This window comes from Fortiea sp. LEGE XX443, assembly GCF_015206815.1.
Classification (GTDB): domain Bacteria; phylum Cyanobacteriota; class Cyanobacteriia; order Cyanobacteriales; family Nostocaceae; genus Nostoc_B.
The window spans coordinates 1-57,671 of record NZ_JADEXZ010000028.1 but is presented as its reverse complement, the minus strand read 5'-3'; the positions used below and the strand labels follow the sequence as shown (position 1 = coordinate 57,671).

Here is a 57,671-nt window from a genome sequence, read left to right as displayed (position 1 = left end):
AACAACTGACAGCTTGGGCAATAATTGGCATATTGACTAGTTGGATTATTAGTTGCAGCACAGGCAACGTCGGCACAGATACAAAACAAGCGACAACGGAAGTAGCAAATGTTGAGTTTTGGACAATGCAACTCCAACCTCAATTTACGGGCTACTTTCAAAGTTTGATTTCTGATTTTGAATCACAAAACCCAGGTGTAAAAATTAACTGGGTTGATGTGCCTTGGTCTGCAATGGAGAACAAAATCTTAACAGCTGTCTCCGCAAAAACGCCACCTGATGTTGTTAACCTCAATCCAGATTTCGCATCCCAACTAGCGGGACGAAATGCGTGGTTAGACTTAGATACCACAATTCCAAAAGAAGTACGTTCTGCATATTTACCCAACATTTGGAAAGCCAGCACACTGAATGGCAAAAGTTTTGGGATTCCCTGGTATCTCACAACACGGCTAACCATTTATAACACTGATTTATTGAAACAGGCAGGTATCAGTAAACCACCGACTACCTACGCAGAATTAGCACAGGTAGCCCAACAAATTAAAGATAAAACTGGTAAGTATGCCTTCTTTATCACTTTTGTACCGCAAGATTCTGGAGAAGTGATGGAGTCTTTGGTACAGATGGGGGTGACTTTATTAGATGCTGAAGGTAAAGCGGCATTTAATTCACCACAAGGTAAAGCCGCATTTCAGTATTGGGTTGACTTGTACAAAAAAGGGCTATTACCAAAAGAGGTTTTAACCCAAGGTCATCGTCATGCTATTGATTTATATCAATCAGGTGAAACAGCATTTTTAGCTTCCGGGCCAGAATTTCTGAAAACAATAGCTAATAATGCGCCAAAAGTTGCTCAAGCTTCAGCTATAGCACCGCAAATTACTGGTGACACAGGTAAGAAAAATGTTGCTGTGATGAATATAATTATTCCTCGTGCCAGCAAACATCCTGATGCTGCTACTAAGTTTGCTTTGTTTGTCACTAATGACGAAAATCAATTAGCTTTTGCGAAAGCGGCTAATGTTTTACCTTCGACTACCAAAGCATTATCTGATAGCTACTTTAAAGATGTTCCAGCTACTGCATCCACGGTAGAAAAAGCTAGAGTTATTAGTGCTACGCAATTACAACAGGCAGAGGTATTAACACCAAAATTAAAAGATTTCAAGAAATTGCAAAAAGCAATTTATGACAATTTACAAGCTGCTATGCTAGGACAAAAAACTGTTGATAAAGCCGTTGAAGATGCAGCGCAACAGTGGAATAATCGGTAAATTTGAAATACTCATATCCCCGACTTCTTGAAGAAGTTGGGGATATTTTTATTTACAAATGACTTACGAATGCTGATAATCAAAGCTTCCTAAAAAATGACCGATTAAATACAAAGAGCCACACAAAACGACTAAATTATCGGGTTCCGTAAAAGCTAATTCTAATGCAGAGGATAAATCATCACAGGTATGACACAAACTTAATTCTGGACAAATATTATTAGCTATATTTGCCAATTCTAGAGGATTGGCTGAAATGTTATCTGGCACTGGGACTAAATATAGTTTATCTCCTGTTTTTAGCAAAGCTTGAAAAATTTCTTTATGCTCTTTTGTAGACAGCATTCCGATTATCCAAGTAACTGAGTGCTGAGAAATAGATTTATCTGAAAAATTATTTAATAGACTATCTACATAATCGCGCAAGACTTGAGCCGCAGCAGGGTTATGTGCGCCATCAATTAATATTTTATGATTGTTCCAAGTCAGCCATTGCATTCGTCCTGGCCATTTAGTTTTTGCCATGCCGTTGATGATAGCTGATGTTGGAATTTGCCAACCTTGTTGTTGGAGAATTTCGAGTGTTGCTAAAGCTAAAGCTGAATTAGTTAATTGAATTTGCCCTTGTAGAGGTAATGGGTATTGAAGTGTATGATATTCTGCCCATCCTGGTGAGATTTGACGTGCAGGTTGTGGTGTAAATATGGGACATTGTAATTCTTGGGCGTGCGATCGCACAACTTTTTCAGCATCACTTGGCAACCTCCCAACCACAACCGGACACCCAGGTTTGAGAATTCCGGCTTTTTCTCTGGCGATGTCGGCTACCGTGGGGCCTAATTGTTGCCAATGTTCGCGGCTAATTGAAGTAATCACAGTCACCAAAGGCTCAGAACAAACATTGGTAGCATCTAAACGCCCTCCTAACCCAACTTCTATAACTGCAATATCAACTTGTTGCTGGGCAAAATACAACCAAGCAGCTGCGGTAATAATTTCAAACTGAGTTGGATATTCGTCATCACCAGAAACAGCGGCCTGGACTTTTTGTAAAAGTTGGCTCAATTCCTCTGAAGAAATTGGTTGTTCATTGATACAAATGCGTTCCGTCCAATCAACTAGATGAGGGGAAATGTAACGCCCTGTACGATAACCTGCTTCGGTAAGTACTGAAGAGAGATAAGCACATACAGAACCTTTACCATTTGTACCAGCAACGTGAATTACGGAGATGCGGTCATGGGGGTTGCCGAGGTTTGCCAACAGTTTGACAATGCGCGAGAGTCCCAGATTCACGCCAAAATGTTGAAAGGGTTGCAGTATAGAATCAATATCCACAAATGAAGTCTGAAGTGTGTAGACGCTTTTAGCGGTGTTAGCGTAGCGGTAGTGATGTAGGAGCATCAGCAGTGCGTTGGGCGGGTTCCCCGACTTGTTCGCTGAAAGCGTTCCCGTAGGGTAGCAACTGCTGAACCCGTTGGCGTAGCCTCTGGCAGAGAAGGGCTTGCCGCAGGCTAGTATGAATTTTATTTTTTAACCTTCTGTCTCCTGCCTTCTATCAACAAAACCGACTGTCCAGATTTACCAAAAACAGTCGGTTTGAGGATAATAATGTAAATTTATGTTTAGGCTTCTCTGTTCAAAAAGCTTTGTACTTGTTTCAAAGCCGCTGCACCAATATTAAACAAAGCCCAACTAGCAGCAACAGCAATAGGTGCTAAAACGATCGCTACACGAAAATCAATATCCATGATCTAGAACCCCTCTGTTAAGTAGAAATTAAAGTTTTATCAACTCTTCTCATTTTTATTTTTAGCCGAATTGGGCATTTTTTCCAACCTTATATGTAAAGAAAGATTACAGAAATAGTCAACAGTCATTTGTTATTTATCATTGATTCTTGTGTCACCTGCATCCTGCACCTTGCACCCGTGCATCTTTTTTGTCTTCTTACTGTCGATAAAATCCAATATCACTACCCTTGCCAGCATGAACCAATGCTAACTTTTTGTAACGTTCGGCGTGTTCGATAAGTTCTGCGGCTTCAGTTTCTGTAACTTGACGCAACACTTTGCCAGGAATCCCAACCACCAGAGATAAGGGCGCTACATCTTTTGTAACTACTGCGCCTGCACCGATAATACTACCAGCACCTACCCTTACGCCATCTAAAATCACCGCCCCAATACCAATCAAACTGCCGCGTTCAATGTAGGCAGAATGTACCACAGCGCGATGACCTACGGTAATATGATCTTCTAAGATGGTTGGTAAACCTGGGTCGCCGTGGAGGATGACTCCATCTTGGATATTCGTGCATTCACCAATGTCGATACGTTCTACATCTGCCCTAACTACTGCGCCATACCAGATGCTTGCTCCTGCTTGGATATTCACTAAACCAATGACAACAGCGTTATCTGCGACGAAGGCTGCTTGAGAAAAATCGGGAGATGGCCAGTAAGAAGCGGTAGACACGATAGAATATAAATACGGTACCCAGGAACACTGGAGAAACTCCAACCTTTAAGGGGCTGGTTGCACAACCAGAATATCATGTTGTTAGACCTCTACACTGAGGAAAACACAGCTTACAATTGTTCTAAACTGCAAATCCGTTTCCGTGCAGTTAAAAACAATTCGCCCAAAATGGAGGAGCCGAAGTGTAAAATCGAACCTAATGGTGCTAGTGAAGAAGAAATTATGTTTGTACGCACTTCATGATGAATCCAGGTTTGCAGTACCCAATATTTGGCCACGAAATTCAGTGTCCCCACTGTCGGCAGACTATTCCGGCTTTGACACTCACAGATACTTATCTTTGTCCTCGTCATGGCGCGTTTGAAGCCAACCCTAAGACTGAGGAGTTAATTCATCTACAGTCAGGTCGTCATTGGCGAAGATGGAATGGTGAATGGTATAGACAACACACTCATCCTGATGGGATACGGTTTGAAATCCACGAAGCATTAGACAAACTGTATACTCAAGGTTATCGAGCAACACGGGTAATTATTGCCAAACGTTATCAGGAATTGATGAGTGGCTACTTAGAACGCAGTACTCCTTGGCGTTCTGGACAGCCAGAGACAACATCGGCGCGACTATATGGTTTACCAGTAGAATTTAGTCCCGATTCCGCAGAGGAACCATGCTGGGAAGTGATTAATTTTGATCTGGAAAAAGAGCCGGGAGTTCCTGTGCGCTACCCTTATTTCAGGTTGTTTGAGTAAGCATCAACTGAATTATGAAGTGTGAAGTATGAAGTATGAAATTACTCTATTTATTTAGAGGGTGGGGGACAAGTTGGAAAAAAAATTCTTTTTTTCTACATACGGTAAGTACCACAAAACTCTGATGTTTGATCCTTCATAACTTTACACTTCATCGTTTTTCAAATCTATGCACCACGCTTCTATCCGGACTGCGAATATTCATCGCGCGATCGCCTTTTATGAAATACTGGGGTTTACAGTTTGTGAACGCTTCACTACAGGATATACCTTAGCTTGTTGGATGGAAGGACTAGGTGGCAGAATTGAACTGATTCAAATTCATCAACCAAAACCTGCTCCTGATGCTTTTGAGGATGAGCATTATGTGGGATATTATCATTTATCGTTTGATTTAACTGAAGTTACCCCAGATTTACCTAGTTGGTTGACAGATTTAAAAGCACGTTTCACATTAGCAGCACAAAACCAGTCAGAACAATTATCACCCCTAAAAATCCTTTTAGAACCAACACAACAACAAATAGGCGATCGCATCTGGGAAGTTGCCTTCATTGCAGATAGCGATGGTTTACCTTTAGAATTTATTCGGGCTTTAACTAAACTCGGTTAAGTAAATATGTCTCTTTATATACTTTTATTACTAGGCTAATTTTTCTTTGGTAGTGTCGCTGATTTCACTGATTCCAGAGAAAGGCTAGACTGTTGTTAACAGCGCTTATAAATGTGTAACTTAATTTAAATACATCTACCAAAAAATGTCTGTGTTTTGTATTGGGTATAGATATCGTTGGCCGTTATTAATTTTAAGTCTGTGGATGATTATAGTATTTTGTCTAAGTGATCAATCCGCTAACAGCAAATATACAGCTACATTAAAACAAGAAAATATTCAAACAAAATTGGTTGCAAATCATACAAGTCACTCAACAATAACAGCAAACGTGCGTAAGACAGTTTTAGAAAATGGTCTGACTGTTTTAACCAAAGAAGTACAGACTGCGCCAGTTGTAACTGTGCAAATGTGGTACAAAGTCGGTTCGGGTAACGAAGAATCAGGCGTGAATGGGATTGCACATCAACTAGAACACATGATGTTCAAAGGGACAAAAAACCGTCCCATTCAATTTGGTAAACTATTTAGTGCTTTAGGTAGCGATTCCAATGCTTTTACGAGTTATGACCAAACAGCCTATTATGGCACTGTAGAACGCGACAAACTAAAAGCACTGCTAGTACTGGAAGCAGATAGAATGCAAAATTCTCTGATTGCTCCTGAGCAACTAGCGAGTGAAAAACGGGTAGTAATTTCCGAATTACAAGGCTACGAAAATAGTCCTGAATATCGCCTCAACCGTGCTGTGATGCAAGCAGTGTTTCCCAATCATGCTTACGGATTGCCTGTTGGCGGTACAAAAGCAGATGTAGAAACGTTTCAAGTCGAGCAAGTACGAGAATATTATCGCAAATTTTATACTCCTGATAATGCCGTATTAGTGATTGTTGGAGATTTCCAAACCACTAAAACATTAGAAACAGTCCAAGAAATATTTGGCAAATTACCGAAGAGGCAGGGGGCAGGGGAAGAATTTTTTACTCAGCACGGGCTGAACGCCCCGCTACCGCTAACAGAACTCAGTACTCCTTTAATCCTACGAGAACAGGGAGCCGCAGCGATGCTGCAAGTAATTTATCCACTACCTAAATTAAATCACCCGGATATTCCAGCCTTGGAAGTGATGGATTACATCTTGACAGAAGGAAGGAACTCGCGGCTTTATCAGGTTTTGGTGGAATCTGGTTTAGCTAGTGAAGTATCAGCCTCTGTCGCCAGCTTACGGGAAGCTGGTTGGTATGAGTTGTTAGTCACAGCAGATGATCATCAAGATTTGAAAAAGATTGAGACAGTATTAAATCGTGCGATCGCTAACTTAGCACAAAAAGGGGTGAAACCAGAGGAAATCACTAGAGCTAAGATGCAGTTAGAAGCTGGCGTGATTTTGAGTAATCGTGATATCACCTCTCAAGGAATGCAATTAGGTAACGATGAGACAACTACTGGCGATTATCGTTATACAGAACGCTATTTAGCAGCCGTCAATCAAGTGACAGCCGCAGATATTGTTGATGTAGTCAAAAAATATCTGAAACCAGAAATGCGTGTAGTTGGCTTGTTTCAACCGACTGATCAAAACACTACTGAAACTGCTGGTGAAAAACTACATTTAAACCAAACTACAGAAAATTTATCTGCTGGTACAGATGTCACATCATCAGAAGTAGATAAATATTTACCACCAATGGATGAAACAACGGAAGTTGTTAAGCAAGTCTCCCACGGTGGAAGTCACATCAGTTCTACCCCAGCGCTACCAGAACAGTTCACCTTAGCTAACGGTTTACAAGTACTACTATTACCAGATAAAAGTACTCCCACCGTTACCTTAAACGGCCATATCAAAGCCGGAACAGAATTTGACCTAGAAAATAAAGCCGGACTAGCATCTTTTGTAGCTGATAACTTGATGAGTGGTACGAAAAGCAAAAATGCTTTAACTCTGGCTAAAGCCGTAGAAGAAAGAGGCGCATCCCTCGATTTTACAGCTTATCGTGAAGGTGTACGGATTGAGGGTGATAGTTTAGCCGCAGACTTACCCATCCTGATTCAGACTTTGGCGGATGCGGTGAAAAACAGTACATTTCCTAAAAAAGAATTGGACTTGTACCGCCAGCAAGCCTTAACCGACTTAAAACAAGAACTAGATGATCCTACAGAAGTAGCCAAAAGAATCTTTGTACAATCAATTTACCCGAAACAACATCCCTTACATTCTTTTCCGACACTGAAGAGTCTGCAACAGATTAAGCGTGAGGATGTCATCACTTTTAAAGCAAAACATTATCGTCCAGATACAACAGTACTAGTTATATTAGGAGATTTTGAACCAACCCAAGTGCGATCGCTATTGCAAAAAGAACTAGGAGACTGGCAAGTTAGTGGTCAACCACCGCAACTACAATACCCCACAGTGAATGTACCAGATAGTGTAATACGTGTAAACCCTGTACTATCAGGCAAAACTCAAGCCATGACTTTTATGGGTAACACAGGTATTACTCGTCAAAATCCGCGCTATTATGCAGCTTTAGTATTAAATCAAATTTTGGGAGGCGATACCCTATCTAGTTACTTAGGAACAGAAGTGCGCGATCGCCAAGGTTTGACGTATGGTATTTATAGCTACTTGCAAGCGCAAAAAAATGCCGGGACATTTTGGATTGAAATGCAAACTAGTCCTGAAGATAGTAACAAAGCGATCGCCAGTACCCGCAAACTCTTACAAGAAATTCATCAGCAAGGTGTAACTGCAAATGATGTAGATACAGCTAAAAACACCCTAGTTAGCAACTATAACGTTTCCCTCGCCGACCCAGAAGAATTAGCACATAAAATGCTGATGAATCAGGTATATGGAATGAACATAGCTGAACTACGTTCTTTCACTGATAAAATCAAACAAGTTACCCTTGCCCAAGTTAATCAAGCTGCCCGTGAGTTACTCCACCCAGATAAAATTGTGGTTGTAACAGCAGGCCCATCTGTTGTAGCAGATAAATTGTAAGTATAATTTGTTTTGAGTGAGGACAAAGGAGTGATGAAAAAATTCTCAATAAAATTATTCAGACTTCACACTACCCTGCGGGAACGCCAGGGGCGAACATATTTCATACTTCAATTGTCCTTGCTATTGAGTTTGAATTTTATCAGTTATGTGCCGGAGGCGATCGCAGCAAATTCATCTGGTGATTTACTCAAGCAACCAGCCACAGAAATCACAGTAAGTTTAGGTAATTCTGCTAACGAACTCAAGTTTGAACCAAATCACCTAGAGTTAATCGCAGGTAAACGCTATCTAATACAACTCAAAAATCCCAGCCAACTAAAGCACTATTTTACAGCCAAAGACTTTGCCGATGGCATTTGGACACAAAAAATAGAAGCAGGTAAAGTAGAAATCAAAGGAGCCATTCACGAACTAGAACTGAAGCCAGGCGCTGAAGCTGCATGGGTTTTTGTCCCCCTAAAAACAGGAAAATATAGCTTACGCTGTCCCATACCAGGACATACTGAAGCTGGGATGATAGGAGAGATTATCGTCAGTAATTCGTAATTACCTTTGCACAAATAAGCTAACTTAAATATAGATATAGTTTCTCAATTATCCTAGAAAAAGTACAGACTCCGTAGCGACAAAGCATCAGTAACTATTATTTGCACATGAACATTTTCAGCAACTTGCTTTCTCCATCAGTTAAAACCACACCTCCAAAAAAACAACGTCGAGGAATAGAACTTAAATCGCCGCGTGAAATTGATATTATGCGGCAATCCGCGAAAATTGTCGCCACAGTACTAAAAGAAATTTCTGAACTGGTAAAGCCAGGAATGACGACAGCTGACTTAGATGCTTACGCGGAAAAACGCATCCGCGAAATGGACGCAATACCCAGCTTTAAAGGGTATCACGGTTTTACAGGTTCTATCTGCTCCAGTATAAATCATGAAGTCGTGCATGGTATCCCAAGCCCCAAAAAAGTTATCCGTGCAGGGGATGTATTAAAAGTAGATACAGGTGCTTATCATCAAGGTTTTCATGGCGACTCTTGCATCACAATTGCCGTCGGTGAAGTTACCCCAGAAGCCGCTAAACTAATTCGTGTAGCGGAAGAAGCTTTATATAAAGGTATAGAACAAGTCCAAGCAGGTGCATATCTTCTTGACTTAGCTGGAGCCATAGAAGACCATGTAAAAGCCAATGGTTATAGTGTAGTGGAAGAATTCACCGGACATGGTGTTGGTCGTAACTTACACGAAGAACCTTCAGTATTCAACTTTCGTACAAGAGATATGCCAAATGTTAAACTACGTGCGGGAATGACTTTGGCAATTGAACCCATTTTAAACGCAGGTTCTAAACATACTCGTACATTGTCTGACCGTTGGACAGCGGTAACAGTAGATAATTCTCTATCGGCTCAGTTTGAGCATACAGTTTTGGTTACAGAAACTGGTTATGAAATTTTGACCGATCGCACTAAAGTTTAGTTTAATTATGTCCATTGCAATTCATCCCAATATCTTTCTTAATATATGGGATGAATTTTATGCTGTCTAAGTTCAGTATTTAGAGAATTCATCCCAGAGAGACTTAGCAGTTAAGGCAGAAATTAGTTCAATTAAAAAGCAGATAAAACTCCAGCAACTGCAAAAATGACCACAATCCAGTGCCAAAATTTAGCGCATCAACAGCGATCGCCTCAAACTATTTTGCCAAACTTAGGATTAGTTTGTATCACAGCGTCTCAACAAGTACGCTTTAAAACAATCACCCGTACACGCTATTTAAAGCTCTCTTTTGAGGAACGAGAAAGTACTCTGCGATTACTTTATCAGAATAACTTGCAGCGTTTACATGATGCGCTCACCTTTTGTGAGGAAAACCAGATTTGTTTGTATCGCATGTCTTCTGGTTTATTCCCGATGAACGATTTAGAAGACCAAATCGGCGAAAATATCTTAGAGGAAATGAGCGTTGATTTGAGCAAAATCGGTCAACGAGCCTCAGCACTGGGGATCAGAATGGTACTACATCCCGATCAATATGTGGTGCTGAGTTCCGATTCGCCGGAAGTTGTGCAAACAAGTATTAGAATATTAGCAAGACACGCTCGTGACTTAGATTTACTCGGTTTACCTCGTTCGCCTTGGTCGTTGATGAACATTCATGGTGGTAAATCTCAACGCGCCGCACAGTTAGTAAAAGTCATTTCACAATTACCAGCAGCTATCAAAAATCGCTTAACTTTAGAAAACGACGAATACGCCTATAGCGCCGATGAAATTTTAGCAGTATGTCAGGAAGCCGAAATTCCTTTGGTATTTGACGCTCATCACCATATTTGCCACGAAAATTTAGATAGCTACAATGATCCGAGTGTGGCTACTATGTTTGAAGCAGCGCGATCAACTTGGAAAAATCCAGATTGGCAATTAGTTCATATTTCCAACGGTGAAACAGCTTTTAATGATCGAAAACATAGCAATTTGATTACCGCTATGCCTGATATCTATCATCAAGCACCGTGGATAGAAGTAGAAGCCAAACACAAAGAAGAAGCGATCGCCTATTTGCGTGATTGGTGGCTTATGGGACAATAATTTTTTGTGGATAAAATTTTGTGCTTTTGCATAAAATAATAAAGAGACTATGGCGATCGCAATCGATTTTGGTACTAGCAACACAGTCATTGCCCGTTGGAATCCCGTCACCCAGCAGGCAGAAACTCTGACTTTACCTGGTTTATCAATTCAACAAAGTCTTAATCCCCCACTCATACCCAGCTTAGTGTATGTGGAAGAAGCCGCACAGGGTAAAATTATAGTAGGGCAACAAGTACGCGATCGCGGTCTTGACCTCAAAGGCGAAGCAAGATTTTTTCGCAGTTTTAAACGTGGTATCGGTGCAGAAATTCAAGGCTTCTTACCAGAATTAGACGGACAAATCATCACCTTTGAGCAAGTAGGGCAATGGTTTCTCTCTCAAGTGATTGAGCAACTAGCACCCTTAGAAGGCGGTTTAGATTCTCTAATATTAACTGTACCCGTAGATAGTTTTGAAGCCTATCGCCACTGGTTAGGAAAAGTTTGTCAAAGCCTTCCTGTCGAACAAGTGCGGATGTTAGATGAACCCACAGCCGCAGCCTTAGGTTATGGCTTGGCTGATCAAGAAAATCTTTTGGTCATTGATTTTGGTGGCGGTACTTTAGATTTATCTTTGGTGCAGCTGGATAAAAGCGCACAAGGAAACACCAAACCCATTGGATTTTTGCTCAAATGGGGTAATAAATCCTTAGCTGAAGAATCAAAGCAAAAAGTCAAAACAGCCCGTGTATTGGCGAAAGCAGGGCAGAATTTAGGTGGTACAGATATTGACAATTGGTTAGTTGATTACTTCGCCAAAACTCAAGGATTAGCGGTGAGTCCTTTGACAACGAGATTAGCAGAAAAAGTCAAAATTCAGCTATCAACACAAAACCAAGCGAGTGAAGTTTATTTTGATGATGAAACATTTGAAAGTTATGAATTAAATTTAGACCGCGAAAATTTAGAAAATATCCTCAAAGAACACGCATTTTTTGAGCAACTAAATGAGTGTATGACGAATCTGTTGCAGCAAGCCCGCCGCCAAGGAATCGAACTAGCAGATATTAATGCAGTGTTGTTAGTTGGGGGAACCGTGCAACTGCCAGCAGTGCAGACATGGATAAAACAGTATTTTGAGCCAGAAAAAATCCGTTGTGAACGGCCTTTTGAAGCGATCGCCCAAGGTGCATTGCAGCTATCTCAAGGCGTAGAAATCAAAGATTTTCTCTACCACAGTTACGGGATTCGTTACTGGAATCGTCGCAACCAGCGCCACAGTTGGCATCCTATTATTAAATCGGGACAAGCTTACCCGATGAATCAACCTGCGGAATTATTCTTAGGCGCTTCTGCGGAGAATCAACCCAGCATTGAATTAATTATCGGGGAATTAGGCGCAGATACAGGCAACACCGAAGTTTATTTTGATGGCGATCGCTTAATTACTCGCCGTCTAGATAGCGGTGAAACCACCGTCAAACCTCTGAATGATACAGCAGGAGCCAGAACTATTGCTCAACTCACCCCACCAGGATATCCGGGGAGCGATCGGGTGAAAATTCTATTTCAAGTTGATGATCAACGCTTTCTGAGAATCACGGTTGAGGATTTGTTAACTAATGACACTTTGCTAGAAAATCAGCTTGTGGCGCAGTTGAGTTAACATAGACAGTTGTTAGCGATCGCCGTTTTGTCTCATTTCGCGTTCAATAATTTCCTTGATAAACTCAGGAATTTCTTTTTCCAGACTTATGGCTTGTTGTTTTAACCTTTCATAAATCTCAGTATCCTTTCCTTCCCACATTAGATCAATTCTTCTAATCTGTCGCAATGCGACATGCGTGTAATTTTCTGGGTATGCCCAATAACATGACAAACAAATAGATTTATCCTTAATGCTAGTCCAATTTTCACAATGCTCACATGACCAAGACTTAGCTCGATTAGCAGAACCACAAAGCAACATAAAACTTCCTGGCTCTAGTTCTGGTTCTCCATCAACTTCAAACGGAACACGATGATCAATCTGTAACTCGCGCTCATCAACTTTCTCTAAATAGATAAAGCACTTACAACCATATCTCCTGATTAACTCATCTTTAATCTGTTTTGATAAGCCTGTCCTGCCAGATAGCCTAGAGAACCTTGCCTTACTAACATCTCCAAATCTGTAAGCTGCTATTCTTCTTCCGTCAGTTCCTATTACACGGAATGTTTCTAGAGGAATTCCATGTTCTCGAACATCTCTAGCTGCTCTTGGAGGGTGATTGTAGCCGTACCTTTCCTTCAGTTCTTCCGTTGTAATAAAACCATATTGCAAAATATGATCAATAACAGCTTTTGGTCTTTTGGCGGTTACTGACTGACAAAGTTGTATAAAATCATCTGGCAACTGCTGAGAACTGTCCATGCTTTTCCAAAAGAGTAAGCTGTCTCGGTTCTTTGCTAATATAGCTCTCTAGCTCCAAATATTTTTCAACTAGTAAATTTGGCGACAAGTATAAAGACTCTATTGTTATTTCCTCCCTCCCTAGTAGCGTTGCTTGTGATGATCTACCTACTTCTATTTCGATCTTCTTGAGTCTTAATTCTTCAGGTAATGGAATACCAAAAGTTTTATTGCCTCGCTTGCCATCATAGCTAATGGCGAACGCTACTCCACGTTGATTTAATTGTTCAATAGCTAGAACAAAATCATCAAAATTAATTCCTGAGAAATATCTTGAATCCCTATCTCCGCACACACCCTGATAGGGAGGATCGATATAGACAAAATCACTACTTTGCGCGTTGGCTAAAACTTCTCTATAATCCAAACATGTAAATTTACATTTACCTTTTAATAAAGCGGAAACTCCTTTTATATTTTTCCTCATCTTATCAGGCTGAGTTCCCTTTCTCCTCTTATCAGGGCTTTGATTAAATAAACCTTCGGAGTTATACCGAACAGACCCTTTTACACATCGAGCTAACAAATATAAAAAAAGCTTTGGATCATTTGTCTTATTAAACTTTTTCCTAACTTCAAAGTAATGGCTGATAGAGTCATGATTTTGAGCATTCCAGATATCTGCATACGCATTTATGATTTCCTCTGGTTTTTCTACAATTAGCTCTAACAGTTCAACAAGCGGTTTATTTAAATCATTAAGCCAGAAGTTTTGAGAAATATCCTTATAGGCAACAGCTATACTAACTGCTGCTGTTCCTGCAAAAGGTTCTATAAATCTCTTAACTTTGCTAGGCAAAAAACTGAGAATGTCTGATGCAAGTTTTCTCTTACTACCTTGATACTGAATCGGATGCGGTAAGCTAACCATCTCAACAAGAGAAACAATGATTTCGATTTCAATTTAGTAGTCTATCATGAGAAATAAAGTACTTTCTAAATGGATAATATTTGTTTTGAACCACGAATGAGGATTAAGACAACTAAACAATAAATTTACAGAAATTAGCAATATTGCTACTACAATGATGAAGTGTGTCGAATGTTATTTCTCAAATTGTCATAGATTAAAGAATTGGTGGAGTAATCTCTACATTAAAACTGTTAAACTAAAGAACTGAGAAAATTCGGATCGAGAATCTGCTCTATTGTGTAGGGGCATTCATTTGGAAATATTTCTAGTGGTTTTTGCGTTTCCTTTGCTGCATCTCTACGCGCACGTCGATAGTATTTCTCTACCCACTCTACATCTTGAAGAAAACGCCGCAAACTAGGCGTATCTTCCAAACAATCTTGTATTTTATCTCGACAATTACTAAGTGTATTATTCCAACTTTCTGTTCTTTGCTCAGGTTGGTACTGACTTTTAAGTAAGTGCATCATCAGCACTTGTAAGTAGCTGCCAAGCTCCTTTTGTTCACTGCGCCCCAATGCTTCTAATTCCTCTACCAAATGTTCAACATCTAATTCTGCCCAAAGTCCCTTTTTTAAATATTCGGCTTGTTGTTGTGTCCATTCCAGAAAGTCTTGATCATAGAGTTCTGCTTTAGCCATTAGCTATTACTCTCTTGTTTAGTCAAGGTGACTTTACGAAATTTTCAATTACACTCAATCTAGCATCTACATTTACTTTCAGTAAGTAGGTCGGTGTTAAAAATTGTCGTTATGACAAGGCAGGAGGCAGAGGGCAGAAGGCGGAAGGGAAGAGGTTTTCAGGCTACTTTACTTTCCGTAACATAGTTCGGTTTATTTGCACCTTTCTACTTAGTTATACAATATTGTCTAACTGAGGTGGTTATCTGCGATCGCCTAATTTATATTTTGTTTCTCAATAAATTGCTGAAACGCTGCTAAAGTTTTTCGATGTTTCTCGTCTGCTACCCAAGTAAAATCATAGAATTGATGAAGCGATCGCTGCTCCTTTTACGTCAGCGTTCCAGAAAATATCAAGGATGGGCGATATTTCTGGAACTAAGTATAAAATTTTATACTTTAGCTTTATAATCCTGCTTCCTACCTTCTGACAAATGACTAAAGTCAAAGATATTGGCGAACAAGGACTTCTCGCAAGATTACAACGCTTTTGTCCCCCAGAAATTCTTGGGGATGATGCAGCCGTGCTTGTAACTACGCCGGGAAAATCTTTAGTAGTAACAACAGATGTTTTAGTTGATGGAGTGCATTTTAGTGATGCTACCACCTCACCAGAGGATGCAGGTTGGCGAGCAGCCGCAGCTAATTTATCAGATTTAGCTGCAATGGGGGCTGTTCCTTTGGGTATAACAGTTGGTTTAGGACTTCCTGGAGATTTAAAGGTAAGTTGGGTTGAAAGACTCTACCAGGGAATGACAGAATGCCTGCAAAAATACAATACCCCAATTGTGGGAGGTGATTTAGTGGGATCGCCTATCACGACTCTATCAATTACTGCCTTTGGTCAAGTCGAGCCTCAGAGAATTATCCGTCGTTCTGTTGCCCAAGTTGGAGATGCGATCGTGGTGACAGGTGTTCATGGAGCCTCCCAAGCAGGCTTACAATTACTTTTACATCCCGAATTAAGACAACACCTCAACGATACAGAACCTACCGCTCTCATCAAAGCACACCAGCGCCCACAAGCACGATTGGATGTCTTACCAATTCTCTGGAAAATTCTAGATTCTTCCACATCTTCCCATTTCCACATCGCTGGGATGGATAGCAGTGATGGTTTAGCAGATGCTGTTTTGCAAATTTGCCGCGCTAGTAATGTCGGCGCAGTCCTAGAACGCACAAAAATCCCCTTACCACCAACTTTTGAGCATTGGCTAAAACCAGAGCAAGCACTAGAATATGCCTTCTACGGTGGTGAAGATTTTGAATTAGTGCTGTGCTTACCAGAAGTGTTAGCCAAGATTTTAGTTTCAGAACTTGGTCAAGATGCAGCAATTATCGGAACTATTACATCTGGTTCACAAGTGCTATTGCATGACGAACAAGAAAAAAACCCTGACCAAATTCTCAGCCTTAGCCAGGGATTTCAACATTTTACTCAATAGCTCCAAGTCAACAGTCTATAGTTTTTACTACTGACTATTGACCATTAACAAATGACAAATTACTGCCACTTTTCAGCTACCAACTCAGCCAAATCTAAAACTCGTTGGCTGTAGCCCCACTCGTTGTCATACCATGCCATAACTTTTACCAAGTCACTACCCATGACCAAAGTCAGGCTGGCATCAATAATAGAAGAAGCATCCGTACCTTGGTAATCAGAAGATACCAATTGGAGTTCGCTGTAGTCTAGAATACCTTTGAGTGAACCTTCTGACGCATCTTTTAGGGCTTGGTTAACTTCTTCCGTAATAGTACGCTTCTCAACCTGAACAACGAAATCTACCATTGAGACGTTCGGGGTCGGTACACGCAAAGCAACACCATTCAGCTTGCCTTTAAGATCTGGAATTACCAGTGCTACAGCTTTTGCTGCACCTGTAGAGGTGGGGACAATATTGATGGCTGCTGCCCTTGCCCGGCGCAAATCTCGGTGAGAAGCGTCTAACAAACGCTGGTCACCAGTGTAGCTGTGGGTGGTGGTCATTGTGCCTTTGATGATGCCAAATTTGTCATTCAGCACTTTGGCGATGGGAGCCAGACAGTTGGTTGTACAGCTGGCATTACTGATAATGTGATGTGTATTGTGATCGTAATCGTGATGATTCACACCGATCACAAAGGTACCATCTTCATTTTTACCAGGAGCGGTGATCAGAACCTTTTTGGCTCCAGCATTCACATGCTTCAACGCTCCTTCTTTGCTAGTAAATACTCCAGTTGCTTCGATAATCAGATCAATTCCCCAATCTCTCCAGGGCAAGTTTTCTGGATTGCGATCAGATACGCACTTAATGGTTTTACCGTTAACGATGATAGAGTTATCATCGGCAGTAATGTCAACATTCTTTAACTTCCCAAGCATGGAATCATACTTCAGGAGGTGAGCATTTGTTCTAGGATCTGATGTGTCATTGACAGCAACAAGGTCGATATTACTGTTTTGCCGACCTAGCCAACAACGTGCAAAGTTACGTCCGATGCGCCCGAAACCGTTGATTGCCACTCTAATCACAGTGTCTTGCCCTCTGTATTTATGCCTATAAGTTTATATCTTTGACCCCAATCATATCGCAAAGGGGGGGAGTATTAATAACCATAAAGTGTTGAATCCAAAAAAAAACACATAATTTATTCAGATTTTTTTGAATAGAGGTTGTGAGCCATGATGTAGGATCTAACCGCATCTGGGACTAAATACTTAATTGGCTTGCTTTCCGAGCAAAGTTTACGAATAAGACTTGACGAAACGCCCACTAAGGGTATATTCAATAATTGCCAGTGAATGGTTTGTGACTGCTGTCTTAGTTGTTGCTCCACTTGCTGACAAATTAACTCGCTTTGAATTGTGCTACCACTACCTAGTAGCCTGGGTGCAATCAACCAGTTACACATTTGTGCTAGTTCATGTCCACGGTACCAACGAGGCAAGGTTTGAAAGGTATCCAAACCCACTATCCAGTACCAGTGAACATTTGCATAAATAGCAGCTAAGTCAATCAACGTGTTGATGGCATAGGAAGTTCCAGTGCGATTAGTCTCCACCACGGAGACAGTAAACGCTGGGTTTTCTTTCGTCACTAATTGCAGCATCTCGACCCTATGCTCAAACAAAGCTGCTTTTTTATATGGAGGATTGAGTGATGGTACCCAAATTACTTGATCTAGGGGTACTTGATGCAAAGCCATCTCGGCTACGAGTAAGTGTCCCCAATGAATTGGATCAAATGTGCCACCAAAAATTGCCAGTCGCTGCATTCAATCATGCCTAGGCTTTAAGCAGTTGAAATACGATTTCTTTATCGATCTACTATTGTACTCAATTCATGCCTTAGCTTGATGCAATATAAAAGCAATTTGTCTACAAATGTATTATTGTAGCCATTACTAGTCAGGAATCTAAAATTATGTATTTGTCATTACAAGAATTTCTTTCCCGATGCAGTGAAAATCTTGAGAATAATCTTAAAAACAGTTCTGAAATAGCAAAAACCTCCTACAAAGGTAAAATCATTCTAAATCCGCATAACGACAGTGGAAAAGTTATCCCACAGCAGGCATAAAAAAGGTGTAGAGAAATTTACGGTAAAAAACAAATTCCTGTTATGATACGCGTGTCATTTGTGATTATGGTGTGGTGTAAGAGGAGCAATCAATGAGTAATTCTGTGGATTTTGGCGGTAGACCATTCCATTTTATTGGAATCGGTGGCATAGGGATGTCTGCCCTGGCATATGTTCTGGCAAAGCGACAATTACCAGTATCAGGATCAGATGTTCGTCCTAATCATATTACGCGCAAGTTAGAATCTATCGGAACACATATTTTTGGTAAGCAAGAAGCAAGTAATCTTGAATTCTTTCGCCCAAAAGGAGTGACAAATGAAGTAGCGTTCAATTCACAAGAATTATTAGCTGCTACTCAGTCTTCACTACCTCAAGTAATTTGTTCAACAGCAATTAACACTAACAATTTAGAATATAAAGCTGCCTTAGAATTAGGTTGTCCGATATTACATCGTTCAGATGTACTAGCTGCTTTGATTGCTGATTATAAAAGTATCGCGGTAGCAGGCACTCATGGCAAGACCACAACTAGTAGCATGATTGGTTACATGCTCCTACAAACTGGTTTAGATCCCACTATTTTAGTAGGTGGCGAAGTAAATGCTTGGGAAGGCAATGCTCGGTTGGGAGAAAGCCAATATCTAGTAGCAGAAGCAGATGAATCTGATGGTTCCCTAGTAAAACATGCGCCTGAGATTGGCATCGTCACTAATGTTGAACTGGATCATCCTGACCACTACGACACATTAGAGCAAGTAGTTGATACTTTCCAGCAGTTTGCGCGTGGTTGTAAGACTTTAATCGGCAGTATTGATTGTGAAACAGTACGCGATCGCCTGCAACCAACAATCAGTTACAGCCTACATCAAGATACTAATGCTGACTATAGCGTTACTAATATTGACTATCGTCACGATGGCACTACAGCACTGGTTTGGGAACAAGGCAAAGCTTTAGGTGTGTTAAAGTTGCGGTTACTAGGCCGTCACAACCTTAGCAATGCTCTAGCCGCTGTGGCTGTCGGTCGATTTTTAAATTTAGAATTTGGCGAAATCGCTCAAGCTATTGCCACTTTTGAAGGTGCAAGGCGACGCTTTGAGTTTCGGGGAGAAGTCGATGGCATTACATTTATTGATGACTATGCCCATCACCCCAGTGAGCTGCGTGCTACTCTCGCCGCTGCACGCCTCCAGGCCAGACCAGGGCAAAGAGTTGTGGCTATCTTCCAACCCCACCGCTATAGCCGAACACTAACCTTTTTAGAAGAATTTGCTGAGTCGTTTACTCATGCTGATTTGGTTGTACTGACTGATATTTACAGTGCAGGCGAACCTAATTTAGGACAAATCAGTGGTGAACGGTTAGCAGCAGAAGTTGGTAAACAGCATCCACAGGTAGTGTATCAACCCACCTTACTCCAAGTATGCGAGTTTTTGCTGAAAACTCTGCGTCCTGGAGACTTAGCACTGTTCTTGGGTGCGGGAAATTTAAACCAAGTAATTCCGGAAGTAATTACGACAATGTGCGAGGCTGCTACCGCCACATCCTAAAACCGTTTTAACGGTGATATCGACTTAATACTATTGCTGTATTTTTGCGGCAGAAAAATGTAAAAATTTCACAAATTGATGTCAAAATGAAAACCTCCCAGGCAGCTGGAAACATCTGCACAGTTTCTGCTACACCCACACAGAAACAGGAAACAGATAAATCATCAGATAGTAAAATAATTTACTTACCCGGTACAGATTGTATTATCAAATCTCAGGCTTCTTTGTCTGCATTCACTTCCTATAGAGTGGGAGGAGCAGCTGAGTGGTATGTTGCGCCCCGAAGCTTAGAAGCGCTGCAAGCCAGCTTGAATTACGCAAAAGAACATAATTTAACAGTAACAACTCTAGGAGCAGGTTCTAACCTACTGGTGAGCGATCGCGGGCTACCTGGCTTAGTAATTGCTACACGCCATTTTCGACACAGCCACTTTGACCCAGAAACAGGTCTGTTAACCGTAGCAGCTGGAGAATCAATTCCCAGCCTAGCATGGGAAGCAGCACAACTGGGTTGGCAAGGGTTAGAGTGGGCTGTTGGTATCCCTGGCACTGCTGGTGGTGCCGTGGTGATGAATGCCGGCGCACATAATAGCTGCATCGCAGATATATTGGTTAGTGCCGAAGTCCTTTCACCTGACGGCAAACTAGAAACTCTCACCCCCACTGAATTGGGTTACAGCTATAGAACTTCTAGATTACAAGGAAGCGATCGCATCGTTACCCAAGCCACTATTCAACTGCAACCAGGTGCTGACCCAGCACAAGTGTTAGCAATCACCAAACAACACAAACAGCATCGCCTCTCTACCCAACCTTATAACTTCCCCAGTTGTGGTAGTGTGTTCCGCAATCCTAAACCATACGCTGCTGGCTGGTTGATTGAACAAACTGGTCTGAAAGGCTATCAAATTGGCGGCGCACAAGTCGCTCAACTCCACGCCAATTTTATCGTGAATCGAGGTGGAGCCAAAGCCAGTGATATTTTTTGCCTGATTCGTCATATCCAACAAGAAGTGCAAGAACGTTGGTCAATTTTGCTAGAACCAGAAGTCAAAATGATGGGTGAGTTTCAAGCAGCTTGTGGATAGGGCTGAAAAGCATGAAGGATGAAGTATAAAATTTTTATCCTTTAGCCCTTATACTTTATCCTTCATTAGCCCAAGTCCTATTAATTATTGGCAACAAAAGTGGCAAATTACCACCCGCATCTATAATTGAATTTGATTTGTTATTCAAAGCACACGCGGACAATCAATTATGACAGGAAAAGGACAAGGATTTGGTTTTGGCTTAGGAAAAATGAAAGAACTAGCCGAAGCCTTCAAAAAAGCGCAGCAAGTTCAGGAAGGTGCAAAGCGACTCCAAGAAGAATTGGAGCAAATGGAAATTCAAGGAGAAGCTGGCGGTGGTCTAGTTAAGGTGATTGTCAGCGGGAACCAAGAACCAAAACGCGTAGAAATTGCTCCTGATGCCTTAGCACAAGGAGCAGAACTACTTTCGGATCTCGTAACAGTGGCGATGAAAGACGCTTACAACAAATCCACAGCAACAATGCGGGAACGCATGGAAGAACTAACTAGTGGATTAGAACTGCCTGGATTTTAGTCAATAGTCAATAGTCAATAGTCAAAAATTATGAGACCGTGGACTATGGACTTTTGACATTTATTCAGCAAAATATCTATGCCTTACAAGCTGTTGTTTGTCTGTCTGGGGAACATCTGTCGTTCACCTTCGGCAGAAAACATTATGAATCATTTAATTGATCAGGCTGGATTGAGTGAAAGCATTCTCTGTGACTCTGCTGGCACATCTAGCTATCACATTGGTAGTCCGCCTGACCAACGTATGAATGCGGCTGCGATCGCCAAGTTAGGAATTCAACTTTGTGGTCGGGCTAGGCAGATTGAAAAGTCCGACTTTCAAGACTTTGATATGATTTTGGCGATGGATCGAGATAATTATGACGGTATTCTTGCTCTTGACCCAACTGGGAAAGATCACGACAAAGTGCGCTTGATGTGTGAATTTTGCACTCAGCACACTCTCAAAGAAGTCCCAGACCCCTACTACGGCGGAGTAGAGGGGTTTAATCAGGTAATAGATTTGCTGGTTGATGCTTGTGAAGGTCTACTCCAACATGTTACCAATCAACAATTAAGAGCTTGATTTCCATAGTTACGTTAGCTATTCTACTAAACCATGTTTAATTGCAAACCGTACCAGTTCAGCCCGGTTACTGGTGGCGGTTTTTCTTAATAAACTGCTAACATATTTTTCTACTGTTCTCGGACTTAAGTGCAGTTGTTGACCCATTTCGACATTTGACAGGCCATGAGTCAGAAGTTCGAGAACTTCTTGTTCTCTGGAGGTTAGGGGCGAGAACAAATCAGATTTTTCTAGATGAGTGAATGCAGAGTTATGGGCTTCCAGGGCTGTTGCTGGGGTGGAAGCACCTAGATTTTCTTTATGAGAAACTCGGTACTCAGATTGAATAATTTGCGATCGCTCCAAAAGATTGCGAATAGCCGCCGCTAACTCTTCCAACTCAAAAGGCTTTGGTAAGTATAAATCACATCCCGACTGGTAGCCCAGAATTCTTTCCTGAGTTTTAGTACGTGCTGTTAATAAAATTACAGGTAATAAACGGAAGACTGGTTGTTGACGCACCCTGCGTACCAGTTCATAGCCGTTCATCCGTGGCATAACAATATCGGTGACGATTAAGTCAGGATGGTACTCTTCCACCATTGCTAAAGCCTCTTGACCGTCATTAGCCGTGATCACCGAATAGCCAGACAGTTCAAGATAATCGCTAATAGACAGACGAGTGCCCAAATCGTCATCCACCACAAGGATTGTCAAGGGCATGGATAGTACACCCCTAGAATTTTTGTTACTCAGAAATTTGCTTCTACTAGCTGCTTCACTGAACACAGGCAATAATAGTGTTCTTATGTTTCATACTATGACAGGATAACCGACTAATGACTGCCTGAACGTTAAATTATAAAGAAAATCTTAAATTATGTGATAGCGAGTCAAGAAGTTTAATCCACCTTCCACACTGAATGCTTGTCAGGTAGAGAGACTTTTGTAATTCTTAACAAAATATCAAGTAGTGTATGGTAAACACTCACAAAATTGTAAATTAATATTGACTTTAAAAATGATTAAGTAGCAGCTTTTGCCGCAGGAAACATTTGAATTTAGACTTAAAAAAGCTTAGATTCATAGGATAACACTAATATCTAGTTAATAATTAATCTATAGTGGTTTAATATCCCACTATAAGATCACAAGCTAGTCCCAAGAATTTTAGCAACACATTTAAAGTCTATAAAATTATCAATGAGTGACAAGAGCGAAAGTTACAAAGTTATTAGTGACAACCGTCAAGCCCGTTATTTGTATGACATCTTGGAAACCTATGAAGCTGGCATTCAACTGACTGGAACAGAGGTTAAGTCAATTCGTGCTGGCAAAGTAAATCTACAAGATGGTTATGCTTTAATTCGTGATGGTGAAGCATGGCTGATAAACGTTCATATTTCTCCATATAACGCTAGTGGGCAATATTTTAATCATGAACCACGCCGGACTCGTAAGCTTTTGCTACATCGTCAGGAACTTCGCAAGTTAATTGGCAAAGTAGAACAGCAGGGTTTGACGCTGGTACCTTTAAAAATGTATCTTAAGCGAGGTTGGGTGAAAGTGAGCATTGCCCTTGGCAAAGGTAAAAAAATCCACGACAAGCGAGAAGACCTCAAACGCCGTCAAGATCAACGCGATATTCAAAGAGCAATGAAAAATTATTAACATTTGTACTCTGGGTATAAAGTATTAATTTTTACTTTCTATTTCACGAGAAAGCAAACTGTATATCCTCAGCGTGAGTTGAGTGACTGTTTATTTTATGGCTACGGATTGATTCTGTCCATTTTGAGACTCGATACAGTGGTGAGTAGCTTTAGAAGCAACAAGGAACTTTCACCATGAAACATGATCTCACAAAAGCCATTGGCGCTGGTATTCTCACCTTAAGTATGGCAATTCTGCCATTAACGCTACCTGTGCAAGCACAAGTTAATACCGATCCTAGAGTTGATACCGTCCCAAGAACTACAACTTACGAACGCAATGATTTTGATTGGGGTTGGTTAGGATTACTAGGTTTACTCGGTCTAGCTGGTTTAGCTGGTAGAAAGCGTAACGATGAACCAACTCGTTATCGTGACCCCAGCGCCCCTGGTGCTACTAGCTACAGGGACTAGTGCAACTAAGCAGAAAATTCAGCAAAGAACCCTTTGTTTCTCTTAATAACTGGAATGGGTGCGGTGAATTAGAACTGCACCCATTTAATAGTAATTAACTAGCTTCAGAGTCTTGATTAGATGAATTAATAGGTTGGGTGTTGTCTTGTTTTATAGGAATCCAGTAGCTGGCAATTAAGGCAACCATCAACCACCAAAGGGTATTTACCTCAGGACGGAACCAGATTGTATCTACGGTACCGTGAGTTAACATACCCAATAAAGTAGACAAAGCTCCGATTAACCAAAATCCTTGAACATTTTTAGATTGGCGCAATCTGCGAAGTTGTAAAAATGCTGTATTGATAGTCACTACTATCAGCCAGAGAAAACAAGCTAAACCAACAAAGCCAGTTTCTACAGCTACCTCTAGCAGAATTGAGTAAGCACTCAAAGCGCTATAACGAGGACGTTGATATAGTGGGTAGACTTGATTAAAAGCGTTATGACCAGGGCCAATGCCAATAATAGGGCGATCGCGGATCATTTCAAAGACGGCATCCCAAACATTGCGGCGATAATTGTTACTGCTGTCTTGGCGATCGGCAAAAATACTAAAAACTCGTAGACGCAATGGCTCCACAAATATTACTGCCAATACCAATAATCCCAGGGAACCTCCCAAAATGATCGGTAGTGACCAAGTACGCCAAAAAGGAGGTAGTTGTGGACTCCACCAATAAACTAATAATGCGATCGCAGCTAAAATCCCCACTAATAGACCGATCCATCCACCCCGGCTAAAAGTCAAAATTAAGCAGGAACTATTCACAATCAGCATTGTCAACGCTAAAGCTTTCTTGACCCAACTTTGCCAGACAAAAATTGCTACTAGGCTGAAAACCACAGATGGCATTAAATACCCAGCTAACAAGTTAGGATTACCCAGATAACTATAAACCCTGGTTGTCTCAGACAAAGGCGATTCCGGATCTACCCATGTAGCCAATTGAGCGGCTCCAAAAAACCATTGCCGCAATCCATATACACTGACAATTAGCGATATATGTAGATAGAGGGTAATAATCCAAGACCGAAGGCGTGGCGATCTGAACACCCTAGCACACAGGGCAAACAACAACAAATAAAGTGTCAACGTTGCCAAATCGTTCAAAGCTGCCTTTTTTACAGGTGATAATGCTGTAGCTACTACAGCAATTCCCCAATAAAGTAATACCAACAAGTGAATTGGAGTGACTAACGTAGCATTGGCTGGGATTGGTTCATCAGATAAAGTCAACAACAGCCAAAAACTTACACATGCTATCAACAGCACCCCAATTAATGTACTTGATACAAAAGGCGCAAGAGTATAAACTAGGCTGATTAACGCAGCTGCTATTATGTCTCCCCACTGGATCAGAATGCTGCTTTGCCGCCACGAGTTCAACAAACCAACCGAAAAACGGCGTAGGTAGCTAGTTGCCAGATATTCTTTGAGTGGTAAATTAGATAGAGTAAATCGTTGCCAGACTAAATTCATAAAACACTCTGCAATCAATTAGCAGATCCGCACAGGCAGAACTTGCACTTAATGATAATGCGCGTGATTATAAACAACTAACAACGGAGATTGCAAATTAGTAATGATGCTGTTGTGCAAAGTCATCAGTACATCTGGACGGAAGTAGGAATATTACCTCTGAAAATTGGCAAAAAATCGGAATTTAAGGTTTTTTATCTTTTTACTTATACCTCTTCATACTAATGAAGCAGCCTGTTGTCAAATATTATTAACTGCTTCGCTAGCAGTAGCAGTTTGTATCGGTAGAGAAAGTACATAGCGGTGTCCTGATTCTACTGAACCTTGGACGGAAATTTGTCCACCATGCAATTCTGCCAGCTGACAACTCAGTAATAAACCTAAGCTTTCGCGCGACAAACTGCCGTTACTCTTAGCCAAATCTATATCAGGATTTATAGTCAATAAATCTGAGTAGGAATCACTTAAGTTTGGTGACTGTTCTAGTGCTATTGATAAGCTTCCTGAGTTCTCCTGATTTTCTAGATAAGGATTGTACAGTACTGGTTCATTTGTAAGTTCAAGCAGAGATAGGGGATGAAGGCGAAAGTAGGGATCAACCTCAGTAATACCATCTCCCAACCAGGGATGGGAAACCCAAACAGTAATATTGAGGGTACTTTCCTTGTAAGAGACATGAATCCGCACAATACTACCTGTAGCAGATAGTTGAATGACACCGAAAACCATGTGGTAAAGTATTTGCCGCACTTTGTCTTTATCTAAAGGCCAAATGCGACCGCGCCCTGGCTCTATTGACAGGCGAATATCTTGTTCACGGCGGTTAGCAGGCTCTTCTAGACTATTGATAGCTTGTTGACATAACATTTCAATATCTACTGGAGCTAAATTTAGTATATTAGAGTTCTGATCCACCGTTCCTAGTTCGGTAATCTCATTAACTAAAGAGAGTAAGTAGCGACCGCTGTGTTGGATAATTTCAAGATATTCTCTTTGTTTAGTTGTCAAAGGCCCATAAATCTCTCTACCCAAGACACTAGCCATACCTAGTACTGATGTTAAAGGAGTGCGTAACTCTTGAGTAAGTTGCCCTAAAAGTTCTAGTTTTAGTTGTCTAGTAGAAGGTGATTCTTTTTCTAGGTTTGCTGGCGTAAGTTTTATTTCATTGGTGGGTTCGTCATTCACTAACACAGTAGAAGCAGTTTTATAATTGCTGTTTGCTGATTTGCTTTGTAAGAGTCGGTTACGTTCAAATTCACTCATGCTCCAACGAGCTATGATTTGTAAAAACTCAATATCTCGATTTTTAAATTCGCGTGGTACTAGATCCATAACGGCCAAAGCACCCAAACAATGTCCTGAAGAATCAATCAATGGCACTCCCAAGTAAGCGCGAATGCCATAATCCTGTACTAGTTTATTGGTATTGTTAGTATTACTACTAAGCTTTAAAGTATCATTTATTACTAATTCTCGACTAGTGTCTACCACTTGAGAGCAAAAAGATTCTCGGCGCAATAACTGACGGCTTTGCGCTAAATGATTCATCAATCCTAGTCTGGATAAACCTACTGCTGATTTGAACCAGTGACGTTCCTGATCCACAAATCCCAGAATGGAAATTGGTGCTTCCAAAAAATGGGCAGCCGTTTGAGTAGCTTCTTCAAAGACTGGTATTGTTTCGGGTTGCCGTAAACCCAATTCCGATAGTACTTTGAGGCGTTGTTGCTCTCTCGTTTCCTGAGAATCCCAACCATCCTTGAGGGCAAATAATTTGTTTTCAGGCTCTACCATTGCCACCGCTACCTTGATAATTCGTCGATACTGTGATTTATATAACCGCTGTTTTCGGGTTATGATTTTCTATTGTTAAGCATTCCCCAATTTTGCCCTCGACAAACAATAATTGCATAAAAATTTTATACACCTGTGGTAAATATAGTGATTTACTGGATGAACACATTACTAAAGCTTTTAAAGCAAGACAATGTTAGTTTCAGATTTTACCTGGGTAATATAGTACTAAGGTGGGTGTAACAGTATTGTCATAGTAATAAATTTTACGCATAGAGTAAAAATATGAGTTTCTGGTGTGTCTATTGAATTATTGTTTACCTAAAATTACTGTGTGTAGAGAGATATCTTAGTTCTAGATACGTATAAAAACGATTACTTACTGAATGGAATATAGAGCAATTTTTTGAGTTTTTTAAGTAAATATCAAAATATTTATTAGAACATCATCAGAAGTTAACAAAATAATTTTATATAAAAAATATGATTGCAATAATGATGATTGTAAAAAGCAAAATTTATGGAAAATTTACTGATATTTAATGAAATTAAGTTAACAAAAACTTACATTAAAACCATCTTAAAAGAAGTTGATAGTAGCTTAATACATAATTTTTGAGGTTAAATAATCAATGAATAAAGTAGCAATTAGAGTTCCTTTTGTAGACTTGAATTTACAACATCAACCAATTCAAAATCAAATAGAACAAGCAGTCAAAGGTGTATTAAATAAGGGAGATTTTATTTTAGGGAAAGCAGTTGCAGATTTTGAGGCAGCATTTGCCGCAGCATCTGGTACAGAATATGGTGTAGGTGTAGCATCAGGAACCGATGCGATCGCTCTAGGTTTACAAGCTTGTAATATTGGCGTTGGTGATGAAGTCATTCTGCCAGCTAACACCTTTGTTGCCACACTAATCGGAGTGTTACGTGTTGGGGCTAAACCAATTCTCGTTGATTGCGACCCCCAGACAGCATTAATTGATTTAGAAGCAGCAGCTCAGGTAGTAACCTCCCATACTAAAGCGATTATTCCCGTACATCTTTATGGGCAGATGGTATCACCAAAGCAGTTGTTAGATTTTGCGGCTACCCATAAACTATTGATTTTTGAAGATGCAGCCCAGGCGCACCTAGCCGAACGAGAAGGTTATCGGGCTGGTTCTGTCGGTATAGCCGCCGCTTTTAGCTTCTATCCCAGCAAGAATTTAGGAGCATTTGGAGACGGCGGAATGCTAGTAACAAAAGATTTAGATGTTGCTCAAAAAATGGTGCGCTTACGCAACTACGGTGCAGCCCAAAAGTATGTACATGTAGAATCTGGTACAAATAGCCGCTTGGATACCTTGCAAGCAGCTGTGTTGCTGGCAAAATTACCCTATCTACTCCAATGGAATTGCGATCGCAATTCCATTGCCCAGCAGTATGATATTGAATTAGCCCCTTTAGCATCTGCTGGCATTATCCTCATACAAAATCAAAGCGGCACAGGACACGTTTATCATCTCTATGTCATTAAAATTGATGATGCTTGTTCTCTGGAACGCCAGCAAATTCAAGATAAACTCACAGCAGCAGGAATTCAAACTGGTATTCACTACCCTATTCCTTGCCATCTGCAACCAGCATTTACATATCTAGGTTATCAACAGGGAGACTTTCCCCAAGCAGAAAAACTAGCAAAGCAAATATTATCTTTACCCATGTATCCTGGTTTGGGTAGTAGCCAAATTAAAGAAGTCGTGGCGGAGATTACAGTAATGATTAGTGGCGAACAGCAACAGTTGTTATACATTTAATTTATACAACATGATTCATTAATAACCAGTGATTAGTAGCAAAAAACTAATCACTGTTTAATCTTTTTTAATTTCTTAAAATTATGGCACTTCCACAACAAGTTCAAATTAGAAGCACACAACAATTACTGAGCATAGCAATTTTAGGTGTTTTGGGATTACTCTATGCTCCCCTTTTACTACACTGGCTAGATGGTTGGCTAAACAAGACTATCAGTATAGAACACGAATATTTTAGCCACGGGATTATTGGTCTACCATTTGCCGCTTACCTGAGTTGGCTGAACCGCAAAAAATGGCAACGTTTACCAGATAGCACTCATCCTATGGGTGCTTTTTTACTTTTAGTAGGCGGAGTATTTTATCTGAGCGGAATTGCTGAGTGGGTCAACCTTTCTTTACCAATTATACTGACAGGATTGTGCTTGTGGTTTAAGGGCATAGCCGGTTTGCGATCGCAAGGATTTCCGCTACTACTAGTATTTTTGGCAACCCCAACTTCCTTACCATATCTCTTAGTTCCCTACACCTTACCTTTACAAAGCTTCATCGCTGGTACAGCAGGATTTATCCTGAATCAGATGGGGATGCAGGTCACTGTTGATGAGATCAATATTTATGTAGGTGGACGCATTGTGGAAGTAGCTCCCTATTGTGCAGGGCTAAAAATGTTGTTTACTACTCTCTACGTCAGCTTAATGTTGCTGTATTGGACTGATGCTTTGGCTTCACGCCGCATTAGTGCTTGGTTTTTATCGATTGCTGTTGTTATTAGTATTACCGCGAATATCATCCGTAACACTTTTCTGAGTTACTTCCACGGAACAGGGAATGAAGCCGCGTTTAAATGGTTACATGATAGTTGGGGTGGTGATCTTTACTCTGCTTGTATGCTTTTATTATTGGTACCATTACTGAACTGGATGAATAATAGTTTTTCACCAGTTCCAGAAATTGCAGAACAGACAGACGCGCAAAATTAACAAAAAAGCTATGTTTGGTAAAAAGCAACCAGAACAACCAAGCCAATCCCAAAGCATCAGTGGTGTAACCTTAACTGGGAGTGCGATTCAACAAGGACAGGCGGGGGGTGATCTTCAGCAAAGTCAATCAAGCAAGCTTGACACACAGCAGCAAATCACTAACACCGATGTAGTTAAGCAATTGGAGAATTTGGAAACAGCCGTTAAAGCTGCTTCATTGACTCCAGATGAAAAAGATGAACTGTTGGACTATTTACGCCCTGCCAAGCGCGAAGCCAGCAAGGAAGAACCGAACAAAGATTTGGTAGGGCAGAATCTCAAACAGGTCAATGAGACGCTCAAAACGATGAAAGAATCCACAGAAGCCGGCAAAAGCTTGTGGCAAACGGGACAGGAAGTTTTTCAAGCTATTACCCCTTGGTTAGGAGTAGCGGCAAAACTCATTGGAATGTAGAGACTCTTATTGATTATGGGTGATGGAGCAGAATCAGGGTATTGGCGATAGCTCACTGCAAAATAGTGAAGTTCAGCAGACACAGGCAAGCCGGGACGCGGTTAGCTTTCAAAATAGTCAAGCTAACCAAGTCACAATCAATAACATTATCTTGCGGATGTTTAGCAAACCACAGCCACCGCAAGTTAATTGGGACTGGGGACAACGATTACTCAAAGAAAAACAGTTACCTGATATTCGTCTACGCTTGACTGATACTTTGGGAAAGCAGCGAATTGCCATGAATGTCTCTTTTGCTGAACAGTTATCTTGGGTAAGTCGAAGTTTGCAGATTAATGGTCAAGATTATGGAACTATAGATGCCAATAAACTGCTGATTGAGATATTTGAAAGAGATGACATTCAAGGTAAATTGCTGATTTTAGGTGCGCCAGGAGCAGGGAAAACTACAGCACTGTTGGGTTTAGCCGAGCAGTTGGTGTGGGGGGCGCGGCAAAATCCCAAAACTGTCATCCCTGTATTATTTGAGCTTTCTACTTGGCGTGATGATAACCAAAGCATTGAACAATGGTTAATTGAACAACTTTATGAACTACACGGGGGAGACCCCAAATATAAAATTTATGAGGGTTGGCTAGAACAAAGGGTGTTATTACCTTTGTTGGATGGGTTAGATGAATTGGGGCTAGAAAGACAAAAGAAATGTACTATCAAGCTGAATAAATTTGCCCGTCATTATCCTTATGTTGTAGTTTGTTGTCGGATTAAAGAATTTGAGGCGGTTAACCTCAAGCTAAAAACCTTTAGAGGCGCAGTTTGTCTCCAGCCTTTAACTGACTACCAAATTCAAGATTATCTCCATAGCCTGAATCGTTCAGAATTATGGTCAGTGATTGAGGGAAATCCAAATTTAATCAATTTGCTAGAACCAACTTCAGAGAACGAGCCGGGTTTGTTGCGTGTGCCGTTGTTCATTAAGCTGGTGGTCGATGTGTATGACCCAGAACAGCCAATTAGCAACAAAGCAGACTTATTAGAGAAGTATATTGACCGCCAGTTGTCGAGAGATACCCGTGAGCAAGAACGCCGCCAAGACAAGGAAAGGGGCAAATGGGCGTATAAAACAGTAGAAGCAGAACCCGGTTGGCAACAAACACGCCGCACTTTAAGTTGGATAGCAAAGCGGTTGCAAGATAACAACACAGTAGAGTTGCTAATTGAGCAAATGCAGCCGAGTTGGATTGAGTCTAAACATTTACGGCGACGATATTGGCTGATTTTGGGGCTGATTTCCGGGCTGATTTTCGGGCTGATTTTGGGGCTGATTCACGAGCTGATTCACGAGCTGATTTCCGGGCTAATTTGGGGGCTGATTTCCGGGCTGATTTTGGGGCTGATTTCCGGGCTGATTTTCAAGCCGCTAGATTTGATTCAACCTATAGAAGCATTTCAAATTCCCATATTTCGCTACGCGAGCCGAAAATTTTTAAAATATTTCCGCGATGAGTTGATTTCCCCTTTGATTAGAAAAAACCTGATTTCCGGGCTGATTGAAGGGCTAATTTGGGGGCTGATTGGATGGCTGATTTCCGGGCTGATTGGATGGTTGATTTTGGGACTGATTTTGGGGCTGATTTTGGGGCTGATTTTCGGGCTGATTAACAGGCTAATTTTGGGGCTGATTTTCGTCGGGCTAAAGGAAGAATTAAAGATGCGATCGCTCCCCAACCAAGGCATCTGGAACTCATTAAAGAGTATGCTATGGACAACAGCCTTGAGTTATCCCCTCTGCGTAATTTGGATGATGGCGGTTTTAGTAGCTAGTAGACTAGCAGAAAAGCATGACTGGCTAAATTTACCAGGGATTTTGTTTCGCAATTATCCCCAGTATTTGCTGCCAGGGCTATTTATGGCTCTGTGGTTCGGTTTTGTTGCCGGTGGTGGGCTTGCTTGTATACAGCACTTTTCCCTGCGCCTCGTTCTTTGGCAAAGTGGTGCTATCCCCTGGAATGTTGCCCAATTCCTCAACTACTGCGTTGAACGGCGCTTACTCTTGCGTGTCGGTGGGCGTTACCGCTTCCTGCACCGCGAACTCCTTGACCATTTTGCTAATTCTGGCGCTGCTCATCTCAGGTAATAAATCAACTTCAAACACTGGCACTGTATAGCTTTGCCAGCAATTTCAGTCTATTCTTCTCTACAACCCCATCATTAGAGACTGCTACTTTTACTGAACTCAGAGTGCCATTTTTTAAGTAAAATTTTGCGTAAATAGTGCAAATTTTACTGATGATTTCCTTATTTAAGGTTCTCAAAGAAAAACAGCTAACGTATATAGTAGTGCTTGTATTATTACTAGTGCTATTGGCAATAGGAGGAGTTTCCGGATACTTCACAGGACGTTGGGAATGGAAACAGCCACCACCTGTCACCACCCTGCGAGAATTAAGAAAAATACGTAAAACTGGCATAACCATTCCTGGTTGGCAAACTGTTGAACAAACCGAACAACAAGTTGGCGACGGTAAATGGTCGTTGCAGATTATTAAACAAGCAAGTTCACAAACCCAGGTTATATTGCTACTACTGCCACAAAACGGGCCGAAGGATCAACCTGAAGTGGAATGGACGGAGATTAATGGCTGGGGGAAATTGCGCTGGGGAAAATGGGATACTGCTCAATATCGCTCTGTAGAATTTAAGGTGAAACAGTCTCAAAATTCTAGTTTAAACCCGGAAGCTCTAGTAAAAGCTAGATTTTTTCGTGTTTCTACACCACAAGATACCTTTGCTGTCTTGCAATGGTATGCTTTTCGCAGTGGTGGAGACCCATCACCTTTACACTGGTTTTTCTTAGATCAATCAGCACAATTGCAAAAACATCGTATTCCTTGGGTAGCTGTGAGTATTCTGATACCAATGGAGCCTTTGGGCGAAGTGGAAACTACTAGGTCTTTAGCCCAGTCTTTAGGTGAAAGGGTGCAAACTGCATTGATGGCAAATTATTTATAGCAAGTTTATGAGTACACATGTTTAACAGAATCAACTAGCGGTTTCCAGACACCGCTAGTTTTGTTAAAACAATTTCGTTGAATGGAAAAGTAAAAATTTTCATTCTTTTCTATCATCAATTCTGCTAGTCAAAAGAGACATAAAAGTTATTTCCAGAGTAAAATAACGACTCGGCAGAACCAATTCTCAATAGGGCTATACTGCACCGATGTTCATAGCTTCCCATCCTTATGTGCGTGCATTCAGCACTCTATGTTTTGTGAGTTTTCAGGCAGGTGTTTTCCTCACAAACACTGTTAAGCCTGTTCTTGCTCAACCTTTACCATCTCTAGAGACATCGCCAGGGCAATTTCCGGCGCAGCCGCCAACAAATCCAGTCGAAGAACAATCACCACTACAACCTCCCTCTCCACCGCCAAATGCTGACGTTGCACCGGCAAGTGAAAGCGGCGAAGTTTCTTCCCAACTTAACCGTTACCTTTTAGGGTCTGGAGATGTAATTAATGTTGTGTTTCAACGTTCTTCAGGTGCTTACCGCTTAGGTACTGGAGACTCCATTAGCGTTGTAGTTCAACGCTTCCCAGATTTGAGTTTTCAAGCCTCAATCAATCCAGAAGGTAATATTGTGGTGCCACTGCTAGGTACAGTGTCATTACAAGGCTTAACTTTGCAAGAAGCCCAAGAAAAAATTCGCTTGTTATTTAATCGTTATGTAATTAATCCTGTAGTTGTGTTGTCCTTGACGGGTCTACGTCCTGATTTGAGTTTTCAAGCTCAAATTAGTCCCGAAGGTAATATTGTAGTGCCACAAGTGGGAATATTATCCATACAAGGTTTGAGTTTGGCAGAAGCCCAAGAAAAAATTCGCTTAAGTTTAAGTCGTGTGGTAGTTGATCCGATGATCTCGGTATCTCTATTCTCACCACGACCTGTACAAGTTACTATTAGCGGGGAAGTGTTTCGCCCAGGGATTTATCCTGTCGGGTCTGCGACACCTAGGGTCGCTGATGCTTTACTGATAGCTGGTGGTTCCACCATGAATGCTGACCTACGACAAGTACAAGTGCGCCGGAAATTAATGGATGGTTCTGTAATTTCTCAAGATATTGACTTGTATGGAGCATTGCAAAATGGTGGTACAGTCCCGAATTTGCGCTTGCAAGATGGTGATGCAGTGATTGTGCCGCGTCGGGAAGTGGGCAATGATAATAGTTACGATCGCAATTTAATTGCGCGTTCATCCTTGGCTGTACCGCAGATTCGAGTCCGGTTGTTAAACTATGCCGCAGGTGGACTTGTGACGCAAACCCTACCTAACGGCAGTACTTTTGTAGATGCTTTAGGAGGGATTAATTTAGATACAGCTAACCTCAGAGATATTGCCTTAATTCGATTCGACCCGGAACGAGGTCGAGCAGTTACGCAAAAACTGGATGCTAAAAAAGCACTTTCCGGTGATATATCTCAAAATGTAGCTCTGCAAGATAACGATGTTATCGTTGTCGGTCGTAACCTAATTACCAGAATCACTAATATCTTTAGTACAATTACTAGACCATTCTTTGATGTTCAAAGTTTTATCCGCTTCTTTCAACTGTTTGGTGACAATTAAAATTAGTATGTTTCATCTGTTTAGCTTGGTGACACCAACACAAGACATAGAATACCATTGACCATCGACTATTAACCAGCATTTTCTTGCTTATTTCTATATGCCTCTGCTATGACCCCACCAATTGTTAAGCGCTATCTGATTGCATTCGAGAAGTACAAGTGGATTGGACTCGCTAGTTTTGCTTTAGTTGTCGCAGGCTCGACGGTGGTGGCTGTACAGCCAGATCCACCAATTAACTACATAGCAGACGGCGCACTAACTTATAATCGTCCACCGGTTTCATTCTCGATTACTGGCAATGAAATTCAGCAACAAGGACAGGAATTAAGTCAGGCTGCTTTGCTTTCAGATCAGATTATTGAAGCTGTAGCAACCAAAGTTAATGTTAAGCCAAAAACCATTGGTACAAATGTTGCGCTGAAATTGCCAGAAAAACCCAAGGTAGGAGAAGTTGCATCCACAGTTATTGATCTGAAGTATAAAGATACTGATCCTAAGCGTGGACAAGAAGTGCTTCAGGAATTGATGCAAGCAATGATTAAGCTGAGTAGCGAAATTAATACGGGAAGATTAAAAGCAATTATTCAAAAAATTGAAGAACGCTTGCCCGAAGCTCGGTTTGAGTTGCAAACAGCAGAAAAAAGGCTGGAACAGTACGATCGCCGCGAGCGACCAGCAATACTATCAGCAGAGAATGGTAGTCTATTGGCAGCCGTGACTAATAGCCAAAACCAGCAACGGCAAATTCAGTTAACTGTTGCCGGGATTGATGCCCAAATTCGTAGTTTGCAGTCAAAGTTGGGTTTAGATGTTGATAAAGCTTATGTTTCTGCTGCTTTGAGTGCTGATCCTATTTTGGGTAACTTGCGATCGCAACTGTATCAAGCAGAATCGCAAATCGCTTTACTGCGTAAAGATTTGCGACCTGAACACCCAACAATGATTCAGTTGCAGCGCCAAAAAGAAGCAGCAGAGGAATTAATCCAACAGCGTGCTAACGAAGTCATCGGCGGTGGTGGTACAGCAGCACCTCTAGCTGGGAATATTTCCGGTATCCGCGCTCAAAGCAACTTAGATCCAGCACGACAAGGGTTAGCGAATCAAATGGTAACTTTGCAAACTCAACGGGAAACGCTGCAACAACAATTAGCACAGCAAATCCGCGAAGAGGCTCGATTACGGCAGGAGTATTCTGTAATACCCAACAAACAACTAGAGCGATCGCGTTTAGAACAGGAAGTAGCTCTCAAAAAAGCTGTTTTTGACCAGATGCAAGCCAAATTAACAGACTCTAAAACCGCAGAGGCAGAAACTGTTAGTAGTTTGACTATTGCCCGTGTCCCTACCGTTCTTGCTGAACCCACAAAACCGAAGAGTGTACCAGTCACGTTGGGAGTTGGTGGTTTCTTAGGCTTTTTAGTTGGGGGTGGGGTGATATTTTTGTTAGGCTCCCTAGAAGGTACTTTCAAAACCAAAGAAGATATCCGCGACAGCTTGAAACAAAGAGAAGTGGTGTTACTGGGTGAATTGCCTTTAATGCCAGTGGATGATTTATCTCCCGGATCAGTCCCAGTGGTATTTTCCCCAGATTCGCCTTATTTAGAGTTTTATGAAAAGTTCCGCAGTAATTTACGTCGTCTTGGAGGTAAGGATTTAAAAATACTGCTAATTGCTAGTACTGGCGCTCAAGAAGGAAAAACAGTGAGTGCTTACAACTTGGGTATAGCTTGCGCTCGTGCTGGCAAACGTACCTTAATTATTGAAACCGATTTGCGATCGCCTTCGCAAGCTGCATCTTTAAAAGTCACTCCCGACTCCGAAGCCACTATCGAACCCCTGCGTTATTATGCCAGCTTGAGTGAATGTATCCGCTTAGTTCCTGATATAGAAAATTTATACATTATTCCTAGCCCTGGCCCTGTGCGCCAATCAGCAGCTATTATTGAATCTAGCGAAATGCGGCGGCTGATGGAAGATGCTCGTGAGCGCTATGATTTAGTAATTTTAGATACAAATCCTTTAAGTTACTCCAACGATCCTTTATTGATTCAACCATACAGTGATGGCATCGTGCTGGTGGCACGACCAAACTATACACAAGAGAATATGTTAGGTGAAGCGATTGACCAATTAATGGAAGCTGAATTGGGATTACTGGGCGTTATTATTAATGGTGCTGATATTGAGGTTGCTGCACTACAGACTGCGAAACCTTTACCAACGCCTTCATCCGAGGCAGAATCGGCCATTGTTGAAGAATCTGACCAAGTTTCAGCGACTGTGAATAACAATTACAACTAAGAAGTAATAGGGGTGTAGGTGAAGAGAACCTCTATTTCCTTAAACTTCTATCCCCTTGTGCTTTAGTATATGCAGTTCATGATAGCTAGGAATTAAATTTGCCATCAACTTCACTACCCGAACGACGTACTATCCCTACAGTTTGTGGCAATACGCCCACTAAAAGTGCAAAGGCTGCATCAGGTAAATCAGCCACCATTTCTGATGTAAAATACTGTTCAAACTGATCTAAAATCTTCTGAACTCGTTGTTGAGGAACTGAGTTTTCGGTAATTTGTTTGATCAACCGAATCCATTGTCGTCGAATCAAGTAAGCTTTCTGGCGCTCCTCATATGATTCAGGAATTAACAAAGATAAATTGCCGACACGCATAGCTATCTGGCAATCACTATCATAATCCCCACCAACAGCTGCTCCTGGCCCAGCAAACTCTGCGTGGTAGCGTTTAAAGAGTATTAACCCATTACGCTTCCGACTATTAATAATGAAAACCTTTCCACTGTGCAAATTTGTCAGGGTTTCTGCGTCGCATGATTGCTCAGTTCCATCTGGCATGACAAGATGGTCAAGAAAACTGGTGTCGGGGTAATAAGTTGATACCATAGAGTTTTGATAGCGTATGCGCTTTTCGCTATCCATGTTTTTAAAACTTTTTAATAATTTGGTAGTTTTATGCACGTCAAGCAGTAACTTGGTATTAAATCAAATTAGATTTTTTTGTTTTCTTAATTCTCAAGGATTTATTGCTCAATTTAATAATGGAGATGAATTAGATGTCACTCAGTAATTAGGTAATCATATTTTATGAGATTTAGCTGATTTTGTCTTCTAACTAAACTGTAAAAAAATTAAAGTTTTTATAAAGATGAATAAATTAAATACAAAGTTCTTATGAGGTACTTTTTGATTTAACGTAATTTCACCGATGGCTTCATCATACTGGATATTTTATATTGAGGACTCCTCATTATTCAAATAATAAGTAAAAAACATAAAATTATTTTCCACAGTAGAAAATATAACAAATACATTTTATCTATGATTTGTGTAAAGATAACTTTACTTAGATTCAAAATATGGAATACTATCTAGCTTGATTTCCTTGCAGATGTTTTTGGAAATGAATAAAAAACTGACTTCCCTCTCAAAATAGAGGCTAAAAAACTTAGATATTTTATAGTGGACAGAGTAAAATCTGTTTATTTGAATTTGAGTTTAACTTGCGATCGCCACATCATAATTGTCTACTAACAATATAAAATTTAGTCAATAGAATTAACTATCAAGTGCTTGCGGAGGAAGATTTGACGGGAGCGGTTAAGAAAAAATAAATTCCAATTAGATTCTACTTTATCCATCCTATAACCTAGCTTGAAATACAAATGCCGTGCCTGATAATTATCTTCTAAAACATGGAGATATAAGTCTTGAAAACCCCATTCCTGGCAGATTTTTTCGCTGGCAATTAATAACTTTGAAGCCACACCATTTCGACGATTTTTTTGCTCAACAGCTAAATTAGACAAATAGAGGAAACTTTTGCCATCTTGTTTCCATGATTCATGGAAACGCAAGCCTACTTCAACTACTCCTACTAAGTTATTAGCTCCACTAGTAGTAGTGTCAACAGCAACTAAACAAATATGATGAGGTGCAGGTGATGATAACCGATTTCTGAAGTCTTCGTAAATACCCAAACGTAGCAATGGAAAAGCCCATCCCCAGAAACCATTTTGAGAGTGAAAGCTTTCGGCAATAATCTGAGCAATAGCAGTCAAATCGTTAGGTGTAGCCGCACGAATTTGGAATCGTTTGGAAGCTTGATGAGCGGCTGATGTCAGTGGTTGTTGGTGAGATGAGTCAAAAAACCAGGATGTCAAGGCTAGTTTATTATTAATTGCATTTTACAAAAATTTTCTCGAATATCCTAAAACGCCATTTGTTACTGTCATTTAGTTCCAATAAATTATTTAGGTGTTCTAGGTTCTTCTGTAATTTAATAGCACACTCAGCATCATTTTAGGCAATTAATAACATCAATTGTCACAACCAATAATATAATCCGGCCATTATGATTCATATCCACTAGAGACTCCGCATAGACAACAAGGAAGGTTACTTCATCAAGATTGAGTCAGATTTTTGATTGAATTTTAGGTGAAATTTTGTTGTCACACCCTAATACATATCGCTTCTGTATTTCTATAAATGAGTGAAGTTATAACCCTCATTTTAAGTATATATACTTAAAATGAGGGTTATACTAATTAAGTACACACTGTAATAGTTAAAGAAGAATTAATCTGTAACAGACCCATGCCACTTGCGTGACTGATGGTTATGATTGCTAAATTGGAAAAAACAATTAGTCCAATAGTATACTTTGTCTTCAACACTCATCGTTGTGACCTAGCTCACTCTTCCATGATTTAGATAAATAAAATTTACCTGCAAATGTTAGTACAACTGCGACAAAGGGCAAACTTAATATGCAGCTTCAGTTGGTTTTTTTCTGCCAGGACTGAATGCTGTGTGTAGTATGAAAGTTGTCACTGGAGGTGAAAGAAGACTTGAAAAGCACGCATCAACTCTGTAGTGCAGAACCGACTATTCAACCAAATCCGCTGTATCAGAGCAAGTGGCACTCATTACAAAGTATTAAGGCTAATTACTGTGAGTAGATATTCTTACACCCAGCATTTGTCTAGCCAAACAGCCCGATTGGGCAAAATGCTCTGCTCTTACCTGATTCAGAAAAATTCCTTCTTGATCAGATTATTCTTTATTCAACTGCTGTTGCAGCAGGAAAGCGGTGCATGAAATCTCAAGTAAACAGTAAGCCGAAAATTTTGGTTGTTGACGATGAACCAGACAACCTTGATTTGCTTTACCGCACCTTTTATCGTGATTATAAGGTGTTAAGGGCAACCTCTGGCCCTGCGGCCCTGGATCTGCTGGCAGAAGAAGGAGAGGTTGCAGTGATCATCTCCGATCAGCGGATGCCGATAATGAGCGGTACGGAATTTTTGAGCCTGACAGCAACTCAATATCCAGATATTATCCGAATTATTTTAACTGGCTACACTGATGTTGAAGACTTAGTGGAAGCAATCAACGCTGGTAAGGTATTTAAATATGTCACTAAACCTTGGGAAGCAGAAGAACTCAAAGCTGTGGTACGCCAAGCCTTGGATACCCATAATGTTCTTAAAGCTCGCACCCGCGAACTAACCCGCACACTCCGTCAAGAGTCATTGCTGAATACTGTTACCAATACAATTCGCAGCGCTTTAGACTATCGGCAAATTTTGCAAGCAATTGTCGATACAGTCGGTCATATGTTGGAAGTCGATGTCTGTCTATTACGTCCCTTTCAAGATGAGCAGTTGGCAGATGAGGGATTTATTTACCAGAGATATCCCCAAGACAAAACAGGAAAAGTATTGGAAATACAAAGAGATGAGAAAGCCACATCTTTCTCTGTTTCTTCATTTTCCCCTTCTTTGTTGGCTCAAACAGTTTGGGAAACCCGTGAAGTTCAAGTAATTTACGATGTTGCTACAGATGAGCGCATCCAAGGAGAAAGTCTAGAACTACAGCAACGTGGGACAGCTTTTGCGGCTGCTAGTATTTGCTCTAGCTTAGTTGTACCGTTAATTTGTCAACAAGAATTGTTAGCAGTACTGGCGTTACATCAGTGTACCCAATCCCGTTTTTGGGGGACTGAGGAAGTACAGCTAGTAACAATGGTGGCAGATCAAGCAGCTCTTGCTTTATCTCAAGCTTATGCTTATGAACAGGTACGTGCTTTAGCTAAACGAGAAGCGCTAATTAATACAATTACAACAGCAATTCGCTCTAGCTTAGACCCACAAGATATTTTTGCTGCTATTACTCACAAATTAGGGCAAGCCTTACAAGTCGATGGCTGTGTGCTGTCCTTATGGACAGAAGAAGATGAATTTGTCGAGTGTGTGGGCTTATATGATAGTTTTCAACATTCTGAGCATTCGCTGAAGCCAGCCCAAAATCATAATTTAAATACTAATCTTGACTTAATATCTCAACAATTACCTCACTCTCAAGCTCTAATTAGAGATAACCCACTGTTGCAAGAAATTTTGCGGACACAGGAGCCTGTAGTAGTTCCTGACATGAGCGTCTGTCTCTTAGAACTCAAGGGATTTGATTTGCCTTTAAAAAAGCCAGCACGATCGCTTATAGTTGTGCCTTTATTAGCTGATGGCAAATGTATCGGTAGTATTACCTTGAGGGAAGGGCGAAAAGTCCGGCGATGGGTATCATCTGATATTGAACTAGCCAAAGCAGTGGCAGCACAAGCAGCGATCGCAGTACAGCAGTCACGTTTATACCAGAAAACCCGTGAGCAAGCCGAGCGCTTATTAGAACTAGATAAACAAAAAACTGAATTTTTCCAAAATATCTCCCACGAATTCCGCACTCCCATCACCTTAATTCAAGGGCCACTAGAATCTGCTGTGGGGGCTGGGGAAGGGCTATCCCATGAACAAAGTGCGATCGCTCTGCGTAACTCTCGCCGCCTGCTGCGATTAGTTAACCAATTACTCGATTTACAACGCCTAGATGCTGGACGAATGCAACCTAGTTTTCGTCCTTGTGATTTGGTGGAATTTGTCAGTCAAATTGTCGAGTCATTTCGCCCTTACTGCGAGAAAAAACAACTGCATCTGCATACTGATTTTGGTACATGTCCAAAGGTTTATTTGGATATGGAAAAATTTGACAAGGTAGTTTATAATCTCCTATCAAATGCCATGAAGTTTACACCAGAAGATGGCACAATCAGTGTTGCACTTCAACATCAAGACGATTACTGCATCCTCCAAGTAAAAGATACAGGAATCGGCATTGTTCAAGAACAAATTCCTCTGTTATTTGAGCGATTCCGCCAAGCTGAAGGTTCTGAAAACCGTTCCTATGAAGGTAGCGGGCTGGGTTTAGCTTTAGTTAAAGAATTGGTGGAAATGCACGGCGGTAAAGTCACTGTAGATTCAGTGTATGGAGAAGGGACGACTTTCACGTTATGGCTGCTAACTGGTAATGATCACTTACCAATAAACCAAATACTAGAAACACCCGTCGAATTAAATACGAACCGCGCTAGTGTCGAATTAGCTGATTTAGAACTCATAGAACCAACTATTGAAATTACAAAAGACTTATCGATTGTTCCTCATACTCAAGATTCAACACAGGCTACACCCCGCTACACGAACAATACTCAATACTCAATCTTGGTTGTAGACGACAACCCAGATTTACGAACTTATGTATCCAATATCCTCCGTCGCCACGGCTATCAAGTGCATACGGCTCGTAATGGCTATGAAGGGTTTGGTGTAGCTCAGGAAATTGTACCCAGCTTGATCGTTACTGATTTAATGATGCCTTTAGTGACTGGACTGGAAATGATTCGGATGGTTCGTTCTGAACAGAAGCTCAAAGGAATTCCGATCATTCTGCTCACAGCAAAAGTTGACGAAGAAACCCGCATCGAAAGTACAGAACACGGTGCAGATGCTTATTTAGCAAAACCATTTAACGATCGCGAACTTCTAGCAGAAGTCAGGAATCTCCTAGCCTTGAAGGAAAATGAACGCCGGGTTGTGGAACTAAACACTTACCTAACAGAATCAGTCCTCAAACGCTTTTTGCCAAATGTATTGGTGCAGAAAGCAGCAGCAGGAGATTTGACTCTAGATTTACGTCCAGAACCGCGTTTGATTACAGTTTTGTTTAGTGACATTGTAGGTTTTACCCAATTAGCTAATACTCTCAGATCCCGACGGGTGGCAGAATTACTGAATGAATATTTAGAATGTATGACCAAAGTTGTATTTGATAATGGCGGTACTGTAGATAAATTTATGGGAGATGCGATTTTGGCTTTATACGGAGCGCCAGAAGAACTGACTCCTAATGAACAGGTGCGTCGAGCCGTCAATACAGCTAGAGCCATGCACCGCTCCCTCTCTGAGTTAAACCAACGCTGGCTAGAGCAAGGTGTATTTGAAAGTGATGGGCGTTCTGGCGTACAATTTCGCTGTGGTATTCACCAAGGTACAGCGGTTGTGGGTATGTTTGGTAGCGAGAAACGCGCCGACTACACCGCGATTGGGCCGAGTGTGAATATTGCCGCCAGATTGCAGGCTGCTGCTATTCCTGGTAGTATTCTAATTTCTGCCGCTGTGGCAGATTATTTGCAGGATGAAGAAATTACTAAAGGTAGTCCGTTGAAACTTAAAGGCGTAGATGAAACAGTTCTAACTTTTGCTGTTTCACCAGATTTAGTGGTTAATCGCTAAGATCCAAACGGAGTCTTAAAGTATTGCTAAGGACTCTGAATCATATTTGGTTTTGGTGATATGACAACACCTGTTGCAGACAAAACTCCCATTTCAGTCGATGTCTGGAGGCGACGTACCGATTCTCCAAGTTTGTGGATTTTTGCGGCCATCAGTTCAGTTTCCCTGCATCTGTTAGTTTTTTGGCTGATGCGATCGCATAATGTATTTGGACTGTGGTTTCCACAGCAAAGTCAAGATGTTGTCCCCATTGAATTTATAGAACTCCCCTCAACTACAAAATCTACAGCCAAATCAATATTATCTACAACAAAAATTTCACCAAAACCCAACATCTCATCTCAAAAGTCTGTATCAAAACCTTTACCAGAAACAGCACAAACCACACCTAAAAATCAGGATGCTGGTTCTAGTATTTTGAATAAGAAAGAAGTTGTCGTTGCTCAAACGAACACCAAACCATTGGTTAAAAAAACAGTTCAGCCGCCTCAACCTACACCAACAACGAAACCGGAACCAAGTTTTACACCCCAATTTACTAAAGCTACACCAACACCTAGACCTACACCGACAGTTCCCATTGGGAATCGTCCGTGGAATCGCCGACAAGAAGTTGTCCTAGGACAAGGAAAGCCGCTACCAAACATTATTCCATCAGAACAGCCTAAAAATTCGCAATCTCAAATCGGAAATCCAGCCGGAAATCCGTCTCCAGGTTCCACTGGAAACACTTCCAGCACATCTACTCAGAGAAATCCAAATACTCCTCAAATTCCTACAGACAAAACTTCACCCACTCCAACAAGAAATACTCCTGAAATCCCTACAGAAAAAAATCCCAGCAATTCTGAATTAGCTGGCTCAATAGTAACGATAGTGCCTTTGGCTGATCATGAAGTGCGTCAATTAAGCAAAGATTTACCTGATGTTCTGGCTAAATATCAGGGAAGCGATACCAAAAAATTGACAGCAAGTTCTCTCAACGGTGAAATCGGACTTGCACCTGCACAACTTTTAGCAAGCTTAGTAATTGATAAAAATGGTAATTTTCAAGAGGCTGTAGTTTTAGAAATAGAACCACTCAGTCTACGAGGCGAAAGAAGTTTATACCAACAAGCGATCGCCGACATTTTCCGCAACGACAAGTTTACCCCAGCCCAAAATCAAGATGGCAGCAAACCAGACTTGAGCAATCTATTTGTCAGGATTACAATCCGATCTGTTGGACTTAATTAGATATGTGAATTTTTTTCAAAATAGTGTTATGATATCTAAGTTGGAAATATGCGGGCGTAGTTTAGTGGTAAAACTATAGCCTTCCAAGCTATTAATGCGGGTTCGATTCCCGCCGCCCGCTTAAATTTCAAAACCCTTGTAAGCCATAGCTTATGAGAGTTTTTGTATTTGTAAAACAGTTCCTTTTATAGTATTTTTGTACTATAAATATACAATGACTTGGGGTAGTTTAGGGTACTTTGGGTGTGATTTGAGTGTAAGCTTAGCATACAAATGTACTACTAGTTATATGTACACCGAAACATCTACAGGTGGTGATGGTGGCTATGACACAAAAGGTTGTGATGACACTATTGCCGAGCGCGGAGCAAAAGCGACAATTCCACCTCGTAGCAACGCCAAAATTCCACCACACTCAAACACTTTCGTATCCCAGGGATGAAAATTTGCGTCGAATACATCAAGTTGGACGTAAGCAATGGAAACAAGAGTCTGGTTATCATCGCCGTTCTTTATCTGACGTGAGTTCGATGAGTTATAAAGCCAGAAACTTTAACTTGATAGTTTATTTGTTGATTTTGGGTGGATTTACTTGGTCTTCCTGCTTTGGTATACTCTGGTTTTTCTGAGTACTCCATTTCTTTTATTTGGTGAGATTTCCAGGATGATAGCTTTTCTATGGCGATTTTAGCATCTGCTTGACATGCAAATCCTTGTCTAGAAAGTTTACGCAGTGAAGCTTGGTAACAAGATAAGAATAAACTTTCTGCGGATTCTTACGTGATTACTTTGGAGTAGATGAGTTTGGGGAAATTGCGATTAAATTGCTAAAAACTTCTCATTAGATTTTTTAACTTTGGCTATCCAACCTTGATATAAATTTAAAATTTCTAAATAAGAAACAGTGGTTTCCGATATTAAATAAAACAGTGGCGGTGAAAAACGTTGAGGAAATATTTGGTGCAAAATTTTTGCCGAAAGCTCTCTTAAAATAAACTCAATAAATAATCCTTGCGATAATGGGAACGCATTATCTCCAAGTTCTACTAAAGCATAACCATCTGGCTGACGGCGCACCGTAAATTGTGCAATGGCTTCTGCGATATTATCAGAATATTCATCTAAAAGCTGGTCAAACACCACTACATCTTCGAGTGCTGCATTGCAACCTTGACCAATCGAAGGTGATACAGCATGGGCAGCATCTCCTATTAGCAATACACTATCACCATAATGATAGCGACTACAGCGAACTGTTAAAACTGTTGATGGTGGTCTATTAATAAAAGCTTCGGCTTCCGATTCTGGCATCAACTGACTAGTTTCTGCAAAATTTTCTCGAAAGAACTTTAACACTTCTTCCGTTGTCGAAAGATTAGCCACTTGATTGTGCTTACGAGGAAAGTAAATAACCCCGCTCATCGTTCCACCTAGTTGATGCAGCAGAAGCACAACTGTGCCATCTTTGAGCATCCAAGAGTGAATTTTATCGCGTTCTAAATTGATGTTTGACTTTTCATCAGGACTAGGTAAGAAAAATGATTTGTAATCAGTAGGGATATCTTTTTGTTCACAGTCAAGATATTCTGTGGAGTTAAGGCTTTGTCTAACCGCAGAATACGCTCCATCTGCACCAACTAAAAAGTCATAATTAATAGTAAGACTTTTGTCTTCTTCAGCGATATTTGTTAATGTTAATGTCTTAGCAGTAAAATCAACTTGCTGACATTGACAGTTGAAGTGAATATTTAGTTGCTTATTATTGTACTTGCTAGTTAAGCTTTCTAAAAGCGCGATCGCTAAATTTGTCCTGTCAAGAGTAAACAAGGGAGTTTGTCGAGGAGTATATCTTGTCTTGCCATTTTGTTGATGAAAAACTGTGCCATTCATTTCTAAACTTATGGCTTTGACAGATGCTCCCAATCCCTCAATTTGTCTTAAAGCGCTCATTCCTCTTTCATTGAGAGAAATCGGATAAGTTCTGGATTTAGAAAATGAGACAATTCTAGGATCACTGCGACGCTCATAAATGTGAATTTGATAATTATCTCCACGACGCAACAAGTACTGAGCTAATAAAAGTCCACTTGGCCCAGCGCCAACAATCACTACTTTTTTAATCATAAATTTTAAATTGACGCATAGATGATGATAATCTTTATATGCGTGAAATATACGTTATTTGTAGAGATAGAATACATTGTGTCTCTACTCAGATAGGATTTCATGAATCTTCAGAAAGATGTATGGCAACATCTTTCGATATATGCGATCGCTGAAGATTAGCAGACAATAGATAACACACCAAAGTTGAACTATATTTATGAATGCAAAATCTCTATCAGAAGTAAGAATTTGCTTTCTGGGTGAATCCTTTGTCAACGGTACAGGCGACAAAGAATGTCTCGGTTGGACAGGTAGAATTTGTGTAAATGTTAATAAAAAAGGTTATGACATAACTTACTATAATTTAGGTGTGCGAAGAGAGACGAGTACTGAACTGAAAAATCGTTGGCTGCGAGAAGTTACTTATCGTCTACCAAAAGAATATGACGGTAGAGTTGTATTTTCTTTTGGTGTAAATGACACGACGATAGAAAACGGTAAAACTCGTGTGAATATCGCAGATTCACTCAAAAATATCCATGATATTTTGAGCGCAACTAAACAGTTATATCCTGTTTTAATGATTGGTCTATCACCATGTGGAGATGCAGCACAAAATCAAAGAATTGCTAATTTAGATCAAGAATTTGCTTTAGTTTGTCAGCAATTAGATATTCCTTACCTCAACGTTTTTCCTACATTAATCAAATCAAATATCTGGATAGAAGAAGCTAGAAATTATGATGGCGCTCATCCACGAGCCGCAGGTTATGCTGAATTTGCTCAAATTGTAGACAATTGGGATGCTTGGTTAAATTGGTTTAAATAAGAATTGCTTATACTAGAGTCCGTGAAATTCCTGCGAGGAATCTGGCCATGACAGCATCAGAGAGAAAGATACCACCATGAGAAAGTGGCGATCGCCTAACTCGCCAAGAATTTGAACGTCCCTATTATGCCATGTTTCACTAATGCGATCGCATTTCCCGTACTTATACAAATCGCTCAAACCTGCAAATCAAATGGTTAAAACCGTTGTGCCAATTGGGGAGTGCGCCCTTTTAAGCCAATCATTAATTTGAGGGCGAATACTTTTAATAGTGGAACTCGTTGCATCATCCATAAACCAAGGCGACGAACAACTACTAAAGGTAGGATTTGGTTAGAAAACATCCGATCTAGCAAATCGGTAAAACCTAAAATTGTCAAGTTTTCCAGTTTACGCCAACGTTCATAGCGTTTGAGGACTTGAATTTTACCGATATCTTCGCCTTTGGCGTGGGCTGTTTCGATGATTTGCGCCAATGCGGCTGCATCTCGAATACCGAGATTTAAACCTTGTCCACCGACGGGATGACAGTTGTGGGCTGCATCCCCAATTAATGCTAAACGGGGAAGGACATAACGATCGCTTTGCATGAGTTGGACTTGGAAAACAAAGCGATCGCCCAATAATTCCAATTTACCCATATGATTACCATAGCGGCGGCTAAGTTCTGCCAAAAATTGCTCGTCATCTAAAGCACACAAAGCTTTTGCCTCTTCGTGGGGTGCTGTCCAGACGATGCGGCAACGATTCCCAGGTAAAGGTAAAATCGCAAAGGGGCCACTAGGCCAAAATCTTTCGTAAGCAGTATCGTTGTGGGATTTTTCGGGTTTGACAAAGGCAACTATACAAGATTGCCAATATTTCCAGCCATGAGTTTTAATCCCAGCCGCTTGGCGAATTGGCGATCGCGATCCATCGGCGGCTACCAGTAATTTACTGCGGACTGTATATATTTGCTCAGAAATCTTGATATCAATTGCCGCTATATCTTGCTGATATTGCGTATTTACCACCTCAGCCGGACACAGATAATTCACATTTGGGCATTTCTGCACAAATTCCTGCAAGGGCTGTAATAGTGCTTGGTGTTCTGCTACATAACCTAACTCTGATGTGCTTTTACCAATATCGGCTGATGCAAATTCCACCACATCAGGATAATCAGCATCAGAAAGATGCACATGGCGATATTTGGCGATGTGCGGCAATATTTTGTCCCAAATGCCAATACCTTGGTAAATCAGCGCCGAAAGCATGTGAATAGCATAGGCTTGGCCTTTGGCTACAGATGCTGATGTCACCTTGGCCTCAATTAGCAGTATATTCAACCCAGAATTATTCAAGGCAGAGGCTAGGGTTAACCCAACAATTCCACCGCCGACAATTACCAAATCATAGTCGTATCCCCGTTTGTCTGCTGCGGGTTGCTGAAGGGCAAGAGTTTGAGTAAGCTGCGTTAGGGTCATTGTTAAGAGAAGTTAAGCCACCTTAACTATTATTCTTACGCGATCGCGCCATATAGAGCAAGTTGAGAAGCAAAATTACTGATCTACCAACTCTGTGTACTAAAATCTCCCTAGGGTAAATATAATTTCCGCGATCGTGAAAACTGACACCCTTTTTTATAGTCTGTTTCAAACCTTCCCCAACGTATTTTTTGAATTAATTGGTCAATCTGGAACTGATGCTAACAGCTATCAATTCACTTCTATCGAACTTAAACAACAAGCATTTCGTCTTGATGGCTTATTTCTACCACTATCCGAGAACCCCAACCAATTAATTTACTTTCTTGAGGTGCAGTTTCAGAAAGATGAAGCTTTCTATCAGCGTGTCTTTGCAGCAATATTTCTCTATCTATATCAATACAAGCCTATAAATGACTGGCGTGCAGTTGTGATATTTCCCCGGCGCAGTCTAGAACCAGAAGAATCTAGACCTTATCGTTTTTTACTAAATAGTCCCTTAGTACAACGTGTATATTTAAATGAATTAAGCGAATCCGCAGATACCTCAATAGGTATTGGGATTGTGCAACTAATTGTGGAAAGCGAAAATAGAACAGCCGCAAAAGCTAGACAGCTAATTGAGCAAGCCCAACAAAAGTTAACAAATGTACTTACCCAACAAGAAATTATAGAATTTATTGAGACGGTAGTGATTTACAAATTTCCCAGACTTAGCCGTGAAGAGGTGGAAGCTATGTTAGGTCTAGATGCCATTAAAAATACAAGAGTTTATCAAGAGGCAAAGGAGGAAGGTAAGCTTGAAGGTAAACTTGAAGGTAAGCTTGAAGCGTTACCTCGGCTTTTAAAGTTGGGTTTGAATCTGGAACAAATTGCTGAGGCTTTGGAATTAGAAATTGATGTGGTGCGACAAGCGGCAAAAAAACAGTCTTCTTGAATAGGGGTTGAGAAACTTTATACTAAATATACCAATGGTGTGCGTTAGCGATCGCATAACGCACCCAAGTTTAGTAAGTTTCTGTCTACTTAAATCTAAATACCTTGCTAGTACAGCGCGGCGGAAATAAACAACCCATTTCAAATCCATGAAACGTTTACGCTGTATTTCTTTTGACTTTTGATTTCCGCCTTGCGGTAGTAGTTGCTATGTAGATTTTTAAACAAAACTCATGGCTAACAACTGTTCTGACATATCAAAATTAGACGTGACATTTTGAACATCATCTAAGCCTTCTAGAGTATCAATTAACTTGAGGAGCGATCGCGCCTGATCGGCATCAGTTACCTCAAGATGATTACTAGGAATCCAGCGTAATTCGGCATCAATTACCTTAAAACCTCTATTTTTTAGGGTTTGATTGAGAGTTTCTAAATTGACTATCTCGGTGAACACTTCCGCCGGATCATCTTCAGTCATTTCATAAGACTCAGCGCCACCTTCTAAAGATGCTTCTAAAAGTTTGTCTTCATCAACTACATCTTGAACAATACACACACCTTTTTGGTCAAACATCCAGCTAACACAACCAGTCTCACCTAAATTTCCACCATTTTTACTAAAAGCTGCCCGTAAGTCAGCAGCAGTGCGATTGCGATTATCAGTGAGGGCTTCGACTAAAATTGCTACGCCTCCGGGGCCATAACCTTCGTAGCGAATTTCTTCTAGACTATGATTATCGCCACCAAATGTACCTGCACCTTTAGCGATCGCCCGCTCAATATTATCATTGGGGATACCCGCTGCTCTGGCCTTTTCAATAGCTGTGCGTAGTTGAAAATTTCCTGCTGGATCTGGTACACCGTTTCTCACCGCCACAATAATTGCCCGCGACAGCTGAGTGAAAGTCTTTCCCCTTTTTGCATCGACTACAGCCTTTTGGCGTTTAATGTTAGCCCATTTACTATGACCTGCCATAATTTGAAACTATTAATGCTCTCTCCAAAGATTAGGATATACAAGGAAAGTATGAAGTATGAAGTATGAAGTGTATAGACACCCTTTGGGTGGCTTGCCGCAGGCTAGTGTGAAGTATTAAAATTCAGTCCACTATTTTCCTATAGGAGACGGGTTCTGCTTTGCGGTACGTCCTTTATGAGTCATCATTAGACCAGTGATTAATTTTCTCAACCAACTTGCTGCAAGATTTTTTCTTACCCATGGCCAATTGAGGGGAAGAAGAAAGAAAGTACGACACTATCTTAGACAATTACTACTGTTGCTACTTATAGGCATAGTAGCTTTAAGCGGATGTCAAGCCATACGTTCTAAAGTTGCAACAAATAAAGTTATTCATATCACTTTCTGGCATGGTGTAAATCCGCCGGCAAATCGGGATGTCTTGCAAAAGCTGGTAGATAAATTTAACCAAACCCATGTAGATATTCAAGTAGAGTCTTTATACGTTGGACAACAGGATCAGCAAACACCTAAAGTTTTGTCGGCCGTAGTAGGAAACGCACCGCCGGATTTGTTGTGGTATAACCCAACTATCGCCGGTCAATTAGTAGAATTAGGCGCGCTGATTTCTGTAGATGAAATGCTGGCAAATTCCCCAGTTAAAAACGAAATTGACCCGGCCTTGTATACTTCGATGGAATATCAAGGAAAACTTTGGTCAGTTCCTTTTGCGACAAACAATATTGGCATTTTCTACCGTCCAAGTTTGTTTAAAGCAGCTGGGATTACTGAAACACCCCGCAATTGGACGGAATTCCGGCAAGTCGCCCAAAAATTAACCCTTGATACTGATGGCGATGGACGCATAGATCAGTATGGAATGTTTTTACCTTTAGGGAAGGGAGAATTTACAGTCTTCACTTGGTTGCCGTTTATGTGGAGTAGTGGCGGTGAATTGGTGAATGGTGATGGACAAAATCCAGCAGGTGTTAGGTTACAAGAAAATCAAGGAGCGATCGCTGCTTTACAATTTTGGCGTAATTTAGTTACTGATGGTTCTGCAATGTTATCTAGCCCAGAACGCGGTTATGAGACAGACCCGTTGCTATCTGGGAAGGTAGCAATGCAAATCAATGGCCCCTGGAATTTGGGGCAATTCCAAGAAACTAATGTTGATTTTGGTGTTTTTCCTTTACCTGCTAACCAAAAACCTGCTACTAATATTGGCGGCGAAAATCTCTTCTTTTTTAAGACCACACCAAAACGTCAAAAAGCGGCATTTAAGTTTGCTGAATATGCCATGAGTGCAGATTTTCAAACAGAATTAGCTCTCGGAACTGGTTATTTACCGATTAATTTAAAATCTCGCCAAAGTGCAAAATATCAGGAATTTATCCAGAAATTACCGCAAGTGAACGTATTTTTAGAACAAGCCCAGTATGGCCGCAGTCGGCCAATCTTTCCTGGTTATAATCGAATTTCTGATAGTATCGGGCGAGCGGTTGAAGCGGTATTGTTGGGTAAACTTTCGCCCGCCGATGCACTCAAAGCTAGTCAGCAGCGTTTAGATTTAATCTTCAAATGAAGCCAAAAATAAGCATAATCAAGGGAAAAATCTGAGCAGTGACATCTTCTGCTCAGATTTGTTGGTGCTGTTCTGTGTCACTATATAACTTCAGCCGTATTCGCAAACGTTACGCAAATTTAGGCAAAATATTCTCTAAATTTACTAAATCGGCTATCCATAATTTTACTTCTAGATATATATTGACTTTAATCTAGCTAATGACATAAAATTTTAGATTGTCTGTCTAATTCCTGCTCGGATCAGGTAGAGACATCACAAAAGCTAGTAACAGCGATTAATTGAACGAATCGTTTTCTCTACAAGAGATCACATCTAGCTACCTGTACGGCAACTCTAAGGACAATTTCATGACCTACGCAATTATTGAAACTGGCGGCAAACAATTAAAAGTTGAGCCTGGTCGTTTTTACGACATTGAACTGCTCACTGCTCAACCAGACGAAAAAGTTACAATAAATTCAGTACTACTAGTACAGCATGAAGGTGAAGTCAGCATCGGTCAGCCTCTAGTGACAGGGGCAACTGTAGAAGGGACTGTATTGCGGCATCTGAGAGGTCGTAAAGTCTTGGTATACAAAATGAAGCCGAAGAAGAAAACCCGCAAAAAACGGGGGCATCGTCAAGAAATTACCAGACTGTTAATTAATTCCATCACTCTTAACGGTCAGGTATTTGCAGCTTCAGAAACAGCAATTGCTGAAGCGATCGCAGATGAAAATTCTCCTGCGGAAACCACAGCTGAATAATATAAGAACAAACACAAGAGGAAATTATGGCTCATAAGAAAGGAACAGGTAGTACGCGTAACGGACGTGACTCTAATGCCCAGCGTCTAGGTGTGAAACGCTATGGCGGTCAAGTTGTTCGTGCCGGAAATATTCTCGTGCGTCAGCGTGGAACTAAATTTCACCCCGGTAACAATGTTGGTATCGGTAGCGATGATACTTTGTTTGCCTTGGTTGACGGTATTGTTACTTTTGAAAGAAAAGGCAAGTCTCGTAAAAAAGTCAGTGTTTACTCACCTGCTGCCACAACTGAAGCAGCCGTTAGCTAAAAATACTGGCAATTTTATTGGTTATTTAGAATTGTAAAAATGAGGGTTGAAGTTACCAACCCTCATTTTTATAACGATTGTAAATACAAAAAATATTTACCAAATAGGTGTATATTCTGCTAAAACCCTATGAATAACACTACCACAAGCTATACCTGCCAAAGAAAATAAGGATGTAATCAGAAAAGCTGGCCTTGCCTTAAATCCTGCTAGGTGAAAATCTATTCTGGCTAATATTGACGCAGCAATGATTAATAAGGTATCTAGAAAGAGACGAAACCAAACAATCATCAGGAAAAACAAAAACGCCCCAAAAACAGCAATGAAAAAAGTTTTGGTAGCTGACTCAAAAAATACACTAGAATAACTTGCCATTGCTAAAAAGGGAGCAGTTAAACTTGCGAGCAAAATAAGTACAGCAACTACAACCACTATCCAGAAAGGCCAAGGAGCCTGAGTTTCTGACAAAACCCAACCCATAGTACTGCAACTAACCAGTACTAGTAATAAAGATATCCAGGGAAGTTTTTTGAAAATTGGCATGGGTTGGTCTTGCCATAAATAGGTAAAGTGATATTTTAAATAAATGTGGCGTGTACCAATGACACTATCTCACTTGTAGAAGCATTAATGCTGCTGAGAGTAAAGGCGATCGCAAACTACAAGACAGCTATCTTAAGTGGGGTAGATTATGGCGAGGATGACTTAGACTATAAGTTTATCATCCTATTTTTCCCAGAACCAATCAATAGGCTGTTAGGCAAATTGTATAAATTTACAAACAATGGCGGTATAAACTAGTTAAATATTTTCGTAAACATTTGTAAACTGTTAGCAGCAGAGTAGCAAAGTATCACATCTTGATTAAGGAATTGTCATGAAACAACTTGTCGTCGCTGAACGCGTATGCCTCATCGGTCATATTGTGTCAATGGTGTTTGGGTTAGTAGGGATATTACTAGTTATACCCAATGCCGAAGTCATTTTTCACTTGTCTGAAGTAGGACAAACTGCCATGCAGTGGAGTATGGCTGGTGGCGGTGTAGTTTATATGATCTTGGGTGCAGCAGCTGTATTTTTGTATGCCTTGCGGACATTGGGTGTGGGTCGTGCTATGGCTTTTCTGCTGCCTGCTGTATTAATTTCTTTAAGCAGTGAACTATTAGGAACCAGCACAGGCTTTCCTTTTGGTCACTACAGCTATTTAAGTGGCTTAGGTTATAAAATTGCTGGTTTAGTTCCCTTTACAATTCCCTTATCTTGGTTTTATTTAGGCTGTGCCTCTTACTTGCTGGCTCGTGCAGGTTTAGAAGTGGACACAAAACCTAGCTGGTGGCGACACATTGTTGCAATTGGCTTAGGTTCCTTGCTGCTTACCTCCTGGGATTTTGTGCTTGACCCGGCAATGAGTCAAACTACCTTACCTTTTTGGTATTGGCAACAACCAGGTGCTTTCTTTGGGATGCCTTATCAAAACTTTGCCGGCTGGCTGGGTACTGGCGCAGTGTTTATGACTGTGGCAGCTTTGTTATGGAAAAACAACCCGATAAAATTTGAGCGATCGCAACTTAATTTACCTTTGGTAGTCTATTTAAGTAACTTTGGCTTTGCTACAGTTATGAGCTTGGCTGCCGGATTCTCCATTCCTGTATTGCTTGGTTTGGTGTTAGGTGTTACTCCTGCCATTACTTTGTGGTGGAAAGCATCAGCGACAACTACTCAAGTTACCATTGAGCCAGCAACTCAAGAAGTTTCAGTGGCAAGCGTAAAAGTTGCTTTGAAGTAATAAAAGCTTTTAAAAAGCGGGGGAGCATGGGGAAAATTTTTCTCAGTACCCAATCCCCAACCCATTATTTACCAAAGCCATTCACAGAAGAAATAACTCTCAGGCTTTCTAAATCAATCATAGACAAAATAAAAACAGTAGAAAATTATTCTGAAGATGTTAGGGAGTAAATTCAGGATAAACTAGACAAGTTTGAACAGTCAGATAATTAAATAGTTAAGTAGGTCGGTGTTAAAAATTGTCGTTATGACAAGGCAGGAGGCAGAGGGCAGAAGGCAGAAGGGAAGAGGTTTTCAAGCTACTTTACTTTCCGTTACATAGTTCGGTTTATTTGCACCTTTCTACTTACTTTGGATAAAAATATTCTCAATTAGAAGTATCGTTAAAGAATAAAAAATTACGTCTTTGAGCATATATTGAGCATTTTATAGAGATTAATCGCTGAAAGCATTCATATTGTGGGAACTGTTCAATTATTATGGTCTATGATTGGCTTACTCTTGACAATGGGTGGCACATTTGTTGGAGCATATAGTATTACCTTGCCCTGGAGTTGGAGTCAGCATGGAATTCAAACTTTTTCTTTAGGCGTCAGCTTTCAAATTGGGGCGGTGCTACTAGTCGGGTGTTTGGGGGGGCAGAATGCTGGTGCGCTCTCACAAATAGCATACTTAGTTATGGGTTTAACTTTACTCCCTGTATTTTCTGAGGGTGGTGGTGTTGGTTATGTCAAGCTGTCTCAGTTTGGTTATCTGTTAGGTTTTATTCCTGGAGCGTGGATTTGTGGATTTTTGGCTTTTCAAGCGAGGCCAAAACTGGAATCTCTGGCATTTAGTTGTCTTTGTGGCTTGTTAACCGTTCATTTCTGCGGTATTACTTATTTGACTATTAGTTACTTTTTTCAGTGGCAAGGTACAGAAAGTGTGTCCTTAATCCAAGCCATCCTCAAATACTCTTGGTTTGCAATACCAGGGCAATTAGCTGTAGTCTGTGCCGTTACCTCAATCGCATATGTATTACGCCATTTAATGTTTTATTAGTCAATAGTCCATAAATTGACTTTTGACCAATGACTAATGACTAACTCGCCATGATTTTAAAAAATCGTCTGTTTTGGATTGCTGCCTTTATTGCTTTTTTCTTAGATCAACTGACCAAATACTGGATAGTGCAGACCTTCAAATTAGGAGATACATTCCCACTCATACCAGGGGTGTTTCACTTTACCTATGTTACTAACACTGGTGCAGCTTTTAGTCTGTTAAGTGGAAAAGTGGAGTGGTTGCGCTGGTTATCTTTGGGAGTAAGTCTAGTATTGATAGCGCTGGCTTGGTTTGGCCCGGTGTTAAACCGTTGGGATCAGTTGGGTTATGGTTTAATTTTGGGTGGGGCTATGGGCAACGGTATTGATCGCTTTGTTTTAGGCTATGTAGTAGATTTTCTGGATTTTCGATTGATTAATTTTGCTGTATTTAATATCGCAGATTCGTTTATTAGCATCGGTATTGTTTGTTTGCTCATTGCTTCCTTCCAAAAAACCCCAACTACCAACCGCAGAAGGTGAAGCAGAGTAAAACTATTGACCCTATTTAACTATGCTGTAAGGGACTTCCAGAGAATAAGATATACAAGCCATAAAAATGATAATCATTCTGAAGGGGGAAAGAGCAGTTGCCGTCGGCAACTGCTCTTTCCTCCCAAATATATGCAAGATAAATGTCTGCACTCAAC

At 40.7% G+C, this 57,671-nt stretch carries 52 protein-coding genes and 1 tRNA gene (1 of these 53 running past the window's edge); 36 read left to right on the top strand and 17 right to left on the bottom strand.

Annotation, left to right across the window (positions count from 1 at the left end; genetic code table 11):
* Positions 1 to 1,277, top strand: partial view of a sugar ABC transporter substrate-binding protein gene (locus IQ259_RS12890; protein ID WP_193885276.1) — the 3' portion only. It extends 22 nt beyond the left edge of the window; only the last 1,277 of its 1,299 coding nucleotides appear in the window; the start codon falls outside the window, past its left edge; the stop codon is at positions 1,275 to 1,277.
* A 63-nt stretch (positions 1,278 to 1,340) separates the two neighbouring features.
* Here IQ259_RS12890 and IQ259_RS12885 read toward each other — a convergent pair whose 3' ends face one another.
* From IQ259_RS12885 to IQ259_RS12875, 3 genes are all read right to left on the bottom strand, one after another.
* Positions 1,341 to 2,615, bottom strand: coding sequence for a folylpolyglutamate synthase/dihydrofolate synthase family protein (locus IQ259_RS12885; RefSeq protein WP_193885295.1), 1,275 nt, complete (start codon positions 2,613 to 2,615; stop codon positions 1,341 to 1,343).
* A 287-nt stretch (positions 2,616 to 2,902) separates the two neighbouring features.
* Complete coding sequence (locus IQ259_RS12880; RefSeq protein ID WP_193885274.1) at positions 2,903 to 3,028, bottom strand: photosystem II protein Y; 126 nt, start codon at positions 3,026 to 3,028, stop codon at positions 2,903 to 2,905.
* Positions 3,029 to 3,227: 199 nt separating this feature from the next.
* Entirely contained in the window at positions 3,228 to 3,755 is a 528-nt protein-coding gene (locus tag IQ259_RS12875) for a gamma carbonic anhydrase family protein (protein WP_193885272.1), read from the bottom strand.
* A 242-nt stretch (positions 3,756 to 3,997) separates the two neighbouring features.
* Between IQ259_RS12875 and IQ259_RS12870 the strand changes: the two genes are divergently transcribed.
* The 7 genes from IQ259_RS12870 to IQ259_RS12840 all read left to right on the top strand — a co-directional run bounded on the left by IQ259_RS12870 (position 3,998) and on the right by IQ259_RS12840 (position 12,378).
* Complete coding sequence (locus tag IQ259_RS12870; protein WP_193885270.1) at positions 3,998 to 4,510, top strand: TIGR02652 family protein; 513 nt, start codon at positions 3,998 to 4,000, stop codon at positions 4,508 to 4,510.
* A gap of 169 nt (positions 4,511 to 4,679) precedes the next feature.
* Positions 4,680 to 5,123, top strand: a complete 444-nt coding sequence (locus tag IQ259_RS12865) for a VOC family protein (RefSeq protein ID WP_193885269.1) — start codon at positions 4,680 to 4,682, stop codon at positions 5,121 to 5,123.
* Positions 5,124 to 5,268: 145 nt separating this feature from the next.
* Entirely contained in the window at positions 5,269 to 8,133 is a 2,865-nt protein-coding gene (locus tag IQ259_RS12860; RefSeq protein ID WP_193885267.1) for a pitrilysin family protein, read from the top strand.
* Positions 8,134 to 8,166: 33 nt separating this feature from the next.
* Complete coding sequence (locus IQ259_RS12855; RefSeq protein ID WP_193885265.1) at positions 8,167 to 8,682, top strand: cupredoxin domain-containing protein; 516 nt, start codon at positions 8,167 to 8,169, stop codon at positions 8,680 to 8,682.
* A gap of 107 nt (positions 8,683 to 8,789) precedes the next feature.
* Positions 8,790 to 9,617: a type I methionyl aminopeptidase gene (map, locus tag IQ259_RS12850; protein WP_193885263.1), complete on the top strand. Its 828-nt coding sequence runs from the start codon at positions 8,790 to 8,792 to the stop codon at positions 9,615 to 9,617.
* Between the two features lie 165 nt (positions 9,618 to 9,782).
* A complete protein-coding gene (gene uvsE / locus IQ259_RS12845) occupies positions 9,783 to 10,730 on the top strand; it encodes a UV DNA damage repair endonuclease UvsE (protein ID WP_193885261.1) in 948 nt (315 codons plus the stop codon).
* Positions 10,731 to 10,779: 49 nt separating this feature from the next.
* Positions 10,780 to 12,378, top strand: coding sequence for an Hsp70 family protein (locus IQ259_RS12840; protein ID WP_193885259.1), 1,599 nt, complete (start codon positions 10,780 to 10,782; stop codon positions 12,376 to 12,378).
* Positions 12,379 to 12,390: 12 nt separating this feature from the next.
* On the opposite strand, the gene IQ259_RS12835 is transcribed toward IQ259_RS12840, so the two are convergent.
* From IQ259_RS12835 to IQ259_RS12825, 3 genes are all read right to left on the bottom strand, one after another.
* Positions 12,391 to 13,125, bottom strand: coding sequence for an HNH endonuclease (locus IQ259_RS12835; protein WP_193885257.1), 735 nt, complete (start codon positions 13,123 to 13,125; stop codon positions 12,391 to 12,393).
* The gene (locus tag IQ259_RS12830; protein WP_193885256.1) at positions 13,097 to 14,035 is read right to left on the bottom strand and encodes a DNA adenine methylase; all 939 of its coding nucleotides are present in this window, start codon (positions 14,033 to 14,035) and stop codon (positions 13,097 to 13,099) included. Before IQ259_RS12830 ends, IQ259_RS12835 begins: the two co-directional genes overlap by 29 nt.
* A gap of 233 nt (positions 14,036 to 14,268) precedes the next feature.
* On the bottom strand, positions 14,269 to 14,718 hold the full coding sequence (locus IQ259_RS12825) for a DUF29 domain-containing protein (RefSeq protein ID WP_193885254.1): 450 nt from the start codon (positions 14,716 to 14,718) through the stop codon (positions 14,269 to 14,271).
* Positions 14,719 to 15,191: 473 nt separating this feature from the next.
* On the opposite strand from IQ259_RS12825, the gene thiL reads away from it, so the two are divergent.
* Positions 15,192 to 16,202 carry a thiamine-phosphate kinase gene (thiL, locus tag IQ259_RS12820; protein ID WP_193885252.1) on the top strand — a complete coding sequence of 337 codons (1,011 nt, stop codon included), beginning with the start codon at positions 15,192 to 15,194 and terminating at the stop codon, positions 16,200 to 16,202.
* Positions 16,203 to 16,261: 59 nt separating this feature from the next.
* Here the strand turns inward: thiL and IQ259_RS12815 are convergent, their stop codons facing one another.
* Both IQ259_RS12815 and nadD read right to left on the bottom strand, forming a co-directional pair.
* Positions 16,262 to 17,275, bottom strand: a complete 1,014-nt coding sequence (locus IQ259_RS12815) for a type I glyceraldehyde-3-phosphate dehydrogenase (RefSeq protein WP_193885250.1) — start codon at positions 17,273 to 17,275, stop codon at positions 16,262 to 16,264.
* Positions 17,276 to 17,391: 116 nt separating this feature from the next.
* Complete coding sequence (gene nadD, locus IQ259_RS12810; RefSeq protein WP_193885248.1) at positions 17,392 to 18,018, bottom strand: nicotinate (nicotinamide) nucleotide adenylyltransferase; 627 nt, start codon at positions 18,016 to 18,018, stop codon at positions 17,392 to 17,394.
* 397 nt (positions 18,019 to 18,415) lie between these two features.
* Between nadD and murC the strand changes: the two genes are divergently transcribed.
* The 4 genes from murC to IQ259_RS12790 all read left to right on the top strand — a co-directional run bounded on the left by murC (position 18,416) and on the right by IQ259_RS12790 (position 22,045).
* Positions 18,416 to 19,876, top strand: a complete 1,461-nt coding sequence (gene murC, locus IQ259_RS12805; RefSeq protein WP_193885246.1) for a UDP-N-acetylmuramate--L-alanine ligase — start codon at positions 18,416 to 18,418, stop codon at positions 19,874 to 19,876.
* An 86-nt stretch (positions 19,877 to 19,962) separates the two neighbouring features.
* Positions 19,963 to 20,964, top strand: coding sequence for a UDP-N-acetylmuramate dehydrogenase (gene murB / locus IQ259_RS12800; protein WP_193885244.1), 1,002 nt, complete (start codon positions 19,963 to 19,965; stop codon positions 20,962 to 20,964).
* A gap of 169 nt (positions 20,965 to 21,133) precedes the next feature.
* The gene (locus tag IQ259_RS12795) at positions 21,134 to 21,481 is read left to right on the top strand and encodes a YbaB/EbfC family nucleoid-associated protein (protein ID WP_193885242.1); all 348 of its coding nucleotides are present in this window, start codon (positions 21,134 to 21,136) and stop codon (positions 21,479 to 21,481) included.
* A gap of 78 nt (positions 21,482 to 21,559) precedes the next feature.
* Positions 21,560 to 22,045: a low molecular weight protein-tyrosine-phosphatase gene (locus IQ259_RS12790; protein ID WP_193885240.1), complete on the top strand. Its 486-nt coding sequence runs from the start codon at positions 21,560 to 21,562 to the stop codon at positions 22,043 to 22,045.
* Between the two features lie 18 nt (positions 22,046 to 22,063).
* On the opposite strand, the gene IQ259_RS12785 is transcribed toward IQ259_RS12790, so the two are convergent.
* Positions 22,064 to 22,747: a response regulator transcription factor gene (locus IQ259_RS12785; RefSeq protein WP_193885238.1), complete on the bottom strand. Its 684-nt coding sequence runs from the start codon at positions 22,745 to 22,747 to the stop codon at positions 22,064 to 22,066.
* Positions 22,748 to 23,227: 480 nt separating this feature from the next.
* On the opposite strand from IQ259_RS12785, the gene smpB reads away from it, so the two are divergent.
* Entirely contained in the window at positions 23,228 to 23,695 is a 468-nt protein-coding gene (gene smpB / locus IQ259_RS12780; protein ID WP_193885236.1) for an SsrA-binding protein SmpB, read from the top strand.
* A gap of 176 nt (positions 23,696 to 23,871) precedes the next feature.
* Complete coding sequence (locus IQ259_RS12775; RefSeq protein WP_193885229.1) at positions 23,872 to 24,150, top strand: WGxxGxxG family protein; 279 nt, start codon at positions 23,872 to 23,874, stop codon at positions 24,148 to 24,150.
* 94 nt (positions 24,151 to 24,244) lie between these two features.
* Here the strand turns inward: IQ259_RS12775 and IQ259_RS12770 are convergent, their stop codons facing one another.
* Both IQ259_RS12770 and IQ259_RS12765 read right to left on the bottom strand, forming a co-directional pair.
* Positions 24,245 to 25,672, bottom strand: a complete 1,428-nt coding sequence (locus IQ259_RS12770; protein ID WP_193885227.1) for an IctB family putative bicarbonate transporter — start codon at positions 25,670 to 25,672, stop codon at positions 24,245 to 24,247.
* A gap of 240 nt (positions 25,673 to 25,912) precedes the next feature.
* Positions 25,913 to 27,466, bottom strand: coding sequence for a GAF domain-containing sensor histidine kinase (locus IQ259_RS12765; protein ID WP_193885225.1), 1,554 nt, complete (start codon positions 27,464 to 27,466; stop codon positions 25,913 to 25,915).
* 632 nt (positions 27,467 to 28,098) lie between these two features.
* Between IQ259_RS12765 and IQ259_RS12760 the strand changes: the two genes are divergently transcribed.
* From IQ259_RS12760 to IQ259_RS12730, 7 genes are all read left to right on the top strand, one after another.
* The gene (locus tag IQ259_RS12760) at positions 28,099 to 29,265 is read left to right on the top strand and encodes a DegT/DnrJ/EryC1/StrS aminotransferase family protein (protein ID WP_193885223.1); all 1,167 of its coding nucleotides are present in this window, start codon (positions 28,099 to 28,101) and stop codon (positions 29,263 to 29,265) included.
* A gap of 83 nt (positions 29,266 to 29,348) precedes the next feature.
* Entirely contained in the window at positions 29,349 to 30,248 is a 900-nt protein-coding gene (crtB, locus tag IQ259_RS12755) for a cyanoexosortase B (RefSeq protein ID WP_193885221.1), read from the top strand.
* Between the two features lie 10 nt (positions 30,249 to 30,258).
* Complete coding sequence (locus IQ259_RS12750; protein WP_193885219.1) at positions 30,259 to 30,702, top strand: hypothetical protein; 444 nt, start codon at positions 30,259 to 30,261, stop codon at positions 30,700 to 30,702.
* Between the two features lie 22 nt (positions 30,703 to 30,724).
* The gene (locus IQ259_RS12745) at positions 30,725 to 32,839 is read left to right on the top strand and encodes an NACHT domain-containing protein (RefSeq protein WP_193885217.1); all 2,115 of its coding nucleotides are present in this window, start codon (positions 30,725 to 30,727) and stop codon (positions 32,837 to 32,839) included.
* 152 nt (positions 32,840 to 32,991) lie between these two features.
* Entirely contained in the window at positions 32,992 to 33,714 is a 723-nt protein-coding gene (locus IQ259_RS12740) for a cyanoexosortase B system-associated protein (RefSeq protein WP_193885215.1), read from the top strand.
* A gap of 208 nt (positions 33,715 to 33,922) precedes the next feature.
* The gene (locus IQ259_RS12735; protein ID WP_193885213.1) at positions 33,923 to 35,326 is read left to right on the top strand and encodes a polysaccharide biosynthesis/export family protein; all 1,404 of its coding nucleotides are present in this window, start codon (positions 33,923 to 33,925) and stop codon (positions 35,324 to 35,326) included.
* Positions 35,327 to 35,437: 111 nt separating this feature from the next.
* Complete coding sequence (locus IQ259_RS12730; protein WP_193885211.1) at positions 35,438 to 37,630, top strand: polysaccharide biosynthesis tyrosine autokinase; 2,193 nt, start codon at positions 35,438 to 35,440, stop codon at positions 37,628 to 37,630.
* Between the two features lie 85 nt (positions 37,631 to 37,715).
* Here IQ259_RS12730 and IQ259_RS12725 read toward each other — a convergent pair whose 3' ends face one another.
* Together IQ259_RS12725 and IQ259_RS12720 are read right to left on the bottom strand one after the other, a co-directional pair.
* Positions 37,716 to 38,270, bottom strand: coding sequence for a hypothetical protein (locus IQ259_RS12725; RefSeq protein ID WP_193885209.1), 555 nt, complete (start codon positions 38,268 to 38,270; stop codon positions 37,716 to 37,718).
* Positions 38,271 to 38,893: 623 nt separating this feature from the next.
* Positions 38,894 to 39,511, bottom strand: coding sequence for a GNAT family N-acetyltransferase (locus tag IQ259_RS12720; protein ID WP_193885207.1), 618 nt, complete (start codon positions 39,509 to 39,511; stop codon positions 38,894 to 38,896).
* Positions 39,512 to 40,447: 936 nt separating this feature from the next.
* On the opposite strand from IQ259_RS12720, the gene IQ259_RS12715 reads away from it, so the two are divergent.
* From IQ259_RS12715 to IQ259_RS12695, 5 genes are all read left to right on the top strand, one after another.
* Positions 40,448 to 43,978 (top strand): response regulator, encoded by a 3,531-nt coding sequence (locus IQ259_RS12715; protein ID WP_193885205.1) that lies wholly within the window; start codon positions 40,448 to 40,450, stop codon positions 43,976 to 43,978.
* Between the two features lie 60 nt (positions 43,979 to 44,038).
* Positions 44,039 to 45,214, top strand: coding sequence for a hypothetical protein (locus IQ259_RS12710; RefSeq protein ID WP_193885204.1), 1,176 nt, complete (start codon positions 44,039 to 44,041; stop codon positions 45,212 to 45,214).
* Positions 45,215 to 45,264: 50 nt separating this feature from the next.
* Positions 45,265 to 45,335: transfer RNA gene (locus IQ259_RS12705), tRNA-Gly, on the top strand.
* A 168-nt stretch (positions 45,336 to 45,503) separates the two neighbouring features.
* Complete coding sequence (locus IQ259_RS12700; protein ID WP_193885202.1) at positions 45,504 to 45,656, top strand: hypothetical protein; 153 nt, start codon at positions 45,504 to 45,506, stop codon at positions 45,654 to 45,656.
* 4 nt (positions 45,657 to 45,660) lie between these two features.
* Complete coding sequence (locus IQ259_RS12695; RefSeq protein ID WP_193885200.1) at positions 45,661 to 45,843, top strand: hypothetical protein; 183 nt, start codon at positions 45,661 to 45,663, stop codon at positions 45,841 to 45,843.
* Between the two features lie 190 nt (positions 45,844 to 46,033).
* On the opposite strand, the gene IQ259_RS12690 is transcribed toward IQ259_RS12695, so the two are convergent.
* Complete coding sequence (locus IQ259_RS12690; RefSeq protein WP_193885198.1) at positions 46,034 to 47,338, bottom strand: NAD(P)/FAD-dependent oxidoreductase; 1,305 nt, start codon at positions 47,336 to 47,338, stop codon at positions 46,034 to 46,036.
* A gap of 199 nt (positions 47,339 to 47,537) precedes the next feature.
* Here IQ259_RS12690 and IQ259_RS12685 point away from each other — a divergent pair, with 199 nt between their 5' ends.
* Entirely contained in the window at positions 47,538 to 48,149 is a 612-nt protein-coding gene (locus IQ259_RS12685) for a GDSL-type esterase/lipase family protein (protein ID WP_193885196.1), read from the top strand.
* Between the two features lie 197 nt (positions 48,150 to 48,346).
* Here IQ259_RS12685 and IQ259_RS12680 read toward each other — a convergent pair whose 3' ends face one another.
* Complete coding sequence (locus IQ259_RS12680; RefSeq protein WP_193885194.1) at positions 48,347 to 49,615, bottom strand: FAD-dependent hydroxylase; 1,269 nt, start codon at positions 49,613 to 49,615, stop codon at positions 48,347 to 48,349.
* A 136-nt stretch (positions 49,616 to 49,751) separates the two neighbouring features.
* Between IQ259_RS12680 and IQ259_RS12675 the strand changes: the two genes are divergently transcribed.
* Positions 49,752 to 50,552, top strand: a complete 801-nt coding sequence (locus IQ259_RS12675; RefSeq protein WP_193885192.1) for an Rpn family recombination-promoting nuclease/putative transposase — start codon at positions 49,752 to 49,754, stop codon at positions 50,550 to 50,552.
* A gap of 219 nt (positions 50,553 to 50,771) precedes the next feature.
* Here IQ259_RS12675 and IQ259_RS12670 read toward each other — a convergent pair whose 3' ends face one another.
* Positions 50,772 to 51,530, bottom strand: a complete 759-nt coding sequence (locus tag IQ259_RS12670; protein ID WP_193885190.1) for a YebC/PmpR family DNA-binding transcriptional regulator — start codon at positions 51,528 to 51,530, stop codon at positions 50,772 to 50,774.
* A gap of 301 nt (positions 51,531 to 51,831) precedes the next feature.
* Between IQ259_RS12670 and IQ259_RS12665 the strand changes: the two genes are divergently transcribed.
* The 3 genes from IQ259_RS12665 (at position 51,832) to rpmA (ending at position 54,154) form a co-directional block, all read left to right on the top strand.
* Positions 51,832 to 53,097 (top strand): ABC transporter substrate-binding protein, encoded by a 1,266-nt coding sequence (locus tag IQ259_RS12665; RefSeq protein ID WP_228014511.1) that lies wholly within the window; start codon positions 51,832 to 51,834, stop codon positions 53,095 to 53,097.
* A gap of 350 nt (positions 53,098 to 53,447) precedes the next feature.
* The gene (rplU, locus tag IQ259_RS12660; RefSeq protein ID WP_193885186.1) at positions 53,448 to 53,846 is read left to right on the top strand and encodes a 50S ribosomal protein L21; all 399 of its coding nucleotides are present in this window, start codon (positions 53,448 to 53,450) and stop codon (positions 53,844 to 53,846) included.
* A 26-nt stretch (positions 53,847 to 53,872) separates the two neighbouring features.
* Positions 53,873 to 54,154, top strand: a complete 282-nt coding sequence (gene rpmA, locus IQ259_RS12655; protein WP_193885184.1) for a 50S ribosomal protein L27 — start codon at positions 53,873 to 53,875, stop codon at positions 54,152 to 54,154.
* Positions 54,155 to 54,250: 96 nt separating this feature from the next.
* On the opposite strand, the gene IQ259_RS12650 is transcribed toward rpmA, so the two are convergent.
* Positions 54,251 to 54,697, bottom strand: a complete 447-nt coding sequence (locus IQ259_RS12650; RefSeq protein ID WP_193885182.1) for a hypothetical protein — start codon at positions 54,695 to 54,697, stop codon at positions 54,251 to 54,253.
* An 87-nt stretch (positions 54,698 to 54,784) separates the two neighbouring features.
* Here IQ259_RS12650 and IQ259_RS12645 point away from each other — a divergent pair, with 87 nt between their 5' ends.
* The 4 genes from IQ259_RS12645 to lspA all read left to right on the top strand — a co-directional run bounded on the left by IQ259_RS12645 (position 54,785) and on the right by lspA (position 57,504).
* Positions 54,785 to 54,955, top strand: a complete 171-nt coding sequence (locus tag IQ259_RS12645) for a hypothetical protein (protein ID WP_193885180.1) — start codon at positions 54,785 to 54,787, stop codon at positions 54,953 to 54,955.
* Between the two features lie 76 nt (positions 54,956 to 55,031).
* Positions 55,032 to 55,940, top strand: a complete 909-nt coding sequence (cruF, locus tag IQ259_RS12640; RefSeq protein ID WP_193885178.1) for a gamma-carotene 1'-hydroxylase CruF — start codon at positions 55,032 to 55,034, stop codon at positions 55,938 to 55,940.
* Positions 55,941 to 56,425: 485 nt separating this feature from the next.
* Positions 56,426 to 56,980, top strand: coding sequence for a biotin transporter BioY (locus IQ259_RS12635; protein WP_193885294.1), 555 nt, complete (start codon positions 56,426 to 56,428; stop codon positions 56,978 to 56,980).
* Between the two features lie 50 nt (positions 56,981 to 57,030).
* Positions 57,031 to 57,504, top strand: a complete 474-nt coding sequence (lspA, locus tag IQ259_RS12630) for a signal peptidase II (RefSeq protein ID WP_193885176.1) — start codon at positions 57,031 to 57,033, stop codon at positions 57,502 to 57,504.
* The last annotated feature ends 167 nt before the right edge of the window (positions 57,505 to 57,671 follow it).

Excerpts from the sequence above, each read along its gene's own strand:
- IQ259_RS12670 (WP_193885190.1), bottom strand. The coding sequence starts at position 51,530 with ATGGCAGGTCATAGTAAATGGGCTAACATTAAACGCCAAAAGGCTGTA.
- IQ259_RS12830 (WP_193885256.1), bottom strand. The coding sequence starts at position 14,035 with ATGGTTAGCTTACCGCATCCGATTCAGTATCAAGGTAGTAAGAGAAAA.
- uvsE (WP_193885261.1), top strand. The coding sequence starts at position 9,783 with ATGACCACAATCCAGTGCCAAAATTTAGCGCATCAACAGCGATCGCCT.
- IQ259_RS12730 (WP_193885211.1), top strand. The coding sequence starts at position 35,438 with ATGACCCCACCAATTGTTAAGCGCTATCTGATTGCATTCGAGAAGTAC.
- IQ259_RS12750 (WP_193885219.1), top strand. The coding sequence starts at position 30,259 with ATGTTTGGTAAAAAGCAACCAGAACAACCAAGCCAATCCCAAAGCATC.
- murC (WP_193885246.1), top strand. The coding sequence starts at position 18,416 with ATGAGTAATTCTGTGGATTTTGGCGGTAGACCATTCCATTTTATTGGA.
- IQ259_RS12715 (WP_193885205.1), top strand. The coding sequence starts at position 40,448 with ATGAAATCTCAAGTAAACAGTAAGCCGAAAATTTTGGTTGTTGACGAT.
- nadD (WP_193885248.1), bottom strand. The coding sequence starts at position 18,018 with ATGCAGCGACTGGCAATTTTTGGTGGCACATTTGATCCAATTCATTGG.
- IQ259_RS12860 (WP_193885267.1), top strand. The coding sequence starts at position 5,269 with ATGTCTGTGTTTTGTATTGGGTATAGATATCGTTGGCCGTTATTAATT.
- IQ259_RS12785 (WP_193885238.1), bottom strand. The coding sequence starts at position 22,747 with ATGCCCTTGACAATCCTTGTGGTGGATGACGATTTGGGCACTCGTCTG.
- IQ259_RS12775 (WP_193885229.1), top strand. The coding sequence starts at position 23,872 with ATGAAACATGATCTCACAAAAGCCATTGGCGCTGGTATTCTCACCTTA.
- IQ259_RS12690 (WP_193885198.1), bottom strand. The coding sequence starts at position 47,338 with ATGATTAAAAAAGTAGTGATTGTTGGCGCTGGGCCAAGTGGACTTTTA.
- IQ259_RS12635 (WP_193885294.1), top strand. The coding sequence starts at position 56,426 with ATGATTGGCTTACTCTTGACAATGGGTGGCACATTTGTTGGAGCATAT.
- IQ259_RS12650 (WP_193885182.1), bottom strand. The coding sequence starts at position 54,697 with ATGCCAATTTTCAAAAAACTTCCCTGGATATCTTTATTACTAGTACTG.
- rpmA (WP_193885184.1), top strand. The coding sequence starts at position 53,873 with ATGGCTCATAAGAAAGGAACAGGTAGTACGCGTAACGGACGTGACTCT.
- IQ259_RS12765 (WP_193885225.1), bottom strand. The coding sequence starts at position 27,466 with ATGGTAGAGCCTGAAAACAAATTATTTGCCCTCAAGGATGGTTGGGAT.
- IQ259_RS12880 (WP_193885274.1), bottom strand. The coding sequence starts at position 3,028 with ATGGATATTGATTTTCGTGTAGCGATCGTTTTAGCACCTATTGCTGTT.
- lspA (WP_193885176.1), top strand. The coding sequence starts at position 57,031 with ATGATTTTAAAAAATCGTCTGTTTTGGATTGCTGCCTTTATTGCTTTT.
- IQ259_RS12795 (WP_193885242.1), top strand. The coding sequence starts at position 21,134 with ATGACAGGAAAAGGACAAGGATTTGGTTTTGGCTTAGGAAAAATGAAA.
- smpB (WP_193885236.1), top strand. The coding sequence starts at position 23,228 with ATGAGTGACAAGAGCGAAAGTTACAAAGTTATTAGTGACAACCGTCAA.
- thiL (WP_193885252.1), top strand. The coding sequence starts at position 15,192 with ATGACTAAAGTCAAAGATATTGGCGAACAAGGACTTCTCGCAAGATTA.
- IQ259_RS12685 (WP_193885196.1), top strand. The coding sequence starts at position 47,538 with ATGAATGCAAAATCTCTATCAGAAGTAAGAATTTGCTTTCTGGGTGAA.
- IQ259_RS12790 (WP_193885240.1), top strand. The coding sequence starts at position 21,560 with ATGCCTTACAAGCTGTTGTTTGTCTGTCTGGGGAACATCTGTCGTTCA.
- IQ259_RS12840 (WP_193885259.1), top strand. The coding sequence starts at position 10,780 with ATGGCGATCGCAATCGATTTTGGTACTAGCAACACAGTCATTGCCCGT.
- rplU (WP_193885186.1), top strand. The coding sequence starts at position 53,448 with ATGACCTACGCAATTATTGAAACTGGCGGCAAACAATTAAAAGTTGAG.
- murB (WP_193885244.1), top strand. The coding sequence starts at position 19,963 with ATGAAAACCTCCCAGGCAGCTGGAAACATCTGCACAGTTTCTGCTACA.
- IQ259_RS12725 (WP_193885209.1), bottom strand. The coding sequence starts at position 38,270 with ATGGATAGCGAAAAGCGCATACGCTATCAAAACTCTATGGTATCAACT.
- IQ259_RS12760 (WP_193885223.1), top strand. The coding sequence starts at position 28,099 with ATGAATAAAGTAGCAATTAGAGTTCCTTTTGTAGACTTGAATTTACAA.
- IQ259_RS12740 (WP_193885215.1), top strand. The coding sequence starts at position 32,992 with ATGATTTCCTTATTTAAGGTTCTCAAAGAAAAACAGCTAACGTATATA.
- IQ259_RS12825 (WP_193885254.1), bottom strand. The coding sequence starts at position 14,718 with ATGGCTAAAGCAGAACTCTATGATCAAGACTTTCTGGAATGGACACAA.
- IQ259_RS12870 (WP_193885270.1), top strand. The coding sequence starts at position 3,998 with ATGATGAATCCAGGTTTGCAGTACCCAATATTTGGCCACGAAATTCAG.
- IQ259_RS12865 (WP_193885269.1), top strand. The coding sequence starts at position 4,680 with ATGCACCACGCTTCTATCCGGACTGCGAATATTCATCGCGCGATCGCC.
- IQ259_RS12710 (WP_193885204.1), top strand. The coding sequence starts at position 44,039 with ATGACAACACCTGTTGCAGACAAAACTCCCATTTCAGTCGATGTCTGG.
- map (WP_193885263.1), top strand. The coding sequence starts at position 8,790 with ATGAACATTTTCAGCAACTTGCTTTCTCCATCAGTTAAAACCACACCT.
- IQ259_RS12835 (WP_193885257.1), bottom strand. The coding sequence starts at position 13,125 with ATGGACAGTTCTCAGCAGTTGCCAGATGATTTTATACAACTTTGTCAG.
- IQ259_RS12680 (WP_193885194.1), bottom strand. The coding sequence starts at position 49,615 with ATGACCCTAACGCAGCTTACTCAAACTCTTGCCCTTCAGCAACCCGCA.
- IQ259_RS12745 (WP_193885217.1), top strand. The coding sequence starts at position 30,725 with ATGGAGCAGAATCAGGGTATTGGCGATAGCTCACTGCAAAATAGTGAA.
- crtB (WP_193885221.1), top strand. The coding sequence starts at position 29,349 with ATGGCACTTCCACAACAAGTTCAAATTAGAAGCACACAACAATTACTG.
- IQ259_RS12735 (WP_193885213.1), top strand. The coding sequence starts at position 33,923 with ATGTTCATAGCTTCCCATCCTTATGTGCGTGCATTCAGCACTCTATGT.
- IQ259_RS12700 (WP_193885202.1), top strand. The coding sequence starts at position 45,504 with ATGTACACCGAAACATCTACAGGTGGTGATGGTGGCTATGACACAAAA.
- IQ259_RS12770 (WP_193885227.1), bottom strand. The coding sequence starts at position 25,672 with ATGAATTTAGTCTGGCAACGATTTACTCTATCTAATTTACCACTCAAA.
- cruF (WP_193885178.1), top strand. The coding sequence starts at position 55,032 with ATGAAACAACTTGTCGTCGCTGAACGCGTATGCCTCATCGGTCATATT.
- IQ259_RS12645 (WP_193885180.1), top strand. The coding sequence starts at position 54,785 with ATGCTGCTGAGAGTAAAGGCGATCGCAAACTACAAGACAGCTATCTTA.
- IQ259_RS12855 (WP_193885265.1), top strand. The coding sequence starts at position 8,167 with ATGAAAAAATTCTCAATAAAATTATTCAGACTTCACACTACCCTGCGG.